42 protein-coding genes and 3 tRNA genes (1 of these 45 running past the window's edge) are annotated in these 57,671 nt (G+C 64.6%); 20 read left to right on the top strand and 25 right to left on the bottom strand.

Features of this window, described 5'->3' with window-relative positions; genetic code table 11:
- The 5 genes from B5F90_RS06815 to hemW all read right to left on the bottom strand — a co-directional run.
- On the bottom strand, window positions 1-889 hold the 5' portion of the coding sequence (locus tag B5F90_RS06815; RefSeq protein ID WP_087362052.1) for a glycoside hydrolase family 57 protein. 329 nt of this gene lie to the left of the window's left edge; the window shows 889 of its 1,218 coding nt (coding positions 1-889); the start codon lies at window positions 887-889; its stop codon lies off the left edge, out of view.
- Between the two features lie 15 nt (window positions 890-904).
- Complete coding sequence (locus B5F90_RS06810) at window positions 905-2,212, bottom strand: glycosyltransferase family 4 protein (protein ID WP_317046029.1); 1,308 nt, start codon at window positions 2,210-2,212, stop codon at window positions 905-907.
- 3 nt (window positions 2,213-2,215) lie between these two features.
- Window positions 2,216-4,357 (bottom strand): amylo-alpha-1,6-glucosidase, encoded by a 2,142-nt coding sequence (locus tag B5F90_RS06805; RefSeq protein WP_087362050.1) that lies wholly within the window; start codon window positions 4,355-4,357, stop codon window positions 2,216-2,218.
- A gap of 106 nt (window positions 4,358-4,463) precedes the next feature.
- A complete protein-coding gene (gene glgP / locus B5F90_RS06800; protein ID WP_087362049.1) occupies window positions 4,464-8,714 on the bottom strand; it encodes an alpha-glucan family phosphorylase in 4,251 nt (1,416 codons plus the stop codon).
- A gap of 162 nt (window positions 8,715-8,876) precedes the next feature.
- Window positions 8,877-9,989 (bottom strand): radical SAM family heme chaperone HemW, encoded by a 1,113-nt coding sequence (hemW, locus tag B5F90_RS06795; protein ID WP_087362048.1) that lies wholly within the window; start codon window positions 9,987-9,989, stop codon window positions 8,877-8,879.
- A gap of 880 nt (window positions 9,990-10,869) precedes the next feature.
- Here hemW and pckA point away from each other — a divergent pair.
- Window positions 10,870-12,477: a phosphoenolpyruvate carboxykinase (ATP) gene (gene pckA, locus B5F90_RS06790; protein WP_087362047.1), complete on the top strand. Its 1,608-nt coding sequence runs from the start codon at window positions 10,870-10,872 to the stop codon at window positions 12,475-12,477.
- Between the two features lie 419 nt (window positions 12,478-12,896).
- On the opposite strand, the gene B5F90_RS06785 is transcribed toward pckA, so the two are convergent.
- The 4 genes from B5F90_RS06785 to nadB form a co-directional block, all read right to left on the bottom strand.
- Entirely contained in the window at window positions 12,897-14,438 is a 1,542-nt protein-coding gene (locus tag B5F90_RS06785) for an LTA synthase family protein (RefSeq protein WP_162607764.1), read from the bottom strand.
- The gene (locus B5F90_RS10985) at window positions 14,417-15,022 is read right to left on the bottom strand and encodes a hypothetical protein (RefSeq protein ID WP_162607763.1); all 606 of its coding nucleotides are present in this window, start codon (window positions 15,020-15,022) and stop codon (window positions 14,417-14,419) included. The genes B5F90_RS06785 and B5F90_RS10985 overlap by 22 nt, the downstream gene beginning before the upstream one ends.
- Before the next feature lie 86 nt (window positions 15,023-15,108).
- Window positions 15,109-16,692: a peptide chain release factor 3 gene (locus tag B5F90_RS06780; RefSeq protein ID WP_087362045.1), complete on the bottom strand. Its 1,584-nt coding sequence runs from the start codon at window positions 16,690-16,692 to the stop codon at window positions 15,109-15,111.
- Window positions 16,693-17,135: 443 nt separating this feature from the next.
- Window positions 17,136-18,692, bottom strand: coding sequence for an L-aspartate oxidase (gene nadB, locus B5F90_RS06775; RefSeq protein WP_087362044.1), 1,557 nt, complete (start codon window positions 18,690-18,692; stop codon window positions 17,136-17,138).
- Window positions 18,693-18,890: 198 nt separating this feature from the next.
- Here nadB and B5F90_RS06770 point away from each other — a divergent pair, with 198 nt between their 5' ends.
- The 3 genes from B5F90_RS06770 to B5F90_RS06760 all read left to right on the top strand — a co-directional run bounded on the left by B5F90_RS06770 (window position 18,891) and on the right by B5F90_RS06760 (window position 23,756).
- Window positions 18,891-20,099, top strand: a complete 1,209-nt coding sequence (locus B5F90_RS06770; RefSeq protein WP_087362043.1) for an S-adenosylmethionine:tRNA ribosyltransferase-isomerase — start codon at window positions 18,891-18,893, stop codon at window positions 20,097-20,099.
- 184 nt (window positions 20,100-20,283) lie between these two features.
- Window positions 20,284-20,859 carry an AraC family transcriptional regulator gene (locus tag B5F90_RS06765; RefSeq protein WP_087362042.1) on the top strand — a complete coding sequence of 192 codons (576 nt, stop codon included), beginning with the start codon at window positions 20,284-20,286 and terminating at the stop codon, window positions 20,857-20,859.
- Window positions 20,860-21,047: 188 nt separating this feature from the next.
- The gene (locus B5F90_RS06760) at window positions 21,048-23,756 is read left to right on the top strand and encodes a heavy metal translocating P-type ATPase (RefSeq protein ID WP_087362041.1); all 2,709 of its coding nucleotides are present in this window, start codon (window positions 21,048-21,050) and stop codon (window positions 23,754-23,756) included.
- A gap of 355 nt (window positions 23,757-24,111) precedes the next feature.
- On the opposite strand, the gene B5F90_RS06755 is transcribed toward B5F90_RS06760, so the two are convergent.
- Window positions 24,112-25,329 (bottom strand): sodium:proton antiporter, encoded by a 1,218-nt coding sequence (locus tag B5F90_RS06755; RefSeq protein WP_087362040.1) that lies wholly within the window; start codon window positions 25,327-25,329, stop codon window positions 24,112-24,114.
- A 217-nt stretch (window positions 25,330-25,546) separates the two neighbouring features.
- On the opposite strand from B5F90_RS06755, the gene eno reads away from it, so the two are divergent.
- Window positions 25,547-26,836 (top strand): phosphopyruvate hydratase, encoded by a 1,290-nt coding sequence (gene eno, locus B5F90_RS06750; RefSeq protein ID WP_087362039.1) that lies wholly within the window; start codon window positions 25,547-25,549, stop codon window positions 26,834-26,836.
- On the opposite strand, the gene B5F90_RS06745 is transcribed toward eno, so the two are convergent.
- The 6 genes from B5F90_RS06745 to B5F90_RS06715 form a co-directional block, all read right to left on the bottom strand.
- Window positions 26,821-27,114: a hypothetical protein gene (locus tag B5F90_RS06745; protein WP_087362038.1), complete on the bottom strand. Its 294-nt coding sequence runs from the start codon at window positions 27,112-27,114 to the stop codon at window positions 26,821-26,823. The genes eno and B5F90_RS06745 overlap by 16 nt on opposite strands.
- Before the next feature lie 418 nt (window positions 27,115-27,532).
- Complete coding sequence (gene frr, locus B5F90_RS06740; RefSeq protein ID WP_087362037.1) at window positions 27,533-28,090, bottom strand: ribosome recycling factor; 558 nt, start codon at window positions 28,088-28,090, stop codon at window positions 27,533-27,535.
- Window positions 28,091-28,135: 45 nt separating this feature from the next.
- The gene (locus tag B5F90_RS06735) at window positions 28,136-28,750 is read right to left on the bottom strand and encodes a TlpA disulfide reductase family protein (protein WP_087362036.1); all 615 of its coding nucleotides are present in this window, start codon (window positions 28,748-28,750) and stop codon (window positions 28,136-28,138) included.
- Between the two features lie 645 nt (window positions 28,751-29,395).
- Entirely contained in the window at window positions 29,396-30,103 is a 708-nt protein-coding gene (pyrH, locus tag B5F90_RS06725) for a UMP kinase (protein WP_087362034.1), read from the bottom strand.
- A 63-nt stretch (window positions 30,104-30,166) separates the two neighbouring features.
- On the bottom strand, window positions 30,167-31,522 hold the full coding sequence (locus B5F90_RS06720) for a hypothetical protein (protein ID WP_143256120.1): 1,356 nt from the start codon (window positions 31,520-31,522) through the stop codon (window positions 30,167-30,169).
- Window positions 31,523-31,528: 6 nt separating this feature from the next.
- Window positions 31,529-32,647, bottom strand: coding sequence for a hypothetical protein (locus B5F90_RS06715; protein ID WP_087362032.1), 1,119 nt, complete (start codon window positions 32,645-32,647; stop codon window positions 31,529-31,531).
- A 257-nt stretch (window positions 32,648-32,904) separates the two neighbouring features.
- Here B5F90_RS06715 and dxs point away from each other — a divergent pair, with 257 nt between their 5' ends.
- Complete coding sequence (gene dxs, locus B5F90_RS06710) at window positions 32,905-34,779, top strand: 1-deoxy-D-xylulose-5-phosphate synthase (RefSeq protein ID WP_087362031.1); 1,875 nt, start codon at window positions 32,905-32,907, stop codon at window positions 34,777-34,779.
- Between the two features lie 308 nt (window positions 34,780-35,087).
- On the opposite strand, the gene B5F90_RS06705 is transcribed toward dxs, so the two are convergent.
- The 4 genes from B5F90_RS06705 to B5F90_RS06685 all read right to left on the bottom strand — a co-directional run bounded on the left by B5F90_RS06705 (window position 35,088) and on the right by B5F90_RS06685 (window position 37,582).
- Window positions 35,088-35,849 carry a YaaA family protein gene (locus tag B5F90_RS06705; protein WP_087362030.1) on the bottom strand — a complete coding sequence of 254 codons (762 nt, stop codon included), beginning with the start codon at window positions 35,847-35,849 and terminating at the stop codon, window positions 35,088-35,090.
- Window positions 35,850-35,873: 24 nt separating this feature from the next.
- Window positions 35,874-36,647: a radical SAM protein gene (locus tag B5F90_RS06700; RefSeq protein WP_087362029.1), complete on the bottom strand. Its 774-nt coding sequence runs from the start codon at window positions 36,645-36,647 to the stop codon at window positions 35,874-35,876.
- Window positions 36,648-36,690: 43 nt separating this feature from the next.
- Window positions 36,691-37,260, bottom strand: a complete 570-nt coding sequence (locus tag B5F90_RS06695; protein ID WP_087362028.1) for a flavin reductase family protein — start codon at window positions 37,258-37,260, stop codon at window positions 36,691-36,693.
- Window positions 37,261-37,500: 240 nt separating this feature from the next.
- Window positions 37,501-37,582: transfer RNA gene (locus B5F90_RS06685), tRNA-Leu, on the bottom strand.
- 99 nt (window positions 37,583-37,681) lie between these two features.
- On the opposite strand from B5F90_RS06685, the gene B5F90_RS06680 reads away from it, so the two are divergent.
- The 4 genes from B5F90_RS06680 to B5F90_RS06665 are packed head-to-tail and all read left to right on the top strand — an operon-like array spanning window position 37,682 to window position 42,576.
- Entirely contained in the window at window positions 37,682-39,235 is a 1,554-nt protein-coding gene (locus B5F90_RS06680; protein WP_087362026.1) for an FAD-dependent oxidoreductase, read from the top strand.
- A gap of 9 nt (window positions 39,236-39,244) precedes the next feature.
- Window positions 39,245-40,276, top strand: coding sequence for a glycosyltransferase family 2 protein (locus B5F90_RS06675; RefSeq protein ID WP_087362025.1), 1,032 nt, complete (start codon window positions 39,245-39,247; stop codon window positions 40,274-40,276).
- Between the two features lie 23 nt (window positions 40,277-40,299).
- Entirely contained in the window at window positions 40,300-41,409 is a 1,110-nt protein-coding gene (locus B5F90_RS06670) for a glycosyltransferase family 4 protein (protein WP_087362024.1), read from the top strand.
- A gap of 15 nt (window positions 41,410-41,424) precedes the next feature.
- Window positions 41,425-42,576: a glycosyltransferase family 1 protein gene (locus B5F90_RS06665; RefSeq protein ID WP_087362023.1), complete on the top strand. Its 1,152-nt coding sequence runs from the start codon at window positions 41,425-41,427 to the stop codon at window positions 42,574-42,576.
- Window positions 42,577-42,728: 152 nt separating this feature from the next.
- Here the strand turns inward: B5F90_RS06665 and B5F90_RS06660 are convergent, their stop codons facing one another.
- Window positions 42,729-43,361: a hypothetical protein gene (locus B5F90_RS06660; RefSeq protein ID WP_087362022.1), complete on the bottom strand. Its 633-nt coding sequence runs from the start codon at window positions 43,359-43,361 to the stop codon at window positions 42,729-42,731.
- A 1,225-nt stretch (window positions 43,362-44,586) separates the two neighbouring features.
- Window positions 44,587-45,312, bottom strand: a complete 726-nt coding sequence (locus B5F90_RS06655; protein ID WP_087362021.1) for an RsiV family protein — start codon at window positions 45,310-45,312, stop codon at window positions 44,587-44,589.
- 314 nt (window positions 45,313-45,626) lie between these two features.
- Between B5F90_RS06655 and B5F90_RS06650 the strand changes: the two genes are divergently transcribed.
- Together B5F90_RS06650 and B5F90_RS06645 are read left to right on the top strand one after the other, a co-directional pair.
- Window positions 45,627-45,701 (top strand) — tRNA-Glu (locus B5F90_RS06650).
- 65 nt (window positions 45,702-45,766) lie between these two features.
- On the top strand, window positions 45,767-47,101 hold the full coding sequence (locus B5F90_RS06645; protein WP_087362020.1) for an MATE family efflux transporter: 1,335 nt from the start codon (window positions 45,767-45,769) through the stop codon (window positions 47,099-47,101).
- A gap of 344 nt (window positions 47,102-47,445) precedes the next feature.
- Here the strand turns inward: B5F90_RS06645 and raiA are convergent, their stop codons facing one another.
- Both raiA and B5F90_RS06635 read right to left on the bottom strand, forming a co-directional pair.
- Window positions 47,446-47,742 (bottom strand): ribosome-associated translation inhibitor RaiA, encoded by a 297-nt coding sequence (raiA, locus tag B5F90_RS06640; RefSeq protein WP_087362019.1) that lies wholly within the window; start codon window positions 47,740-47,742, stop codon window positions 47,446-47,448.
- A 24-nt stretch (window positions 47,743-47,766) separates the two neighbouring features.
- On the bottom strand, window positions 47,767-48,669 hold the full coding sequence (locus tag B5F90_RS06635; RefSeq protein WP_087362018.1) for a tyrosine-type recombinase/integrase: 903 nt from the start codon (window positions 48,667-48,669) through the stop codon (window positions 47,767-47,769).
- A 57-nt stretch (window positions 48,670-48,726) separates the two neighbouring features.
- Here B5F90_RS06635 and B5F90_RS06630 point away from each other — a divergent pair, with 57 nt between their 5' ends.
- Entirely contained in the window at window positions 48,727-49,671 is a 945-nt protein-coding gene (locus tag B5F90_RS06630) for an alpha/beta hydrolase family protein (RefSeq protein WP_087362125.1), read from the top strand.
- A 217-nt stretch (window positions 49,672-49,888) separates the two neighbouring features.
- Window positions 49,889-50,533 carry a flavin reductase family protein gene (locus B5F90_RS06625; RefSeq protein ID WP_234025714.1) on the top strand — a complete coding sequence of 215 codons (645 nt, stop codon included), beginning with the start codon at window positions 49,889-49,891 and terminating at the stop codon, window positions 50,531-50,533.
- 201 nt (window positions 50,534-50,734) lie between these two features.
- On the opposite strand, the gene B5F90_RS06620 is transcribed toward B5F90_RS06625, so the two are convergent.
- On the bottom strand, window positions 50,735-51,649 hold the full coding sequence (locus tag B5F90_RS06620; protein ID WP_087362016.1) for a helix-turn-helix domain-containing protein: 915 nt from the start codon (window positions 51,647-51,649) through the stop codon (window positions 50,735-50,737).
- Between the two features lie 643 nt (window positions 51,650-52,292).
- Between B5F90_RS06620 and B5F90_RS06615 the strand changes: the two genes are divergently transcribed.
- The 6 genes from B5F90_RS06615 to B5F90_RS11150 form a co-directional block, all read left to right on the top strand.
- Window positions 52,293-53,510, top strand: coding sequence for a carboxymuconolactone decarboxylase family protein (locus B5F90_RS06615; RefSeq protein WP_162607762.1), 1,218 nt, complete (start codon window positions 52,293-52,295; stop codon window positions 53,508-53,510).
- A gap of 373 nt (window positions 53,511-53,883) precedes the next feature.
- Entirely contained in the window at window positions 53,884-55,047 is a 1,164-nt protein-coding gene (locus B5F90_RS06610; RefSeq protein ID WP_087362014.1) for a dicarboxylate/amino acid:cation symporter, read from the top strand.
- 161 nt (window positions 55,048-55,208) lie between these two features.
- Window positions 55,209-56,480 (top strand): pyridoxal phosphate-dependent aminotransferase family protein, encoded by a 1,272-nt coding sequence (locus B5F90_RS06605; protein ID WP_087362013.1) that lies wholly within the window; start codon window positions 55,209-55,211, stop codon window positions 56,478-56,480.
- A 204-nt stretch (window positions 56,481-56,684) separates the two neighbouring features.
- Window positions 56,685-56,760, top strand: a tRNA-Gly gene (locus tag B5F90_RS06600).
- Window positions 56,761-56,887: 127 nt separating this feature from the next.
- Window positions 56,888-57,442, top strand: a complete 555-nt coding sequence (locus B5F90_RS11155; RefSeq protein WP_239307759.1) for an Arm DNA-binding domain-containing protein — start codon at window positions 56,888-56,890, stop codon at window positions 57,440-57,442.
- Window positions 57,439-57,671 (top strand): phage integrase SAM-like domain-containing protein (locus B5F90_RS11150; protein ID WP_239307758.1); only part of this gene is annotated, 233 nt, incomplete at its 3' end. The genes B5F90_RS11155 and B5F90_RS11150, both read left to right, overlap by 4 nt.

Below are 57,671 nucleotides of genomic sequence, written 5' to 3'. Positions count from 1 at the left end.
CGTGCGGGCAGTGGAGCACCGAAACGGGCTGGTACTTCTTGGCCGTCTCGCTCACGGTGGCGAACTCCAGCTCGCCCTTCTTCTCGATGATGGCCTTGGGTAGCGCCTTCATGAACTCGAAGATGCCCGTATCGGCGCTCTGGTGCTCGCCGAAGGTCTCGTAGTCCATGAAGAGGTTGATGACCTCGCCCGGCGTATTCTCCGACGTGAGCCAGCCGACATACTTGTCGACCGTCAGCGGGTACTGGTCCCAGTTGCGGTCCGAGAAGCGGAAGGCGATGTCGTCCGAGAGTTTGTAGTTGCGCAGCAGCAGGCGCAGCTTCTGGTCGATGGCGTTGGCATAGACGTAGTTGGGCGACTTCCAGCCCAGCACGTGCTTGGCACCCTCGGCCAGCATCGTCTTGAAGCCCATCTCGGCCACCATCGCGCCGATGTCGTCCGAGTAGATGAGCTCCGTGTTGCGGAAGGCGGTGGGCTTTACGCCGAACTCCTTCTTGAGCATGGCGGTGTGGAGCTTGACCTGCTCGCGGAAGTCCTCCTTCGAGGCCAGCGAGGCGAGCGAGTGCGAATAGGTCTCGGCCAGGAACTCGACGCAGCCCGTCTCGGCCAGCGCCTTGAACGAGTCGAGCACCTCGGGGGCAAAGGCGCGGAACTGCTCGACGGCCGTGCCGGTGATGGAGAACGAGCAGCGGAATTTGCCCTTGTTCTCCTTGATGAGCTTCAGCAGCAGGGCGTTCATCGGCAGGTAGCACTGCCGTGCGACCTTCTGCATGATGGAGCGGTTGAGCAGGTCGTCCAGATAGTTGTGGTCCTTGCCCATGTTGAAGAAGCGGTATTTCTTCAGACGCCACGGCTGGTGCACCTGGAAGTATAAGCAAACGGTTTTCATAGAGGTTGTTTTTGGTTATTTCTTGTCGTTAATCGCGGCCTCGTAGACGGCCTTGATTTTGGCCGCTGCGTCGTTCCACTTGAGGTTGGTGACCTCCTCGAGGCCCTTCGAGGCGAACATGTTCGCCAGTGCCGGGTACTTGATGAGGGCGTAGATGGCGTCGGCCATGGCGTCGACGTCCCAATAGTCCACCTTGATGGCGTAGTCGAGCACCTCGGCCACACCGCTCTGCTTGGAGATGATGACCGGGACGTTCGAGCGCATCGCCTCCAGGGGCGAGATGCCGAAGGGCTCCGAAACCGAAGGCATGATGTAGACGTCCGAGAGCTGGAACATCTTGTGGACATCCTCGCCGCGCAGGAAGCCCGTGAAGTGGAAGCGGTCGGCGATGCCGAGCCGTGCCACGCGGCGGATGACGTGGTTCATCATGTCGCCCGAGCCGGCCATCACGAAGCGCACGTCGGGCACCCGCTTGAGCACCTTGGCCGCAGCCTCGACAAAGTAGTCGGGGCCCTTCTGGTAGGTGATGCGGCCCAGGAAGGTGACAATCTTGTCCTTCACGCCGCGTTCGGGCGCCTCGGTGTTGTTCTCGGCGAAGCGCACGGCGTTGTGCACCGTGACCACCTTGTCGGCCGGGATGCCGTAGCGCGTGATGACGATGTTGCGCGTGAGGTTCGAGACGGCAATCACCCGGTCGGCGGCCATCATGCCGGCGCGCTCGATGGCGTAGACCTGCGTGTTGATGTTCTCGCCGCTGCGGTCGAACTCCGTGGCGTGCATGTGGACCACCAGCGGCTTGCCCGAGACGCGCTTGGCGGCGATGCCGGCGTAGTAGGTCAGCCAGTCGTGGGCGTGGATGACGTCGAACTGACCCTCGAGGTCGCGGGCCACCTGCGCCGCAACCACGGCGTAGCGGGCCACCTCCTCCATGAGGTTGGCGCCGTACTTGCCCGAGAAGGTGTAGCGCTGCTTCCAGGCGTCGGTGCTCTCCCACACCTTCTTGCCGCTCTTGACATACTCCTCGTGGTACTCGTCGTACTCTTCGGGCGAGATGTAGGGGACCATGTTCGAGTCGATGTGGATGAACGACATGCGGCTCAGGATGTCGTCCTCGCCGCTCGCCGTCGAGCCGTAGAGGGCCTCCACGTCGCTTGCGTTGACGATGTGCAGAAAGCGCTGGTCCTCATCACCGTAGGCGTGCGGCACCACGAAGGTGACGTCCACGCCGTTGTGCGCAAGACCGCGTGTCATGCCGTAGCATGCTGTTCCGAGACCTCCGGCGATATGGGGCGGAAACTCCCATCCGAACATTAAAACTCTCATAGCTTATTCTTTTTTTGTTTTCTTCGTAGCTTGGGCCGCGGGTCTCTTCGCAGCGGCTTTCGCCGTTTTCGCCGAGGTCTTGGTGGCCGGTTTCCCGGAGGCCGTCTCCGCGGTTTCGGCCTTGGCTGCCGTTGCAGCCTTGCGGGTTGCGGGGCTCTTCGCCGCCTTGGGTTCGGCGGCCGTCTTGCGGCTCCGCGTCTTGGGTGCGGGCTCCGCGGGGCGGTGCGCTTCAATCATGCGGTAGATGTCCAGCACGGCTGCAACGCTCCATGCCTGCGATACGGCGCCGCGCGGCGTGTAGGGCGGGTCGGCATCGAACATCTCGTTGATGGAGCCGATGCAGTAGCTCTGAATCTCCTCGTTGAACGAGGCGAGCATCTCCTCGGCCTCGTGCAGGAAGCGGCCGCCGTCGATGTCGAAGCAGGCCTTGACGTAGAAGGCCAGAGGCCATACCCACACCGTGCCGTTCATGGCGGCCAGGTTGCGCTCGTCGGGCGTACCCTCGAGCATGCCCTTGTAGAGCGGGTTGCGCGGCGAAAGGGTGCGCAGGCCGCGCGGGGTGAGCAGGTGCTGGCGCACGACGCGCAGCACACTCAGCTGCTGCTCCTCGTCGAGCATCTTGTAGTCCAGACTGCAGGCGATGACCATGTTCGGACGGATGAACTTGTTGCACTCCATCTGGTTGACGTAGTCGGCCAGATAGCCCTCCGGCAGCATGAAGTGCTCGATGAACGAGACCTTCGTGCGGGCGGGAAGCTCCTCCCACTCGCGGACGAAGGGGGTGTCGCCGAAACGGCGGGCCAGCGACAGCGCGTAGCATACGGCATTGTACCACAGTGCGTTGACCTCCACCTGGTAGCCGTTGCGCGGGGTGACGGCGCGGCCGTTGACCATCGCGTCCATCCAGGTGAGGGGCTCCGCGTCGGACCAGGCCCAGATAAGGCCGTTGTCGTGGAGCCGTACGCGGCCGTCGATGCCGCGGCGGTAGGCCTCGAGCAGCTGCTTCATCACCTCGCCGTAGCGCTTCCAGATTTCATCGGCGCCCACCTGCTTCTCGAGCTGCTGCAGCGTCCAGAAGAACCACAGCGGGGCGTCGGCCTCGGCCGCTGCGGAGTAGGAGCCGGTGAACATGCCGTCGCGCATCTCGCGCACGAGCGTGTCGAGCACATCCATGCAGTCCTCCTTGTGGTCCTGCTCGAGCGTGATGCCCGGCAGCGCGATGAAGGTCTCACGGCCGATGACGCCGAGCCACGGATAGCCGGCCAGCACCTCGGTGCGGCCGCCCGGACGGCGGATGACGAACTGGCGCGCCGAGTGGCGCAGGCAGCTGATGAAGTCAATCTTGTGGGTGCGGCGGGCAATCGAGGCTTCGAAGACCTCGCGGATGGTCTTCGTCGAGCCCATCTCGTCGAGCGAAGCCGAGAAGATGACGCTTTCGCCCTTCTTGAGCTCCATCTCGAAGTAGCCCGTGGTGAGCAGGTCCTCGTGGCCCTCGTAGCCGCGGGCCAGCTCCTGCTGGTACTCGAAGTTGTAGTACCAGTCGGGTGCCGGTACGAATTCGGCATCCTCCTTGTCGGTCTGCAGGTAGAGCCAGGGGAAGGAGCCGTAGAGGCGGCACTTCACGCCGTTGACGGCCGGATAGGAGTGGCCGTCGGCCTCCATGTTGGCCTTCGAGAGGGCGTGCTTGTCGCGGAAGGCGAGGAACGGACGCAGCCGCAGCCGGGTCTGGGAGTGCGCGTCGACGAGCGTGTAGCGTATCATGAGCTGCGTGCGCTTGTGAATCCAGAGCATCTCCTTGCGGAGTATGACGCCGCCCACACGGTAGGTAATCGTGGGGGTCGGCGTGTACTCGAAGTCGGTGATGTACTTGTGGCCGCGCGGCTCATAGACGCCGGGGTAGCGGTGCAGGGCCAGGTTGAAGGACTGGTCGTGCTGGATGACTGTCTCGTCGAGCGAGGATAGCAGCACGTAGGTACGGTCGCTGTCGTCGATGGGCGAGACCATCAGACCGTGGTACTTGCGGGTGTTGCAGCAGACTATCGTCGTGCTCATGTAGCCGCCCAACCGGTCTGTCGAAAGCATTTCGCGCTGGAGCGAGTACTCCAGGTTGCCTAATTCGCTTTTGTCGAAGGTTAATGCTGACATATAGTAGTATTAAGTATATTCGGTCTCTAAAATTAATCAAAAAAGCTCAAACGAGCAACGGTTTTGTCGAAAAATTGCTTCGACGCCCGGCCCCTGCTCCGCCGCCTCAGGCCCACTTCACCAGCGCGAAGTCCATGCGGTGGGGCAGGTGCGGATTCTGCGGGAAGACGCGCAGCGCGAAGTCGTACGTACCGGTCTCGCTGGGGGTGTAGTCGAGCGTGTAGGTGACCAGTCCGTTCTCGACGGCCGTCTGCGTGAAGGGAATCGTCCGCAGCACGTTGACGCTCTGTCCGCCGACAATCTGCCGTGCGATGACCAGCTCGGCGCCGATGTCGCCCGGGTTGAGGCCCGCCACGTCGACCTTCAGCTCGAAGTGGTACTTCTCGCCTACAAAGACCGCCTCCTTGTCCATCTTCAGACGCTGCGACTCGACGACGCGCACGCGGTCCCATGCGGCCGAAACCTTGCGCTTCCAGGCGGCGATTTCACGCGCCAGGCGGTAGCCGTCGGCCACAATCTCATGCTTGCGGGCGGCCAGCTTGTTGTAGAAGCGCTCCTCGTAGTCCTTGAGCATGCGGTTGGTGGTGAAGTTCGAGGCGATGTCGGCCACGCACTTCTTGATGGAGGCGACCCACTCGTAGGGGATGCCCTCGCTGTTGCGCTTGTAGTACTTCGGGGCAATCTGCTCCTCGATGGTGTTGTAAATCATCTCGGCGTCGAGCTCGTCCTGATAGTGCTGGTCGGCGAAGGTGCGCTCCATGGGCAGAGCCCATCCGGCATCCTCGCGGTAGCCCTCGACCCACCAGCCGTCGAGCACCGAGAACTGCATCACGCCGTTCATCACGCACTTTTCGCCCGACGTACCCGAGGCCTCGAGCGGACGCGTCGGGGTGTTGAGCCATACGTCGACGCCCTGGACCATGCGGCGGGCGAGCTCCATGTCGTAGTTCTGCAGGAAGATAATCTTGCCCACGAACTGAGGCATGGCAGCCACCTCGACGATGCGCTTGATGAGGTCCTGACCCGGCTTGTCGTTGGGGTGGGCCTTGCCGGCGAAGATGAACTGCACGGGGCGCTCCTTGTTGTTGACGATGGCCGACAGACGGTCGAGGTTCGTGAAGAGCAGGTAGGCGCGCTTGTAGGTGGCGAAGCGGCGTGCGAAGCCGATGGTCAGCACCTCGGGCTTGATGCCCTCGATGACCTGAAGCATCTGGCGCGGCGATTCAAGCCGCACCTGCGAGGGGTCGCTGTAGCGCTTGCGGATGTGGGTGATGAGCTTGTTCTTGAGGAACATGCGCTCCTCCCACAGCTCACGGTCGGGAATCTCGTGGACCTTCTGCCAGGCCGGGATGTCGTAGTCGTGGTTCTCGAAGCCCTCGGGGAAGTAGCGGGCGTAGAGGCGGCGCAGGCTCGAGGCAATCCACGTCGGGAAGTGCACGCCGTTGGTGACGTAGCCGATGTGGAGCTCGTTCTTGAAGTAGCCGGGCCACATGCTGCCCAGAATCTCCTTCGAGACCTCGCCGTGGAGCCACGATACGCCGTTGACCTCCTGCGAGAGGTTGCAGGCCAGCACCGACATCGAGAACTTCTCGTTGGGGTCGTTGGGGTTGGTCTTGCCCAGGTTGATGTACTGCTCCCACGTAATGCCCAGCACGTCGGGGTAGTGGGCCATGTACTGGCGAATCATCGACTCGGGGAAGGCGTCGTGGCCGGCCGGCACGGGGGTGTGGGTGGTGAAGAGCGACGAGGAGCGGATGACCTCGAGGGCCTCCGAGAAGCTGAGCTTCTTGTGGTTCACCAGGTCGCGGATGCGCTCGATGCCGATGAAGGCGGCGTGGCCCTCGTTGCAGTGGTAGACATCGTTCTTGATGCCCAGCTTGCGCAGGGCGCGGATACCGCCGATGCCGAGCAGAATCTCCTGCTTGAGGCGGTTCTCCCAGTCGCCGCCGTAGAGGTAGTAGGTAATCTGACGGTCCTCCTCGAGGTTGGCCTCATAGTCCGTATCGAGCAGGTAGAGGTCCGTGCGGCCCACCTGGCACTTCCAGACGCGGGCCGAGAGCGTACGGCCCGGGAAGGCGATGGTCACCGTGACCCAGCCGCCGCTCTCGTCACGCACGGGCGAGATGGGCAGCTTGTAGAAGTTCTGGGCCTCGTAGGTGGCCTCCTGCGCACCCTGGGCCGAGAGGCGCTGCGTGAAGTATCCGTAGCGGTAGAGCAGGCCCACGGCCGTCATCGGGACATTCTTGTCCGAGGCCTCCTTCAGGTAGTCGCCGGCCAGGATGCCCAGACCGCCCGAGTAGATTTTCAGCGACGAGTGGAGTCCGTACTCCATCGAGAAGTAGGAGATGCTCGTGGCGCCCGGAGCGGGCTTCTCGGCCATGTAGGCCTGGAACTGGGCGTATACCGTATCGAGGTGAGCGAGGAATTCGGGGTCCTTCTCCAGCTTGTTGAGCCGCTCGACGCTCAGCTTGTCGAGGAAGGCGATGGGGTTGCGCTGGCACTCGTTCCAGAGCACGGGGTCAATCTCCTCGAAGAGGTCGCGGGCGCCGGGATTCCAGCACCACCAGAGGTTGCGCGAGAGCTCCTCGAGGGCGCGCAGTCGTTTGGGCAGCGTCTTGTCGACCATCATGCGGTTCCAGTTGGGCTTCTCGACGAAGAGCTGCTGGCGGACGAAGTTGATTTGCTCGGTCTTGCTGCCGCCGTCGGTGGGCACGGTGCGGTTGGTGCGCTCCACGGAGCTCTCCACCGCCTCGGCATAGGCGCGCTCATAGGCTGCGTAGAGGTGCTCCCAGAGCGCCGTCTTGGCCGTTTCGCCGGCCGAGGCGCGCACCTCCCTGACGCGCTCCTCCGGGAGCTCGCTGAAGCGGATGAGGGCGTCGGCGATTTTGCCCTCGACCTCGCGGGCGTTGAAGTCGTCGCGGCGGATAATCTCCACGCCGTCGTGCTCCTTGTGCGAGGCGACCCACAGTCCGAAGCCGGCCAGCGTCGTGGTGATGGTCGGCACGGAGAAGGCCACCGACTCGAGCGGCGTGTAGCCCCACGGCTCGTAGTAGGAGGGGAATACCGTGACATCCATGCCCACGAGCAGCTCGTAGTAGTTCTTGTTGAAGATGCCGTCGTTCTGGTTGAGGTACGTGGGGACGAATATGACCTTGACCTTCGAGCCGGCCGTGGTCAGCACGCTGCCGTTGATGGCGTTGACGATGGGGTCCCACGTCTGGTTCTCGAGGTAGTGGGTCGAGTACTTGTACTGGCTGCCGTCGATGGGTTTCGAGGGGTCGGCCAGATGGGCCTGCAGGTCACGGCGCGGGCCGCGGTTGCCGGCCGGCACGGTGATGTAGGCGAGCACCTCGCGCTGGAGACGGTCCGACGAGGCCAGCTGCTTGAGCGACTCGATGAAGACGTCGAGCCCCTTGTTGCGGAACTCGTAGCGGCCGCTGGTGCCGACGATGAGCGGGTCCGAGGCGAACTTCTCGCCCAGGCAGGCCTCCGCTACCGTAATCATCGCCTTGCGGGCCTCGGCGCGCTTGGTGTCGTACTCGGCGCCGCTCCATACGAAGTCGTTCTCGAAACCGTTGGGCGTCACGCCGTCGACCTCGCGGCCCAGCAGGTACTTGCACTCGTTGGCCGTGATGTCGCTCACGGTCAGGAAGACGTCGTGGTACGTGGCGGCCATCTTCTCAATCGAGTGTTTGGCCACGACGTTGAACTGGCGGGCCAGGCTGTCGGCGTTGAACTTCGTCAGCTCGCTGTAGAGCGAGAGTCCGTTGCCGGCGATGCAGCGGCCGGTGACCGTGGCGTGGGTGGTGAAGACGGTGGCGATGTAGGGGGTGGCCTGGCGCAGGTAGAGGCCGGCGGCGGCGGTCATCCACTCGTGGAAGTGGGCCACGACCTTCTCGGTGGCCGTGCAGAAGTTCTTGGTGTAGGAGGCGATGACGATGCCCGCGGCGTAGCCGAAGAGCACCGGCTCGATGTAGTCCCACTGACCCGAGATGGAGTCGACGTGGTAGGTCTCCCAGAGGTGCTTGAGGATGTCGTCCTTCTTGGGGATGAGCGAGGTGAAGTCGACGAGGATGACCAGCGGGCTGCCCTGGACCTTCCAGCGGCCGACGCGGATGCGCAGTCCCTCGCTGTAGACGCTCTGGCGCCACGACTTCAGCAGCTCGAGGTCCTCCTCGAATTCGGGGTTCGTTCCCTCGTGCTGGAAATCGGGACCGATGAGGATATAGTGGTCACCGAACTTGCGGGTTGCGGTCAAGGCTTTGGTGGAGATGACGGTGTGGATGCCGCCCACCTTGTTGCATACCTCCCAGCTTACCTCGAACAGGTAGTCGGGAGTTGTTTTCGCGTTGCTCATGGTATGATTCGTTAGTCTGAAATTTTGGTTTCAAGCAGGGATGGAAAAATCCCGACCGCAAAGGTAACACTTATATTTATATAAAACAACTAAAAAAATAACTTAAAGTCATGTGCCCTGCGTGGCCTTATGCTTTAAGTTACATTTGGTTGCGTTGCGGAGTTACGTTTCGAAGAAATGCTCGATGACATCGTCCGAGACGAGGAACCGTTCGGGGGGTATTGCGAGCCTTCCCCTCTGCTCGGCGAGCTCTCCGGCGCGGATGAACCGTTCGGCCGTGCGCCGCACGCTTTCGAGGCGGTGCGGACCGAAACGTGCGGCGAGCCGTTCGAGGTCGATGCCCTCGGCCGTGCGCAGCGCCGTCATCACATATTCGTTGTAGCGGTCGCGCTCGGTGAGCCGCTCGCTGCCGCCCTCCTCGCCGGCCAGGTAGCCCTCGACCGAGGATGGGTTCCAGCGGCGCACGGCGCCGTCGTAGGAGTGGGCCGCGGGGCCGATGCCCAGATAGGGGTCGCCGCTCCAGTAGGCGCTGTTGTGGCGGGCGCGGAAGCCGGGGCGGGCGAAGTTCGAGACCTCGTAGTGTTCGAATCCGGCCCGGGTCAGCGTCTCGTGGATGAGCAGGAATTCGGGCACGCTCTGCTCCTCGTCGACGGCGTGCAGCGCGCCGCGCGCCTCGCGGCGGCCGAAGGCCGTGCCGGGCTCGATGGTGAGGTGGTAGGCCGAGACGTGCTCGACGCCCGCCTCGAGCAGCTGCGCGAGGCTGCGGCGGAGCGGCTCCTCGCCGAAGCCCGGGATGCCGAAGATGAGGTCGGCTGTCAGATTGCGGAACCCCGCGCGGCGCGCCTCGTGCAGCGCCTCCAGCGCCTGGCGGGCCGTGTGGCGGCGGTTCATCATCCGCAGGCAGTCGTCGTCGAAGGACTGGATGCCGATGGAGAGGCGGTTGACGCGCGTGCGGCTCAGTCGGGCGAGGTAGTCGGGCGTCAGGTCGTCGGGGTTGGCCTCGACGGTCACCTCCTCGAGAATGGCGTCGGGGCGCCGCTCGAGGATGCGGTCGATGAAGCGCTGCAGCGTCTCTGACGGGCAGAGCGAGGGGGTCCCGCCTCCGAAGTAGAGGGTGCGGAGCGGTTCGCCGTCGAGCTCGCCCAGACGGGCGTCGAGCTCGCGGAGCATCGCCTCGACCACCGGCTGCAGGAGCTCGAGGCGGGCGCTCTTGTAGAAGTCGCAGTAGGCGCAGAAGCGCTTGCAGAAGGGGATGTGAAGGTAGATGCCGGCCATAATGCTCCAAAGATACGAAAAAGGTGGCGAAAAGGGAGCCTCGGTGCGGGCCCTCGCGCCCGATTTTTTCCGGCATTGGTCCCGTTTTTCATCCTTGCCCCGTTTCCCGGCCTTTGCCGGTTTTTCAGTCGCAGCGCTCTTCTCGGACTTTGTCCGTTTCCCGCCACCCGCTCCGCCACCTGCTCCGCCGCCCGTCTTGCCGCTTATCCCGCCGCTCGTTCCGCCGTTCGTTTTGCGCTCGCCTTCGCTTCGGTCAATTCTTCTGCCGCCTGTCCGGCACCGCCTCGCCCGTTGCGTCCGGCCTTGTTGTCCCATCAGCTCTTCCGCGGCCTGCTGCCCCGCACCTTCCGGACCCTTCCTAATCTGCTCTGTCCCCCGCCTGCTCGGTGCCCGTCCTCTCTTCCCTCTTCGCTACGTTCCGTCCCGTTCCCCCTTCCGCCTCCGCTGCGTCCGCCCCCTTCTCTCTGCTTGCCGCCGCCGCCCGTCCGGCCCGCCTCTTTCCCGCGCCCGACGACGTTCCTCCCGTGTTGCTGCGCAAACCTCTGCGCACTCCCCGGTGTCCCCCTTTTACGCGTTCCGGCACCCCTTCCCCGCCCCGTTGTGCGCGCTCCGTTCGGCCGCGGCGCCCCGTAACGTCTTTTCGGCCGAAAAATTGCCCGATAGTCCGGGAAAAAATGCAAAAAATCACACTTCCCGCTTTGTCACGATTTTTGATTGTTATTTTTTTCACATTCCTAAAAGTTTTTATACCTTTGTGCCGTCGAACTCCGTGCTGCGGGCCGCTGCCCGCCGGGGCGCGGGGCGACGACCGGGCCCGGCGCCGCAATGCGCTGACGACCACCGGACAAAGGATTTGAGGTTTTATTAAATAAGTTTAGTTATGGACAAAATGGATTTGAAGAAGTACGGGATTACCGGTGTGACGGAAATCGTGTACAATCCCTCCTACGACGAGCTGTTCCGTGAGGAGACGAAGAAGGGCCTTCGCGGCTACGAGAAGGGTCAGCTGACCGACATGGGCGCCGTGAACGTGATGACGGGTGTCTATACCGGCCGTTCGCCCAAGGACAAGTTCTTCGTAATGGACGAGACCACCAAGGATACCATCTGGTGGACTTCCGACGAGTATAAGAACGACAACAAGCCCGTAACGAAGGCTGCCTGGAAGGAGCTCAAGAAGATTGCCTCGAAGGAGCTCTCGGGCAAGAAGCTCTACGTGGTTGATACCTTCTGCGGTGCCAACGAGAACACGCGCCTGAAGATTCGCTTCATCATGGAGGTTGCCTGGCAGGCACACTTCGTGAAGAACATGTTCATCCGTCCGACGGACGCCGAGCTGGAGAAGTACGGCGAGCCCGACTTCGTGGTACTCAACGCCTCGAAGGCCAAGGTGAAGAACTTCAAGAAGCTGGGTCTGAACTCGGAGACGGCCGTTGTCTTCAACCTCACCGAGAAGATGCAGGTGATTATCAACACCTGGTACGGCGGCGAGATGAAGAAGGGTATGTTCTCCTACATGAACTACCTGCTGCCGCTCAAGGGCATCGCTTCGATGCACTGCTCGGCCAACACCAACGAGAAGGGCGAGACGGCCATCTTCTTCGGTCTGTCGGGTACCGGCAAGACCACGCTTTCGACCGACCCGAAGCGTCAGCTCATCGGTGACGACGAGCACGGATGGGACGACGACGGCGTATTCAACTTCGAGGGCGGCTGCTATGCCAAGGTCATCAACCTCTCGAAGGAGAACGAGCCCGACATCTGGAACGCCATCCGCCGCAACGCCCTGCTGGAGAACGTTACGGTTGACAAGAAGGGCGCCATCGACTTCGCCGACAAGTCGGTAACGGAGAACACCCGCGTATCGTACCCGATTTTCCACATCGAGAACATCGTAAAGCCGGTATCGAAGGCTCCCGCTGCCAAGAAGGTCATCTTCCTCTCGGCCGACGCCTTCGGCGTACTGCCCCCGGTTTCGATTCTGACCCCCGAGCAGACGAAGTACTACTTCTTGTCGGGCTTCACGGCCAAGCTGGCCGGTACGGAGCGCGGCATCACCGAGCCGACGCCGACCTTCTCGGCATGCTTCGGTGCCGCATTCCTCTCGCTGCACCCCACCAAGTACGGTCAGGAGCTGGTAAAGCGCATGCAGCAGTCGGGTGCCACGGCATACCTCGTGAACACGGGCTGGAACGGTACGGGCAAGCGTATCTCGATTAAGGATACGCGTGGCATCATCGACGCCATCCTCGACGGCTCGATTGACAAGGCTCCGACCAAGCAGCTGCCGATTTTCAACTTCACGATTCCGACCGAGCTGCCGGGTGTTGATTCGGCTATTCTCGACCCGCGCGACACCTACAAGGATGCTGCCGAGTGGAATACGAAGGCCGTTGACCTGGCCAACCGCTTCGTGAAGAACTTCACCAAGTTCACCGGCAACGAAGAGGGCAAGTCGCTGGTTGCAGCCGGCCCGAAGGTTGACTAAGCAGAGCGGTTGCATCCCGCAAGGGGTGTGATTCGATAGAGAGATTCCCGGAGCGATAAGCTCCGGGAATTTTTTTGTCCCCGTGTACGGCGGAGAGAGGGGTGAGAGGGGGGGGAGAGGACGGCCGCGGGCTCCGGAGGGGGCGGGGACGAAGGCCTCTGGAAGGGGCAACTGCGGTCCCGGAAGGTGGCGGGACGGAGGCCTCTGGAAGGGGCGGCTGCGGTTCCCGGATGGGGCGGCTGCGGTTCCGGATGGGGCGGGGACGGAGGCCGTGGAAGGAACGGCGGCGTCTCTTGGAGGGTGCGGGGTGAGGCTTACGGATGGAGAGAAACGACGGTGCGTGTCGGAAAGGCCGGGTGTGGCTGCGGAGGCGTCCGGACCCTGGCGGCAGCGAAAACGGGGCGGCCCGCCGCAGGCGGCTACTCTCGCCCCGTGTGGCGGAAGTAGTCGCTGCGGATGATTCGGTCGGAGAGGCTCCAGGCCTGCCTCAGGTGTTGTTCCGTCGTGCTGTCAACGGCCGCCCCCACCCGTTCGAGACGCGGGTCGACGGCCGCCCGCGGCGCATCGGCGCGCAGCAGGCTGCGTCCCAGCCCGTGCCAGTGGTAGTCGTCGAGCCCCAGCAGGTCGAGCAGCGTGGGGTAGATGTCGATTTGCCCCACCGTGTCGGTGCAGCGCATCGCTGCGGGGGCGTTGACCACGATGAGCGGCGTGAAGCGCCCCTCGCTGACCAGTCCCCGTCCCGCCGCACTGGAGGCCAGGGCCGGGCGCTCCGAGGCGAGCCCCTCGTGGTCTCCCGTGATGACAATCATCGCATCGGAGAGACGCGGATTGCGCCGCAGCGCCGCGATGAACTCCCCGAGGGCGTGGTCGACGTAGTTGACCGCCGTGAGGTAGTCGCGCAGCCGCCGGGGCATCTCCTGCCGCAGGCGGATGCGGTGCAGCTCCTCGGGGATGACGAAGGGGTGGTGGCTCGAGTAGGTGACGAACTGCAGGTAGCAGGCCCCCGCCGTGTCGGGCAGCATCTGTGGCTCGGCGAGCTTCTCGAGGCACTGGTCGAAGAAGGCCCCGTCGCAGAGCCTCCGCCGGGAGCCCGTTCCGGTGGTCCGGTCGTTGCGGAAGTGCTTGTGCGAGAGGAGCGAATCGAAGCCGAACTCGCGGGCGACAATCATCTGGTTCCAGACAATCTCCTTGTCGGGGGTGAAGAGCAGGGCGCGGGCGCCGGGGTGGCGCTGCCGGAAGGCCTTGACCAGCGAGGGGTAGGCCGTATGGGGGCACCGGGCGCTCCAGCAGCCGTTCTCGAGGGGGAGCAGGCCGGCCGTGACGAGCAGCTGTGCGTCGATGGAGCGGCCCCCCTTGACCTGCGTCACCACCTGCGGGGCGTAGAGCGTTCGCTCCTCGTGCAGCAGCCGGTTGAGGCAGGGGGTGAGCTCCTGCCCCTCGACGCTCCGCTCGAGCACCCAGCTCTCGAGCGACTCGACAAAGATGACCACCACCCGGCGCCGGTCGCCCGGGAGTGTTTTCGGCCGAGTGGCGGGGTGTGCGCTGGGGCGTGTGGCGAGAGGTGCGGGGGAATGGGCATCGGGGCCTATGCTGGAGTCTGTGCCGGGCTGCGCGGCGGAATGGGGTTTGAGGCCTGTGTCGGGATGCGCGGCGTGCGGTGCGTCAGCGAGCGCACCGGTGCGCAGCGCATCGGCCTCTTCGCCATCGCTGTCGGTCGACAGCGCGTCGGCCGTGCTGTGTCCTCTGCCGGTCGCCTCTTCGCCTGCCGCGCTGCCTCCGCCTGCCGACAGTTCCTCTGCGGCCTCTTCAGCATCGGCCGCCGGGCGCCCGGCGGCGAGCCAGCGTTCGACCTCCCCGGCCAGCTCGGGGGTGAACTCCACCCGCTCGCGCAGCGCCTCGTAGAGCAGCGTGCCGAAGAGCGAGTAGGTGGTCGTCGCGCTCAGCTGCCTGTGGACGAGCATCGCCTCGTAGCTGCGGCGGAAGCCCCCTTGCCGACCAGGAGCGCCGCCGTGAGCAGCGAGCTCAGCAGCAGGGCGTTGGCGTAGCGCACAAGCCCCCGCCGCGGGAGCCGCGGCTGCGGCATCCGGCGCGCGGCGAGGAGCGCCGCGGCGGTCGAGAGCGGGAAGAGCAGGTCGGGCCACCGCAGCGACTCGGTGACGCTTGCGGTGAAGTCCCTGAGGTTGCCCGCCAGTGCGTAGGATTCGAGCGGAATGGCGGTGTAGTAGGTGCGGAAATAGAGCAGATTGGCCACCAGAAAGAGGTCCGTGGCCAGCGCGACGACCGCCTCGACCCAGCGGGGCGCCCGCAGCACGAGCGGCAGGGTGAGCAGCAGCGCAAGGATGCTCTTGCTCAGGTAGGCAATCGGATAGGAGAACGACGAGAAGGTGGTGTCGAGACACCACAGCAGGTCGAACAGAAGGAACTTGAGGAAGAAGAGCAGGCAGAAGAGCTGGATGAGCCGGTTGCGGCTCATCTCCTGCGCGGTCTTCTCTTCGGCCCTTTTGCGGCGGGCGGTTTCCTGCGGAGAGAATCGGTTGTTCTTCATGGGGACAACGATGCTTTCCGGGCAGGGGGTGGTACTCCGGAGTTTTGTTAGGTGCGGTTAAGGGTGAATCGGGGTTCCGGGGACGGTCAGAACTCCGACGTAAAGTGGAAACGGATATCCTTGAAGTTCTCCTGGGCGAGCGCCAGCGCATAGCTCGTGTCGGCCAGGAAGACGTCGCGGCCGTGCTTGTCGACAGCCATGTTGGTATGCTTGCGGCGCTTGAAGTCGGCCAGCTGCTCGGCGTTGTCGCTCTCAATCCAGCACGCCTTGTAGATGGAAATCGGCTCCCAGCGGCACGAGGCGTTGTATTCGTGCTCGAGGCGGTACTGAATCACCTCGAACTGCAGGGCGCCCACCGTGCCGATGATTTTGCGGCCGTTGAGCGACGAGGTGAAGAGCTGCGCCACGCCCTCGTCCATCAGCTGGTCGATGCCCTTGGCCAGCTGCTTGAACTTCATCGGGTCGGCATTCTCGATGTAGCGGAACTGCTCGGGAGCGAAGGAGGGGATGCCCGTGAACTTGAGCTTCTCGCCCTCGGTGAAGGTGTCGCCGATTTTGAAGTTGCCCGTATCGTGCAGACCCACGATGTCGCCCGGGTAGGCGACGTCGATGACCGACTTCTTCTCGGCCATGAAGGCCGTCGGCGACGAGAACTTGAGCTGCTTGCCGCTGCGCACGTGGAGGTAGTTCTTGTTGCGCTCGAAGATGCCCGAACAGATTTTCAGGAAGGCGATTCGGTCGCGGTGGTTGGGGTCCATGTTGGCGTGAATCTTGAAGACGAAGCCCGTCATCCGCGGCTCCGAGGGCTCGACCATGCGCGTCTGGGTCGGGGCCGGACGGGGCGAGGGGGCGATGCGGATGAAGCACTCGAGCAGCTCGCGCACGCCGAAGTTGTTGACCGCCGAGCCGAAGAAGACGGGCGCCAGCTCGCCGCGCAGGTAGGCCTCGCGGTCGAACGGGTCGTAGACCCCCTCGACGAGCTCGACATCCGAGCGCAGCTGGTCGGCATACTGCTTCCCCACGCGGGCGTCGAGCTCCGCGGAGTTCAGGTCCGAGATTTCGACCGTCGAGGCGTCGGCCGTCAGCTTCTCGTCGGAGGTGAAGAGCGAGAGGTGCTTCTCGTAGAGGTTGTAGACCCCCTTGAAGGTGGGGCCGTTGGAGATGGGGAAGGCCAGCGGCCGGACGCGGATGTGGAGCTCCTTCTCCACCTCGTCGAGCAGGTCGAAGGGCTCCTTCGAGGGGCGGTCGAGCTTGTTGACGAAGACGATGACCGGCGTCGAGCGCATGCGGCAGACCTCCATCAGCTTGCGCGTCTGGGCCTCGACGCCCTTGGCGCCGTCGATGACGATGATGACCGAGTCGACGGCCGTCAGCGTGCGGTAGGTATCCTCGGCGAAGTCCTCGTGGCCCGGCGTGTCGAGGATGTTGATTTTGCACCCCTCGTACTCGAAGCCCATCACCGAGGTGGCCACCGAGATGCCGCGCTGGCGCTCGATTTCCATGAAGTCCGAGGTGGCTCCCTTCTTGATTTTGTTGCTCTTGACGGCTCCCGCCACATGGATGGCGCCGCCGAAGAGGAGCAGTTTCTCCGTAAGGGTCGTTTTACCCGCGTCGGGGTGTGCGATGACGGCGAAGGTGCGCCGGCGTGTAATCTCTTCCTGTAAGGTCATGCGTTCGTTGTCGTGTCGTTGTTGTGGCGGCGCTGTCGTCTCTCGCCGCACCGTTGTTGCCGCTTTCCGGGTCTCCCGGTTCTCTCCCGGTCGTCTTCCGGTCCGGTTTTCCGGCTCTCTTTCCGGCCATTTCCCGGCCGTCTTGGGGGCAAACCTCCCGGCCGTCTCCGGCTATCTTTTCCGGTTCCTCCGGTTTCTCTGGTCCTTCTCAGTCCTTCCCGGTCCTTCCCGGTCTTCCCGGTTCTCCTTCCTCCGGTCCGATTTCCCGGCCGGATGCTCGCCCCTCCCTCTCCTCACGGATGGTCCGGCGGGAAGGCTCCGGACCCGCAACGTATTGCCCGGGAAGCGGCTCCCGGGCAATGCGCTCACCGCCCCCGAGGGGCGGTGAGAAGGGCTCTTCATACCGCCGCTGCCGCGCCTGCGGAGCGTACAGCCCCCGGGCCTCAGGCCTTCGGGTAGTCCATGTTGTAGTGGCAGCCCACCGACTCCTTGATCTCGCGGCCCTGCTTGATGACCAGGTAGGCCACGGCAATCATGTTGCGCAGCTCGCACAGCTCGCGGTTGGGCTTCGTCTTGTTGTAGAGCTCCTCGGTCTCCTCGTAGAGAATCTCGAGCCGGCGCATGGCGCGCTTGAGCGAGAGGTTCGAGCGTACGATGCCCACGTAGTTGGACATAATCTGCTGCACCTCGCGCTTCGACTGGATGAGCATGAGCATCTCCTCGGTGTGCTGCGTCCCCTCGAAGTCCCAGTCGGGAATTCCCTCCTGAAAGTCGGTGTGCTCGAGCTGCTCCGAGGCGTGGCGGGCGGCCTGGTCGGCGTAGACCAGCGCCTCGATGAGCGAGTTGGAGGCCAGACGGTTCGCACCGTGCAGCCCCGTGCATGAGGTCTCGCCCAGCGCGTAGAGCCGCTTGATGGAGGTCTCGCCGTTGGTGTCGACCTTCACGCCGCCGCAGCAGTAGTGCGCCGCCGGGGTGACGGGAATCCACTGGCGCGTGATATCGATGCCAATCGAAAGGCACTTCTCGTAGATGTTGGGGAAGTGGCTCTTGACCGATTCGGGGTCTTTGTGCGTCACGTCGAGGTAGACGAAGTCCTCGCCCCGCTTGGTCATCTCGCGGTAGATGGCGCGGGCCGTCACGTCACGCGGCGCGAGCGACTTCATGGGGTGGTACTTGTCCATGAACTCCTCGCCGTTCTGCAGCCGCAGGATGGCGCCGAAGCCGCGCATGGCCTCCGTGATGAGGAAGTTGGGCTTCTCGCCGGGGTGGTAGAGCGTCGTGGGGTGGAACTGGATGAACTCCATGTTCTCGGTGATGGCCTTGGCGCGGTGGCACATGGCGATGCCGTCGCCCGTCGCCACGACGGGGTTCGAGGTCGAGGAGTAGATGTTGCCGCAGCCGCCCGTCGCCACGACGGTCACCTTGGCAAGCATGGTTTCGATTTCGTTCGTGTCGAGGTTGAGCACGTAGGCGCCGAAGCAGGCCAGGCCGCGCGTGTGGCGGGTGACGAACTCGCCCAGATGGTGCTGCGTCAGCAGGTCGATGGCGAAGTGGTGCTCCAGTACGGTGATGTTGGGGTGGCGGCGCACCTCCTCGATGAGGGCGCGCTCGATTTCGGCACCCGTGAGGTCCTCGTGGTGGAGGATGCGGTGCTCGGAGTGTCCGCCCTCGCGGTTGAGTTCAAAGCGGCCGTCGGGGGTCTTGTCGAAGCGCGTGCCCCAGGCGATGAGGTCGGCGATGAGCTCGGGGGCGCGGCGAACGACCAGCTCGACCGCTTTCCGGTCGCATTTGCCGGCGCCGCAGACGAGCGTGTCCTCGATGTGCTTCTCGAAGGTGTCGGGAGCGTAGGTCACCGAGCAGATACCGCCCTGTGCGTAGTTGGTGTTGCATTCGTTCATTTCGCCTTTGGTCACGAGGGTGACGTGCCCGTGGGAGGCGGCCTTCAGCGCGAAGCAGAGACCTGCCGCGCCGGAACCGATAACCAGAAAGTCGGTTTTCATAAGTTTTCAGAGCATTAAAGCGCTGCAAAGTTACAAAAAATATCGGGAATGCCCTCCATCCGGTCGTCGAATCGTGTGCGGCGGGGCGCTTTGTCCCCCTTTTGCGGGGCCGGAGCACCCTCCGATGTCCCTCTTTTGTATCTCTTTCACCATCTTTTGTGTATCTTTGCCCCCGAATCCGAGAGAAACACGACCGCCATGGAACGACATATCGACATCAACCGCTACGACTACGACCTGCCCGAGGAGCGCATCGCCAAGTTCCCGCTTGCCGAGCGCAGCGCCTCGAAGCTGCTGGTCTACCGTCACGGCGAGATTTCGGAGCGCCGCTTCGCCGATATCGGCGAGGTGCTCCCCGCCGGGCAGCTGCTGGTCTTCAACAATACGAAGGTCATCCGCGCCCGCATCATCATGCACAAGCCCTCGGGGGCCCGCATTGAGGTCTTCTGCCTCGAGCCCTGCGAGCCGGCCGACTACGAGCGCGCCTTCGCCGTGAAGGGGAGCTGCGAGTGGTCGTGCATCGTGGGCAACCTCAAGAAGTGGAAGGAGGGGTACGTCGAAATCAACTTCGACCACGAGGGCCGCGCCGAGTACCTGCGCGCCTGGCGCGTGGGAGAGGGGGGCCGCGAGCAGCGGGTGCGCTTCGAGTGGTCGGCCGACATGACCTTCGGACAGCTGCTCGAGACGCTGGGCCGCATCCCCATACCGCCCTACCTGAACCGCGAGAGCGAGGAGATTGACAACACGCGCTACCAGACCGTCTACTCGAAGTTCGAGGGGTCGGTGGCCGCCCCCACCGCCGGGCTGCACTTTACGGAGGAGCTCATCGGGCGGATGAAGGCCCGGGGCTTCGAGTTCGAGGAGGTGACGCTCCACGTCGGGGCGGGGACCTTCCTGCCGGTCAAGGACGACGATGCGGCGCGTCACCCGATGCATACCGAGCACTTCGAGGTGCGGCGGACGACCGTCGTCCGGCTGCTCGACCGCTGGGGCGACATCACCGCCGTGGGGACCACCTCGGTGCGGACGCTCGAGTCGCTGCCGGCCCTGGCGTGGCGCATCCGCTGCGGAGGGGAGCCCGATGCCGACCGGGTCATCGGGCAGTGGGAGCTCTACGACATCCCCGCCTCCTTCACGGGGCGCGAGGCGCTCGAGACGCTGCTCGGGTGGATGGATGCCCGGGGCGTCGACCGCATCAAGGCGGCCACCCGGATTATGATTACGCCGCTCGACTACCACTTCCGGATTGTGAGCCGCATGGTCACCAACTTCCACCAGCCCAAGTCGACGCTGCTGCTGCTCGTCTCGGCCTTCGTGGGCGACGACTGGCGGCGGATTTACGACTACGCCCTGAAGCACGACTTCCGCTTCCTGAGCTACGGCGACTCGTCGCTGCTCATGCCGTAGGGCGAGGCGGCCTCATCCCGGGTAGGCGCAGCTGGCAGCCCCTTCCGGAGCCGGCAGTCCCGGTGCGGTGAGACGGCTCCGGTGTGGTGCGGCCCCATTCCGGCGGGTACAGCCGGTGCGGTGTGGCGAAAAAACGTATCTTTGCACGGAGGGCCGCCTCTCTGGCAGGCGGCGCCACGAAACGATGGACGAAACGCATATCCTTTCTATCAAGAACATGGTCTGCGACCGCTGCGTGATGGTGGTCACCCGGCTGCTCGAGCGGCTGGGGCTGCACCCCGTGCGCGTGGAGCTGGGCGAGGCCGAGCTGGCCGAACCGCTGCCAGCCGCCCGGCGCGACGAGGTGCGCAGGGCGCTGGAAGAGTGCGGCTTCGAGCTTCTCGACGACCCGCGCGAGCGGCTGGTCGAGCAAATCCGCACGGCCGTCATCGAACTGGTCCACTACGACGCCTCGGCCGCCCGCGTCAACCTCTCGGACTACCTCGCCCGCCGCTGCCATGCCGACTACAGCCTGCTGAGCAAGCACTTCACCGAGGCGTGCGGCACCACCATCGAGCGTTACTGCATTGCCCAGAAAATCGAACGGGTCAAGGAGCTGCTCTCCGAGGGGGAGCTCACCGTGGGTGAAATCGCCGACCTGCTCCACTACTCGAGCGTAGCCCATCTGAGCGCGCAGTTCCGCCGCGAAACGGGCCTCACGCCAAGCGCCTTCCGCCGCCTCGGCACCCACCCCCGCCTGCCGCTCGACAAGGTGAAGTGACGCCTGTCCGCCCCTCCGATTTTCCCCGGCCTTTCCGCCCCTCTTCCCCTCTTCCACTCTTTCCCTCTCTTTTCGCCCTTCCACTTCGGCGCCCTTTTCCGGCCGGATATAAATCTTATCCATGATTCTGTAACGAGTCAACGCCGCCAGTTACCTATCTTTGCCGGCGTATGAAACAACGTGCATCCATGAATTCGTCAAAAAACCGCACCGTCGATGCGGTCTTCCCCGTTTCGGGCATGAGCTGTGCGGCCTGCGCCGCACGGGTGGGGCAGGTGCTCCGCCGTCAGGAGGGGGTCGCCGAGGCCTCGGTCAACTATGCCGCCTCAACGGCCGGCGTCCGCTACGACCCGGCGCTCTGCACCCCCGAGACCTTGCGCCGCGTGGTGCAGGAGGCGGGCTACGACCTGCTTCTCTCCAGCGAGGGCGAGGCGTTCGACGCCGCCGAGCGCGAACGCGAAGCCGAATACCGTGCGCTGCGCCGCCGTGCCGTGTGGGCCCTCTCTCTGGCGGTGCCCGTGGCGGTCGTCGGAATGGTCTGGGGAGGACAGCCGTGGGCCGGTTACCTGCTGTGGCTGCTCTCGACACCGGTGGTCTTCGTGCTGGGCGGCGGCTTCTTCCGCCGCGCCTGGCGCCAGCTCCGCCACGGCGCCGCCAACATGGACACGCTCGTGGCGGCCAGCACCGGAGTGGCCTACCTCTTCAGCATCTTCAACCTTCTCTTCCCCCGCTTCTGGCTCGAACGGGGGGTCCAGCCGCACCTCTATTTCGAGTCCGCTAGCGTCGTGGTGGCCTTCATCCTGTTGGGGCGGATGCTCGAGATGAGGGCCCGCCGGAGCGCCTCGGATGCCGTGCGCAAGCTGAGCGGACTGCAGCCCGCAACGGTGCGCGTCGAGCGGCCGGACGGGGTGGAGCTCATCCCCCTGGCGGCGCTGCAGCCGGGCGACGTGGTCGAGGTGCGTGCGGGCGAGCGGCTGGCGGCCGACGGCCGGGTCATCTCCGGCGGGTCGCACGTCGACGAGAGCCTGCTCACGGGCGAACCGCTTCCCAGTGCCAAACATCCGGGCGACCGCGTCTTTGCCGGCACGGTCAACGGCAGCGGCAGCTTCCGCTTCGAGGTGACGCGGCGCGGCGATGCGACGCTGCTGGCCCACATCGTCCGTGCGGTGCGCGAGGCGCAGGGGAGCCGCTCGCCGGTCGAGCAACTGGTCGACCGCGTCGCCCGCGTCTTCGTGCCGGTCATCTTCGCCGTGGCGCTCCTCTCCTTTGCCGCATGGTGGCTCCTGGCCCCCGAGGAGGGCTTCTCGCACGGGGTGCTGGCGGCGGTGACGGTGCTGGTGATTGCCTGCCCCTGCGCCCTGGGGCTGGCCACGCCGACGGCCGTGATGGTGGGTGTCGGCAAGGGGGCCGAGGCGGGCATTCTGGTGCGCGACGCCGAGAGCCTCGAGACGGCCGGACGCATTGACACGGTGGTGCTCGACAAGACGGGAACCCTCACCGAGGGGCATCCCGAGGTGAGCGACGCCCTTTGGGCCGAACTGCCGGCCGATGAGGAGGAGCGCCTGCGCGACGTGCTCAGCGCCCTCACGCTCCGCTCGGAGCATCCGCTCTCGGAGGCGGTGGCCCGTTCGCTGGGCGAGCGGCAGCGCCTCGAGGTGGAGCACTTCGAGACGCAGGCCGGCCGCGGCGTTGCGGGAAGCGTTGCGGGGAGCCGCTATCGGGTCGGCAGCGAGGCGATGCTGCGCGAGGCGGGCATCGAGCCCGACGAGGCGATGCTCCGCCGGGCCGGGTCGTGGAGCCGCGAGGCGAAGAGTCTGGTGTGGTTCGCCGACGAGCGGCGTGCGCTGGCGCTGCTGGCCGTCACCGACCGCGTGCGGCCCGGTTCGCGCCGGGCGGTGGAGCGGCTGCGGCGGCGGGGCGTCGAGGTGTGGATGCTCACGGGCGACCGTTCGGATGCCGCCCGTGCCGTGGCCCGCGCCGTCGGCATCGAGCGGGTCGAGGCGGGGGTGCTGCCCGACCGTAAGTGCGACTTCGTGCGGCAGCTGCAGGCCGCCGGGCACCGCGTGGCGATGGTCGGCGACGGCATCAACGACAGCGCCGCACTGGCGGCCGCCGACCTCAGCGTGGCGATGGGCAGCGGCAGCGACATTGCGATGGATGCGGCGATGGTGACCGTGCTGACCCCCGACCTGGGCAAGGTCGACGAGCTGATGACCCTCTCGCAGCGGACGCGGCGCACCATCCGCGAGAACCTCTTCTGGGCCTTCATCTACAACCTGACGGCGGTCCCCATTGCGGCCGGCGTGCTCTACCCCTGCTGCGGATTCCTGCTCGACCCGATGATTGGCGGCGCGGCGATGGCGCTGAGCAGCGTCAGCGTGGTGACCAACAGCCTCCGGCTGCGCCGCGGCTCGCTCTCCCCGGCGGATGAGCCGGCCGAAGAGCCTGTCGAAGAGGAGCGCCCGACTGCGGAGATGTCTGCGGAGAGGGAATGTCCGGTTCAGGCCGGGAAGGAGCGTCCGGCGGAGCCTGCTGCGGCAGTCTGCCCGGTGGAGCCCTCTACGGCCCGGGCGCAGGAGTGCACGGCGCGTAAAGAGCCCTCCGGGCAGGCCCCGGCCGAGGGTGCCTCTTCGGAGCGGACGATTGACACGGAGTCAACAAACAATCAAAACAGGAATATTATGGAAAAAGAGATGAAATTCAAGGTCGAAGGGATGATGTGCAACCACTGCCGGACGCATGTCGAGCAGGCGCTCAACTCCATCGAGGGCGTTCAGGCCAGCGTGACGCTGGAGCCGCCCGTGGCGACGGTGCGCTGCGCCGAGGTCATCACGGCTGAGCAGCTGCAGCGTGTGGTTGCGGAGCGTGCCGGCGACTACCGCCTTACGGCGCTCTGAGAACGGCGCCCCGGCCCCGGCGCGTCGCTCCGAGCAGGTTGCGCCGGGGCGGTGCTCTGAACAGGTCGCGCCGGCTGCGGCATCCCGAAGAAGAACCCCCGGGCGTGCCGCATGCCGCATCTTGGCGGCCGTGCGTATCCCGCACTCCGAGGGAAAAGCCCCGGACTTCGAGGAAAAAGCCCCGGACCCGCAGCAGGGTCCGGGGCTTTTTATGCCTATGTTGGAGGAAGCCGGTCGGTCGGGAACGTTGCCCTGCCCGAGGCGGGGGCGGCGAGGCCGCATCGATGAAGGTCGGTTGTACCGGTCGGCAAGTCCGTACCGGCAGGTCGGTCGGGCGCGGGCGGTAGAGCTGGGCTCAGGCGGCCGTTTCGGAGCCCGCTGCGGGGCCTTCCTCGGGTGCGGCCGAGCGCAGCGCCAGCCGCTTGACCCAGACGACGAATCCGCCCGTGAGGATGAGGTTCAGCACGAGCGTCAGCGCCGAGATAATCAGCGCCGGGCCGCCCAGATTGTAGCCCAGGGCGATGAAGATGACGCCGGCTCCCACCTCGCCGCGGGTGAACATGCCAATCGAGAGGGCCAGACGCTCGCTCTTGCGTCGGTCGCGGTAGAAGAACATCGGCACGAGCTTGCCCAGGTTCGAGAGCGCCGAGACGGCCACCACGTGGAGCAGCATGATGCCCCACGGCATGACGGGCTGCGAACCGGTGACCGAGTGGCCTCCGGCGAGGCTCTCGACCGGATGGGGCGCCCCGGTGACCAGCGGCATGCTCAGCCCGACGAGGAACATGAAGAGGAACGAGACGCCGGTCGAGGCGCGCTGCTCGGCGGGGGTGTCGATGTGGCGGTGGCGCATGACCATGCCCGTCACGAAGGCCGGCAGCAGCACCTCGATGTGGATGCTGTGCTCGGGGCCGTAGAGGTGCTTGGTCACCAGATAGACCATCTGCGTGGCGGCGAAGACCACCACGGCGTAACCCAGCACGGCCTTCCAGTCCTGCCGCACGTCGTAGTGCCCGAGCCGCCGCCAGCCGAAGGTGAGCAGCACGATGACCACCAGCAGCACGGCGAAGAGCTGCCAGCGCATCCCTATCATCATAATCTGCAGCGGTATCATCAGCAGGATGGTGTCCAGGTCGTCGAAGATGGCCAGCACCTGAATCTTGCGGTAAATCCAGCTCGACTTGAGGCTCAGCGCCGCCAGCATCGTGAAGAGGATGCCGGCCGAGGTGGGGGCCGCAAAGCGGCTCAGCAGCAGGTTCTCCTTCCACGCCTCGGGCGAGCTCCAGAGGTCGGAGGGGAGCAGCACGAAGACGTAGTAGAGGGCGATGAGCAGCCACGGCAGCGCGGCGGTGGCCATGGCGATGAAGTAGTCGGCCGTATAGCTCTTCCAGCGCGACTTGTCGATTTCGAACTCACGTCCGACGTTTATCATGATGAAGGCCAGACAGATGTAGAGCAGCGTGTCGGAGCCGGTCTTGAAGGCGGCGTAGCCCTCGCCGAGCACTCCGGGGAGCAGCTGCGAGGCGACGAGTCCCAGCATCAGAAGCAGGGAAAAGGAGAGAACTTTGCGCATGGGCGGGATGCCTGAGGCGTTTTTTTAAGGGTTTGCGGGTTGATGTTGGGGAACAAAGATAGAAATTTGCGGCGAATTGCCAAATTTGCGGCCCGCTTTGTGTGAAAAAATAACGGAGAGGAAATACTCTTTTCCCGATAATTTTGTACCTTTGCGGTGCAAATCGCACGAAACCGATTGGAAATTAAGTTATTCAAACCATAAAATTATTACGACTATGCAGATTGTAGAGATTCACGCAAGGGAAATCCTCGACTCGCGAGGCAATCCGACCGTTGAGGTCGAAGTTCGTACCGTATCCGGCGCCTTCGGTCGCGCAGCTGTTCCGAGCGGCGCATCGACGGGTGAGAACGAGGCCCTCGAGCTCCGTGACGGCGACAAGAGCCGCTATCTGGGCAAGGGCGTACAGAAGGCCGTGCAGAATGTCAACGACGTAATCGCCCCCGCCATCATCGGCATGAACGTTTCCGACCAGGTCGGCATCGACAAGGCGATGATTGCCCTCGACGGCACGAAGACCAAGTCGAACCTCGGCGCCAACGCCATCCTGGGCGTTTCGCTGGCCGTGGCCCGCGCTGCTGCCGACTACTTCGGCATGCCCCTCTACCGCTATATCGGTGGTGCCAACGCCAAGACGCTGCCCGTTCCGATGATGAACATCATCAACGGCGGTTCGCACTCGGATGCCCCCATCGCATTCCAGGAGTTCATGATTCGCCCCGTGGGCGCTCCCTCGCTCAAGGAGGGTCTGCGCATGGGCGCCGAGGTCTTCCACAACCTCAAGAAGGTGCTCCACGAGCGCGGTCTTTCGACGGCCGTAGGTGACGAGGGCGGCTTCGCTCCCGCACTGAACGGTACGGAGGATGCTCTGGATTCGATTATCAAGGCCATCGAGAAGGCCGGCTATGTTCCGGGCAAGGATGTCATGATTGGCATGGACTGCGCTTCGTCGGAGTTCTACAAGGACGGCATCTACGACTACACGGTATTCGAGGGCGAGAAGGGTGCAAAGCGCACTTCGAAGGAGCAGGTAGAGTACCTCAAGGGCCTGATTGCCAAGTACCCCATCGACTCGATTGAGGACGGTATGTCGGAGAACGACTGGGAAGGCTGGCAGATGCTGACGGCCGAAATCGGCGACAAGTGCCAGCTGGTGGGCGACGACCTCTTCGTAACGAACGTCGACTTCCTGAAGAAGGGTATCGAGATGGGCTGCGCCAACTCGATTCTCATCAAGGTAAACCAGATTGGTACGCTGACCGAGACGCTCGACGCCATCGAGATGGCACACCGCGCCGGCTACACGTCGGTAACCTCGCACCGTTCGGGTGAGACCGAGGACTCGACGATTGCCGACATCGCCGTGGCTACCAACTCGGGCCAGATTAAGACCGGCTCGATGTCGCGTTCGGACCGTATGGCCAAGTACAACCAGCTGCTCCGTATCGAGGAGGAGCTCGGCGACGAGGCTATCTACGGCTACAAGAAGATTTACCGCAACAAGTAATTCCGATACGCAAGGCTCTGCTGAGAGCCGCAGGCGGAGGTGCACCCGACGGTGCGCCTCCGTTTTTTTATGCCTCCGCCCGCTTCCCGGCTTCCCCGCTTTCCGGCTTCCTGCTTCTCAGCTTTTCTGCTTTCCTGCTTTCTGGCTTCCTTCCCCCTTTTCTCCTTCCCCTCCTTCCCCTCCGTCCCCTCCGTCCCTCCTTCTCCTCTGTTTGCGGCCTTTGCCGGAGCCTCCGGTTTTCTGTCCGCTTTGGATGGAATGGCGTGGGAGAGGTCCATGCCCGGATGCCGTTTGGCCTCTGCCTGCCGTTTTTTGGGGGGGTGGCTTCGCGGATACCCCGGGTTCCGCCCGCTTTCGGATGGAGGGTGCGGGAAGGGAAGCTCCGCCGGGCCCTTGATGTGGGCTGCGGCGCGGGTCCGCTTGTCGGCCGGTCCGGGCCTTTGGTGCGAGCCGCGGCGTGGTGCCTATTGGCGGGTGGGGCCCAGACACGGAGACGGGACCGCTGGACATGAAAAAAGCACCGTCCCCATTGTGAGGGGCGGTGCTTTCATTTTGCGTTTTGTTGGCTGGGACGGGCGGTCTTTCGACAACGAGTCGAAGCCTTTCCGGCAGCAGTCGGCTGCCACAGGCTCTCTTCGGCTGCGGCGACCTTATGCCCGATACCCCGTCGGGAGCTTGCCTCGGGAAGGGCCTGACTCAGACGGTCATAATTTCCTTCTCCTTGCGCTCCAGAACGCCGTCGAGCTGCTTGGTGAACTTCTCGAGCAGCTTCTGCGTCTGCGTCTCGCCATCCTTCGACTCATCCTCGGGCATGCCCTCCTTCTGAGCCTTCTTGAAGGCCTCCACCGCGTCGCGGCGGGCGTTGCGCAGGCTGATGCGGGCCGTCTCGGCCTCACCGCGCACCTGCTTGACCAGCTCCTTGCGCCGGTCCTCGGTCAGCGGCGGAATCGTCAGGCGAATCTGCTCGCCGTTGTTCGAGGGGGTGAGTCCGATGTTCGAGTCGAGAATCGCCTTCTCAATCACGCGCAGCATCTTCTTGTCCCACGGCTGGATGAGAATCGTCTTCGCGTCGGGAACCGTGACGCTCGCGGCGCCCGATACGGGTACCTGCGAACCGAAGTAGTCCACCATCACTCCGTTGAGCACCGTGGGCGACGCCTTGCCGGCGCGTACGTTGATGAGCTCCTCCTCCAGATGGTCGATGGCCTTCTGCATGCGTGCGGAGGCTTCGTTGAGAATCGTTTTGGTATCCATGTTTTTATGCGTTTGTTGTATTGTTGTTCGTAGTGTGTTGCGCCGTCAGTTGCCGAGCGTCTGTTCAATCTTGGCCAGCAGGGCATCGAACTCCTGCTCCTCGTAGCCCACGCTCAGGGCGACAATCCGGCCGTCGCGGTCGATGAGGAAGTTGCGCGGGATGTAGTTCTCGGCGTAGAGGTCGTAGACCTGCTGGTCGGGGTCGAGTCCCATGGCGAAGGTGTAGCCCGTCTTGCGGCGGAAGGTCTCGACGGCCGAGCGCTCCTCGCCCCGCGATACAGGCAGGAAGACGAAGTCGCGGCCGGCAAAGCGGTCGATGACGTCGTGCTGTACCCGCTTCAGCTCCTTGCGGCAGGGCGGGCACCACGTGGCCCAGAAGTTGAGCAGCACGACCTTGCCGCGCAGCGACGAGAGGGTGGTGCGGCTGCCGTCGAACATCTCGACGGTGAAGTCGGGAGCCATGTCGCCCACCTGGACGCGCGTCGCCTCGACGGGCATCTCCTCCTCCGTCGCGGCGGCCGTTTCGGTGGTCACCCCCTCGGCGGCCGTACTCTTTTCGCCGCCATCGGGCAGCAGATAGACCAGGGCGCCCACGACGACGAGCAGTACGAGCAGGAGCCACAGCGTGTTGTTGCTTCTCTTTTTGGTTCTTGTTGCCATATTCGTTTCTTGTCTGGTTGTCTGGTTCATTTTGGGCTCGGTTTCCGGCGGGTCGAGTGCCTTCCCTGCGGTTGGTCCATCCTCCGCTCCCTTCCGGCGGGTCGGCTGTTCCTTCCCTCCCCGGTGTCACGTGCCGGTTTCGGCATCCCTTATCCCCGGCGCCCCTTATTATTTCCTGCACCTCTTTATTCGCCGCCCTTATTCCCGGCGGCGGAGTGCTCCGTAGAGGAGCTCGCCAGCGCCCCAAAGGGCCAGCAGCGCAAAGAGCAGCGGCACCTCGCCGCGCAGCGTTCCGAGTACCGCCAGCGCCCCCGCGCCGCACAGCAGCCGGCCGACGGCCCATGCGTGGCGGCGCAGATAGCATACCTCCCGGCGGCCTCTGCCTCCTCTGCCCTCTTCGGCCTGCTCCCGGATGGCCCCGGGTTGCGCCTCCGCGTACCTTGCCCCGGGTTGCGCCTCCGCGTACCTTGCCCCGGGTTGTGCCTCCGCGTCCCTTGCAGCTGGTTCCGGCGTCATCGCATCGGGTCGTACCTCCGGCTCCCTTGCCCCGGGTTGCGTCTTCGCGTCCCTTACCTCGGGTTTCGACTCCGGGCCCCTGGGGGCGGGGTCGGTATCGCTCCGCTTCCGCATGGCGGCAGCGCGGCGTTATCGTCCGACGACGGTGCCGATGGGCTCTCCGGCAAGCACCTTGCCCAGATTGCCCGGCGTGTCCATGTCGAAGACGACGATGCCCAGCCCGTTCTCGCGGCAGAGCGTGAAGGCCGTCAGGTCCATCACCTTCAGCCGGCGGTCGAGCACCTCCTCGAACGAGATGCGGTCGAACTTCGTGGCCGTGGGGTCCTTCTCGGGGTCGGCCGTGTAGATGCCGTCCACGCGCGTCCCCTTGAGCAGCACGTCGGCCTCGATTTCGATGCCGCGCAGCGCCGCCGCCGAGTCGGTCGTAAAGTAGGGGTTCGACGTGCCGCCGCCGATGATGACCACCTCGCCCGCCTCGAGATACTCGATGGCCTTCGCCTTGGAGTAGTATTCGCCGATGGGCTCCATGCGAATCGAGGTGAGCACGCGCGCCTTGACGCCGTTGTCCTCGAGCGCCGACTGGAGTGCCAGCGAGTTGATGATGGTGGCCAGCATCCCCATCTGGTCGCCCTTGACGCGGTCGAAGCCGCGCTTGGCGCCGCTCAGCCCGCGGAAGATGTTGCCGCCGCCGATGACGATGCCGATTTGGAAGCCTTCGGCCGCAGCCGCCTTGATTTGCTCGGCGTAGGACTGGAGCTGTGCCGGGTCGAGCCCGTATTTCTGGGAACCCTGGAGCGATTCACCGCTCAGTTTCAGAAGAATTCGTCTGTATTTCATGCAAGATGACAGTTATCGTTTTGCGAAGATAGGAAATTTTTTCGGAAAAAATCGAGCGCCATTTCATTCATTTGAGGGGCCCGGACGGCTCCTGCGGCGGAGCCTGCGCCGCTCGACCCGGTGCAAGATGCTGAGCGGCAGAGCCATGAAGCCTCTGATGAGCCACAGCAGCAGAGCCGATATGGCGTAGATGAGCATTGCGGCGAGGGCCGAGAGTGCGAAGAAGAGCAGCGGAATGGCGATGAAGAATTCGGTCATGAGCAGCAGCCATCGTCCGAGGGTCCGTATGACGGGGACGTCGTGCCGTTCGTCGATGGCGGCCGCCAGCTGCGTCTCGAGGCTGCGGTACCAGAGCGCGTGGCTGTAGAAGCGGATGCGGCGGCGGATGTCGACCGAGAGGGCGACCTGTCCGAGGTTGTCGCTGAACCAGACCTCGCGGTTGTGGCGGAAGTAGTCGCGGAAGCGCCACCCTGCGAAGAGGAGCGTGTCCCGATGGGGGCGGTGGTAGAGCTCGATTCCGCTCTCGGCGAGGAAGGCGTCGATGAGCTTCGGGTCGCCGGCCAGGGGCTTTTCGAGGAGGGTCGTGTCGCCGTCGTGCGCCATTGCGTGCCGCTCGAAGAAGCGCTGTGCGGCCAGGCGGTTGGCCCGTTCGTGCCGTTCGATGATTGAGTCGTTGAGGTAGATGTCGTTGACGGCCAGATAGAGGGTCCCGCTTCGGGTCACGGGGCGGAATTCGCGTCCCTGGTCGGGGCTCAGCACCTGGACGCGCTCCGCAAAACCGGCGGCGGTGTGGTCCGAGCTGCAGGGCTCCGCGTCGGGGACAATCTGGTAGAGAATTGCGCCGAAGCAGGCTTCGGGGACGATGCACTCCTCGCTTCCGGCCACGACGGAGGGCTGCCGGCCCGTTCCGGCGCCTCCGCCCGGCTCCTCCCGCAGCGAGTCGGTGTCGACGAAGCGCTGCTCGTCCGCGGCGGAGGCGTCCAGCCAGGCGTAGGGCGGGCGTCGGTTTTCGCGTGCGGCCCGCACGAGCTGGGGCAGCGAGCTGTGGAAGGCGCCCGAGACCGAAATCTTGACGCGGTCGCCCTCGTTGAGGGTGATGCCGGTGTCGGCCCAGAGCTGCGAGGTGTTGAACAGATAGAGCGCCTGTTCGCACTGGCAGGCCTTGCGGGGCATGAGGGCCCCCGTGCGGCTCACCGCGATGTCGTTGCGGTAGAGCACCACGTCGTGGATGAGGAAGATGGCCAGCGAGACGAGGAAGATGAGGCAGCCGACGGCCAGTGCCAGCAGCGTGCAGAGACGGAGCTGCTCCCGGCGGCTCCGCTCGATGACGGCGTTGAGCAGGTCTTCCTCCTCGATGGAGAGGTCGCGCAGCCGTTTCCGCGGGGAAACCGCCTGCAATACTTCGCGCAGATGTTTCATGGCCCGCTATTTTTTGCGTTCGACGACGATGAGGAACGACCCCACGTTGTCGTCGTACCACGCGTTGTAGTACCGTTGTTCGTTGTAGTAGCTCATCTCGTTGCGCGAAAGCGTGTTGCAGGGCTCCTGCCCGTCGAGGGCGGGATAGGGGCCGAAGTTGTAGCACGCGCCGTTGCGCGCCCGGTAGAGCGCACAGAGAGCAGGCTCCTTGCCGAGCGCCTCGAAGAGGCGGAAGTTCCGCTCGCGCGACTTGTCGAAGTTCCACCCCTGCCCGGCGGGATGCTGCGCGCGGAACTCCCGGATGAAGCGGTCGACGGCCGGCTCGGCGCCTCCGATGCAGTGGAGGTTGTCGAGCACCATCTCGTAGATGATGTCGGGGGTCAGCACGATGTCGTTGACGGCGAAATGGAGGATGCCGTCCTGGTTGATGTGGAGCTCCGTACGCTCCTTGCCAATCAGGTAGAGGTCGTTGGTCTCGTGCGCACCGTCCTCCGTGAGCGAGAAGGCGGTCAGATGGCGCACGTCGACCGTGCCGCTGTTGGCGATGCCGCCCGGGATGACCTGCATGAGCAGCGCATCCTGCTTCTGCTGGGGAATGATGCGCCACCTGGCCCGCAGCGGGTCGCGCTGCGCCGAGGCGTGGAACCCTTCGGTGTCGCTCCACGGGTCGCGCAGACGGCTGTTGTTCTCGGTGTCCTCCTGCAGGTGGTGGATGGCCGAGTGCGAGAGGCCCGAGGCGCGGATGGTCAGCACGTCGCCCCGCTTGACGGCGATGCCCGAGTTGGCCCAGAGCTCGGCGGTGTTGAAGAGCCAGTAGGTCACCTCCTTGTCCTCATCCTTGATGGTCATGGCTCCCAGTGCGTTGGTCTGGATGTCGTTGTAGGGGTAGATGCGCTTGACGGTGAGGACGATGGCCAGCAGTGCCATGAAAATCAGGCAGGTGACGAGCGTGATGAGCAGCGCTGCGTTGACAATCTTGCGGCGGTCGGAGACGATGTCGATGAAGGGCTGGTAGCGGGTGATGCGGACGATGAGCCGTTCGGGCTGCTCCGCGTCCCTGCGCGGGGGCTGTTTGTCGGCGGAAGCGGGATGCTCGGTTCCGCTGCCGGAGGCGTTTCGGGTCATGGGCGGATGGTTTGGGGTTCTGTTCTGAAGCGGCTGCTGTTGCAGACGTGCGGCGTGTTGCGCCACACCGTCGGAGGCTGCTGCGGCACACCGCATGCGCTCTTTTCCAAAGATACGAAAAAATCCGCTTCCCGCGACAAAAACGTCCACGAAAAGGGAGGAATGAAATTCGGCGGTGCGCCTCCGCCGGGCGAAAATGGGGCCGGCATGCACGCGTTTCGCAAAAATCACTATCTTTGTACAGCTTTTGTACAGACATGCCTTCCGATTACTACAAACTGCTTGACAAAGTCGACTCGCCGCGCGACCTGAAGCGCCTCTCCGAAGAGGAGCTGCGCCGCTATTGCGACGAGCTGCGCCACTATATCATCGAACAGTGCTCGGTCAACCCCGGCCACCTGGCCTCGAGCCTCGGTGCCGTGGAGCTTGCCGCGGCGCTCCACTACGTCTACGACACGCCCGACGACAAGATTGTCTGGGACGTGGGACACCAGACCTATCCCCACAAAATCATCACCGGCCGCCGCGAGGCCTTCCGCCACAAGCGGCAGCTGGGGGGCATCAGCGGCTTCCCGCGCATGGCCGAGAGCGAGTACGACGCCTTCGGCGGGGGCCACGCCTCGGTCTCGATTTCGGCCGCCTTCGGCATGGCCAAGGCCGCCGAGCTGCGGGGCGAGCGGCGCAAGGTGGTGGCCGTCATCGGCGACGGCGCCATGACGGGCGGTCTGGCCTTCGAGGGGCTCAACAACGCCGGGGCGAGCAAGGGCACCGACCTGCTGGTGATTCTCAACGACAACAACATGGCCATCGACCAGGCCACCGGCGCGCTGAAGAACTACCTGCTCAAGATTTCGACCTCGGTCCACTACAACCGCCTCAAGCAGCGGCTCTGGGGCGTGCTGTCGCATACGCCGCGGCTGCTGCGCCTCTGCCAGAAGACGGGCAACGCCATCAAGCAGGGGCTGCTCAACAAGAGCAACCTCTTCGAGAGCCTCAACTTCCGCTACTTCGGCCCGGTCGACGGCCACAACCTCAAGGAGCTGGTGCGCACGCTGCGCGGCCTGCACGACATCGGCGGCCCGAAGCTGCTCCACGTCATGACGGTCAAGGGCAAGGGCTACCTGCCGGCCGAGCACGACCAGCCCGTATGGCACGCCCCGGGGCGCTTCAACCTCGATACGGGCGAGCGCATCGTCTCACCGTCGGGCACGGCGCGCTACCAGGATGTCTTCGGCGAGACGCTCCTCGACCTGGCGCGGCTCGACCGGCGCGTGGTGGGCATCACGCCGGCCATGCCCTCGGGCTGCTCGATGAACATCCTCATGCGCGAGATGCCCGAGCGCTGCTTCGACGTGGGCATCGCCGAGGGCCACGCCGTCACCTTCTCGGCCGGTCTGGCCGCCGCGGGGATGGTCCCCTTCTGCAACATCTACTCGACCTTCATGCAGCGCGCCTACGACAATGTGATTCACGACGTGGCCATACAGCATCTGCCCGTGGTGCTGTGCCTCGACCGGGGCGGCATCGTGGGCGAGGACGGCGTGACGCACCACGGTCTGTTCGACATGGTCGCCTTCGCCACCGTTCCCGGGCTGGTCATCGCCGCGCCGATGAACGAGACGGAGCTGCGCAACATGATGTACACGGCGCTGCAGTGGGGCGGACCCTTCATGCTCCGCTATCCGCGCGGCAACGGAGTCGGCGCCCCGTGGCGTGGCTGCCCCTTCGAGACGCTTCCCGTGGGGCGCGGCCGGCGGCTGCGCGAGGGGCGCGACGTGGCGCTGCTCACGGTCGGTCCGGTGGGCAACTTTGCGGCCCGCGCCGCCGAACGGGCCGCCCGCGAGGGGGTCGAGGCGGCACACTACGACCTGCGCTTCGTCAAGCCGCTCGACGAGGAGCTGCTCGACGAGGTGGGACGCACCTTCAAGCGGGTGGTGACCGTCGAGGACGGCTCGCTGCGCGGCGGTGTGGGCGAGGCCGTTGCGGCCTTCTTCAACCGGCGCGGCTACCAGGTCGAGGTGCATGCGCTCGGCGTGGGCGACGCATGGGTCGAGCACGGCACGCCGGCCCAACTCTACGCCCTCTGCGGCTACGACGAGGAGGCGATTCTGCGCGCGCTGCTCGGACGGTAGCGGCGGCGCGGACCATACGACAAAACAGGGCGGCATCGCTCCTTCCCATCGGGGAAGAGTCGATGCCGCCCTTGTTCGTATCTGCGGCTGAGGGAGGTGTGCGTGCGCCGGGTTGCTGCCGCGCTATTCCCGGACTGTTTTCGCGCCGCCGGGATGCTGTCCGGGCGGGAGGCGCCGCCGTGCTGCCAGGTTGCTGCCGCGTTGTTTCCGGACTGTTTTCGCGCCGCCGGGATGCTGCGGGACCTTTGTTTGCTTGCCGCCGGGTTGCCGCGAAATCTTTGTTTGCTCGCCGCCGCGCCGCCGGGTTGCTATCCGAGCGTGAAGCACCAGCTGTCGCCGCGGCTTGCCGCCGGGTCGAAGCGGAACCCCTCCCAGTCGAAGTCCTTCAGCTCGTCGGGCTCGCGCAGCCGGCCGCAGAGCAGCCGACGGGTCATCTCGCCGCGGCACATCTTCGTATAGACGACCACGGTGCGCAGCCGCTCCCCTTCGCGGATGCGGAATTCGGGGGTCACCACCCGCACCTCGCGGCTGAGGCGCTTCCAGTCGAAGAGACGCTTCATCTCGGCGCTGGCCAGATTGACCAGCACGCCGTCGTCGGCCCACACCTGCTCGATGAGGGGGTCGGTCAGCCGCGTGCGCCAGAAGTCGAAGAGCGGCTCGTCGAGCCCCGGCAGCCGCACGTCGCCCTCGAGCCGGTAGGGGCGGATGGCGTCGAGCGGCCGCAGCAGTCCGTAGAGGAACGAGGTGATGTGGAGGTGCTGCTGGGCATAGTGCAGGTCGTCGGCCGTGAAGCGCTCGGGGGCGATGTGGCGGAAGACAATGCCCGTGTAGGCGGCCAGCGCGGCTACGGCCTCGCCGTCGGGGTCGTGGAAGCGGAGGTAGCGCTGCCGGTTCTCGGCCGCCAGGGTGCCGTTCACGCGCAGCAGGCGGGCCAGCTCGTCGGTCGTCAGGGCGGCCATGCGGGCAGCCAGCTCTTCGGCCTCGCGGAGAAAGCGCGGGGCGGTTGTGCGGGGCGCCGCAAAGGAGCCCTCGGAGGACATCGTCTTGGCGCAGGAGAGGAGTATCTGCATGGTGTGTCGTCTTTTTCGGGTGCGTCAGGCTACCGAGCAGGCGATGCCGAGCGCCTCGACCCGTGCGGCAATGGCACGGAGCTCCTCGCGCGGAACCTTTTCGAGCGTCGGGCAGGGGGTGTCGCGGTCGAGCGAGTAGACCATCACCTGCCGCGGCCGAATCTCGCCGATGAGGCGCAGCCAGGCCGAGACCTCCTCCTCGGTGGTGTTGTCGACCCGCCGTCCGTTGCACTCGCCGCGCAGGAACATCGTCTGGACGATGAGCTGCCCCTCGAAGAGCTTCATCTGCTCCACGATGCGTGCCACACGGTAGTCGGGGCTCTGCGGGTTGTTGATTAACCGTACGGTGGCGTCGAAGGCCGAGTCGAGCTTCAGAATGTTGTTGTCCACGCGGCGCAGGGCGCGGCGCACCTCCTCACGGTGGAGCTGCGTGGCGTTCGAGAGGACCGAGACCCGTGCCGTGGGGCACAGCTCGTCGCGCAGACGGAGCGTATCGTCGATAATCTGCTCGAAGTGGGGGTGGAGCGTCGGCTCGCCGTTTCCGGCGAAGGTGATGACGTCGGGCGGCGTGCCGTCGGCCACCATGCGGCGGAGCGTCGCTGCGAGGTGCTCATGCACCGCCTCCCGGGGGTTGAAGCGCCGGGCTCCGGGGTGCTCGGCATTCCAGCCGCATTCGCAGTAGATGCAGTCGAAGCTGCAGAGTTTCGATTCGACGGGGAGCAGGTTGACTCCCAGCGAGAGGCCGAGCCGCCGCGAGTGGACGGGGCCGAAGATGATGTCGTGATAGAGTGCAGTCATACGGCAAATTTATCGAATTTTCGGGGAATCGTACCCCGCCGGGTCACTTTTTCGCCGCGTCGAGCCGTTTGCCGCAGGCGAAGGCTTTGGCCAGCGGGGCGCCCAGCGCGCGGTATTCGAGGCGGACGGGGTCGTAGGTGACGGGGTGCAGCAGCGCCGGGTCAATCTGCCCGTCGGTGAGGATGCGCTCGTCGGCCGATATGTTGACGATGCGCCCCGTCAGGTGGCAGCTCTCGGGGTCGAACGCGAGCAGCTCGCACTCGAGCGTCATCGGCAGCTCGTCGATGAGCGGGGCGTTGACGTGCGGCGACCGGGTGGCGTGGAACCCCGCCCGGGTGAACTTGTCGGCCACGCGGTTGCCCGAGACGATGCCCACATAGTCGCACGCCTCGATGGTCTCGACGGTGGCCATGCTGACGGTGAAGGCGCGCGTGGCAAGGATGTTTTTCGTGGTCTTGTGCCCGGCCGAGAGGCAGAGGCCGACGGTCTCGTCGGTGAACATCCCGCCCCAGGCGGCATTCATGGCGTTGGGCACACCATGCTCGTCGTAGGCCGCCACAATCAGTACCGGCATGGGATAGAGCCAGCTCTTAGCTCCGAAATCCTTTCTCATAATGCAGTGTCGTTTGAAAAAAAATGAATCGCATTCGAAAATTACGGCAAATCGGCGACACATCAAAGCCGCCGCCCCGTTTTTTCTCCGTCAGCCGTCAGCCGTCTGTCGCCCGTTGCCCGTCTGCCGTCCGTCCGCATGCTGTCCGCAGTCCGCCGTTTGTATGCCGGCCCGGCCCTCGGCCTCTTCCTCCGACCGCACACACCACAAAAAAGGAGCCTCGACGAAGGCTCCCCGGAGTGCGGATAAAGGGACTCGAACCCCCACGCCGTAAGGCATCAGATCCTAAGTCTGACGTGGCTACCAATTACACCATATCCGCGTTCGAAAGACAAAGGTAGCGAAAAATTCACAAATCCCAATCCGGGGCGGCCGTTTCTGCTTTTTTTTCGCTATTTTTGTGACCCCCAACCGAGTCATTATGCCTCAGATTGTTACCCTTGTCCTTTCGCCCAAACAGGCGGCGGATACCCGCTTGTGCGATACGCTCGCCGCGCGTCGTCTCGGCCTTGCCGCCGACGAGGTGGCCCTCGTGCGTGTCGTCAAGCGTTCGATTGACGCCCGCCAGCGGCAGCCCAAAGTCAACCTGACGCTCGAGGTCTACGTCGACCGCGAGCCGCTGCCCGCACCCGTACACTTCGACTACCCCTCGGTGGCCGGCCGTACGGAGGTGCTTGTCATAGGCTCGGGCCCGGCCGGCCTCTTCGCCGCGCTGCGCCTCATCGAGCTGGGGCTGCGGCCGGTGATTCTCGAACGCGGGCGCGACGTCTCGGCCCGCAAGCGCGACATCGCACAGATTAACCGCAACGGAGCGGTCGACCCCGATTCGAACTACGCCTTCGGCGAGGGCGGCGCGGGAACCTTCTCCGACGGCAAGCTCTTCACGCGCAGCAAGAAGCGCGGCGACTACCACAAGGCGCTCGAGACGCTGGTCTTCCACGGCGCCGACCCCTCGATACTCTACGAGGCGCATCCCCACATCGGCACCGACCGCCTGCCCTACATCATGCGGGCCATCCGCCGGACGATTCTCGATGCCGGGGGAGAGTTCCTCTTCGAGCGGCGGGTGACCGACCTCGAGCTGCGCGACGGCCGCGTGACGGGCGTGCGCTGCGGCGACGAACGCATCGATGCGGCGGCCGTCATCCTCGCCACGGGCCACTCGGCGCGCGACATCTACGAGCTGCTGGCGCGCCGCGGTGTGCGGCTCGAGGCGAAGCCCTTCGCCATGGGGGTACGCATCGAGCATCCCCAGGCGCTCATCGATTCGATTCAGTACCACTGCGAGCGGCGCGGCGAGTACCTCCCGGCGGCAGCCTACTCGCTTGTCAGCCAGGAGGGCGGACGCGGCGTCTACTCCTTCTGCATGTGTCCCGGCGGATTCATCGTCCCGGCGATGACCGATGCGGCGCAGTCGGTGGTCAACGGCATGTCACCCAGCGGCCGCACGTCGCCCTTCGCCAACTCGGGACTGGTGACCGAAATCCGCCTCGAGGACTTCGCCCACCTGCGCGACGAGTGGGGCGAGCTGGCCGGTCTGAAGTTCCAGCAGCAGTTCGAGGAGCTGGCCCGCGAGCGGGGCGGCGACCACCAGGTGGCCCCCGCACAGCGTGTGGCCGACTTCGTGGCGGGACGCCCCAGCACGACGCTGCCGGCGACCTCCTACCTGCCGGGCATCACCCCCTCGCGTCTCGACGAGTGGATGCCCCGCTTCATCGCCGAGCGGCTGCGGGCGGGCATCGCCACCTTCGGGCGGCGCATGCGCGGCTTCTTGACCAACGAGGCGGTGGTCGTCGGCGTCGAGTCGCGCACCTCGTCGCCCGTGCGCATCCCGCGCGACGAGGCGATGCTCATGCACCCCGAAGCTGCCGGGCTCTTCCCGGCGGGCGAGGGTGCCGGCTATGCCGGAGGCATCATCTCGGCGGCCATGGACGGCGAACGAATTGCCGAGGCCGTCCGCAACTACGTCAAATAACTCGATTCAATGGATACCCCCTCCCTTTCAAACGACCGACTTGCCGCCCCCGCGGTGTCGGTCGTCATCCCGGTTTACAACCTTGAGGGCTACCTTGCCCCCTGCATCGAATCGGTCCGGCGCCAGAGCTACCCCGATTTCGAGGCCATCGTCGTCGACGACGGCTCGAAGGACGGCTCGCTGGCCGAAATCCGGCGCCTGACCGCCGGCGACGACCGCTTCGTGGTGCTCTCGACCGAGAACCGCGGCGTGGCCCGCGCCCGTGAGACGGCGCTGTCGCGCTCCCGTGGACGGTATGTCTGCTTTCTCGACGGCGACGACTGGTGGGAGCCCGACATGCTCGAGCGGATGGTTGCGGCCATCGAGGAGCGTGCGGACTGCGACATCGTCTGCGGCAACTACACGCGCGTCTGCGCCTCCTACCGGACGGTCGTCCGCGAGGGACGCACGGCCGACCTCGAGGGGCTGGGCTACCTGCGCGAGGTGATGACCTTCGGCGTCGCCCCCTCGCTGTGGGGCAAGCTCTTCAGACGCTCGCTCTTCGACGGCACGTTGCTCCACTATCCCATGCGCCGGGGGCAGGATACGCTGGTCAACATCCAGATTGCCTGCCGCGCGCCGCACGTGCGCTTCATCGACTACGCCGGGTACAACTACCTGCAGCGCCCCGGTTCGGAGATTCACCGCCGCATCAGCTTCGACTACTGCCGCAGCTACGCCGAGGTGGTTGACGACATCTTCCGCCGCAACGCCGTGCGGCTTGCCGACAGCGGCGCCGACCTCTACCGGCTGGTCAACGAGCTCTGGTGGTACATCCGCTACATCGACCGCAGCAGCAGCCCCTGGCGGGGCGGCGACCCCTACGTATGCCGGCTGCGCGACCAGACGCGGGGGCTGCACCGCATTCTGAGCGGCTTCTTCTCGCGGAGCGAGCTGCTGATGTTCGCCCTCGACCGCTGGCATGCGCTGCGGCCGGCAGTCGTGCTCCTGCTCACGGCGCGCCGCTGGGGCACGAGTCTCCGCCGCCGTATGGCGCATTGAAAATTTTCACTATATTTGTCCTTATGGAGCACTCCGGAACCATCATCCAGATATTCGCGACCCCCGCGTGGGGCGGTGGCGAGCAGTTCGTCTACGACCTCACGCGCCGCCTGCTGGCCGACGGCCGGCGCGTGGAGCTGGTTTCGCGCCGGAGCCGCATCATCGGCGAGCGCACGGCGGGCCTCGGGACCGGGTGCCGCACGATGCCCCTGAAGGGGGCCGTCGACCTCTGGTCGGCGCTGCTGCTGGCGCTGCTGATTCTGCGGACGCGGGCCTCGGTGGTCCATGTCCACCACTTCAAGGATGCCTTCACGGCGGCCTATGCCTGCCTGCTGAGCCGCCTCTTCGGCGTGCGGCCCCGCATCGTTCTGACGCGCCATCTGGTGCGGCGCGGCAAGCGGGGATGGCTCTACGGCTGGTTCTACGGCCGCATCGACCGCATCGCCTTCGTCTCGGAGCTGGCCCGACGCGAGTTCCTCGCGGGCGAGCCGCCGGTCGACCCGGCCAGGCTCTGCGTCATCCACAACAGCGTTCCGGAGCCCGTTGCGGCGTCGGACGGGGAGCCTGCCGCCGACCTGCGCCGTCGTTTCGGCATTGCGCCCGCTACGCCGCTGTTGCTCTTCTGCGGCCGCCTGGTCCCCGAAAAGGGGTGCGACGTGCTGCTGCGCGCCTGCGCGCGGCTGGCCGAGCACGACTTCGCGCTGGTGCTGGTCGGCACGGGCGAGGAGCGCTTCGTCGCCGCACTCCGTGAAACGGCCTCCGAAGAGGCGCTGCGCGGCAAGGTCTTCTTTGCGGGCTTCGTCCGCGGGGCCGACCGGCTGCTGCCGCAGGCCGACCTCTGCGTCTCGCCCTCGGTGGTCAGCGAGGCGGGCAGTCTGACGGTGCTCGAGGCGATGCAGGCGGGGCGCGCCCAGGTCTGCTCCGACAACGGCTCGCAGCCCGAATTCATCGACGACGGGCGTACGGGGTTGCTTGTGCACCCGGGCGACGAAGAGGCGTTGGCGCAGGCGCTGCGGCGGCTGCTCGACGATGCCCCTCTGCGTGAACGCATGGGGCGCGAGGCCCGCGCCGATTTCGAGCGCAGCTTCTCCTACGACCACCTCTACGCACGATACCTCAATCTTTACGCATAAGATGCTTATTCCGTCATGAATCTGGATTTCCGAAGCCTCCGCATCGCATTCGACGCCAAGCGCATCACCCACAACGCTACGGGTCTGGGTAACTACGGCCGGACGATGGTCGCCATGCTGGCCCGCTTTGCGCCGCAGAACCGCTACGACCTCTATACGCCCGACCCGGGACGCGATGAGCTGCGCCGGCGGCTCGACGGTATCCCGCAGCTCACCTTCCGCTATCCGCGCAAGCCGCTGCACGGCCCCTTCAAGGCGTTGTGGCGCTCGTTCGGCCTGAGCCGCGAACTGGCGCCCGACACGGCGCTCTTCCACGGCCTGAGCGGCGAACTGCCCTCGGGCCTCCGCAAGCGGGGCGTTCGGTCGGTGGTGACGATTCACGACCTGATATTCCTGCGCTTCCCGGCCTATTACAAGCCCGTCGACCGCTGGATTTATACGCTCAAGTTCCGCAGCGCCTGCCGCCGTGCCGACCGCATCATCGCCATCAGCGAAGCGACCAAGCGCGACGTGATGCACTTCTTCGGTATTCCGGAGCAGAAAATCGACGTGATTTACCAGGGGTGTGACGAGCGTTTCAAACATCCGGTCGATGCGGCGCTGCTCGACGACGTGCGCCGGCGCCATGCGCTGCCCGACCATTACATCCTCTCGGTGGGGAGCATCGAGGAGCGCAAGAATCTGCTGTTGCTGCTGCAGGCCGTCGCCCAGCTTCCCGCACCGCGCCACGTCGTGGCCGTCGGCAAACGCACGCCCTATACGCAGCAGGTCGAGGAGTTCGCCGCGGCGCATGGACTGACACCCTATCTGCATGTGCTCGAGGGCGTTTCGTTTGACGACCTGCCGGCGCTCTACCAGGGCGCCGACCTCTTCGTCTATCCGTCGCGCTACGAGGGGTTCGGCATCCCGATGATTGAAGCGGCCAACTGCGGCGTCCCCTCCATCGGCGCTACGGGTTCGTGCCTCGAGGAGGCCGGAGGCCCCGGCGCCCTCTACGTCGACCCCGACGACCCGCAGGAACTGGCCCGGCGGATTGAGGAGGTGCTCGGCGACGAGGCGCTGCGCCGGCGGATGGTTGCCGATGGACGCGCCTGGGTCGCCCGCTTCGAGCCCGAGGTCATCGCCTCGGAGCTGCTCTCGACCTACCGCAAGGTACTTGCCCTGTAGAACCGTTCGGGAAGGCATTTCCCCGTGTCGCGGTGGGAACAATGTTACGGGATTGTTAAATTTATTTAGAATATTCCTAAAATATTTGCATAATTCACCGAACAGCCTTATCTTTGCAACGAAGTTTTAAGGTTCATTTTAGGTTAGTAGTTTTAGGTTGGTGAGGAAACTGTGGAGTTCGGGCTCAGCCCGATTCCGGGTTTCCTTTTTTTGTGCCCCTTTTTGCGCTTCGGTTCTGCCCGGACCCAGTTTCCGGCGGCTCCGACTTTTTTTATTTTCAGCCCCTCCTCTTCCGGGGTGTCTGCTGCCCTGCTTTTTCTTCCGAGCTGCTCTTTCTCCTTTCCGAGCTGTTCTTTTTCCTTTTGGGCTGCTGTCTTCCTTCTGAGGTGTCCGGTGCCCTGCTGCCTTTTTCCTTTGCCTTCTTTCCTCGCCTTCTTTTTTTCGCGCCCTTTTCCCGCGCGCTTTTTTTTTTCGCGCCCTTTTCCCGCGCGCTTTTTTTTTTCGCGCCTCCTTTCCCGCACGCCTTTTTTCCGCGCCTCCTTTCCCGCACGCCTTTTTTTCGCGCCTCCTTTCCCGTGCGCTCTCTTTCCCGTGCGCTCTCTTTCCCGTGCGCTCTCTTTCCCGTGCGCTCTCTTTCCCGTGCGCTCTCTTTCCCGTGCGCTCTCTTCCCCGTGCGCGCTCTTTCCGCGCTCTCTTTCCCGCGCGCCCTCTTCCCCGCGCGCCCTCTTCCCCGCGTGCCCTCTTTCCCGCACGCCTTTTTTTCGCGCCTCCTTTCCCGTACGCATCTTCCCGTACGCATCTTCCCGTACGCATCTTCCCGTGCGCTCTCTTTCCCGCACGCCTTTTTCCGCCCGCCCTCTTTCCGCGCGCCTTTTTCCTGCTCGCACCTCCCTTCCCCGCCTACACTCTTCCCCGCTTGAACCCTCTCCAATCGGCACCTCGGCTGAACGGAACGGCAACGGATGGAGCGGTCCGGAATGGGAACTTTGTCGACTGCGCAATCGTTTTCGGTGCCTCTACAAGCCCATTCAGGGCGGTTTATGTTACCAAATTGTTAAATATATTTAGAATATTACTAAAATATTTGCATAATTCAAAACAGCCCCGTATCTTTGCAGTGAAGTTTTAAGGTTCATTTAGGTTAGTAGTTTTAGGTTGGTGAGGAAACTGTGGAGTTCGGGCTCAGCCCGATTCCGGGTTTCCTTTTTTTGTGCCTTGTTTTGCGCTTCGGTTCTGTCGGGACCCTCTTCCCGGTGGCTCCGATTTTTTTTGCCCGCAGGCGTAGGTTTTGCCGCCGCTTCACTCGGTCGGACCGAATGGCCTTTGCCTCGGACGGAACCGTTTGTCGGAGACGCATCATCCTGCTTTCCAACGGTTTCAAGCGGCCGTGGAAATCACTAGAAGGCTGTTTATGTTATCAAATTGTTAAATATATTTAAGATATTACTAAAATATTTGCATAATTCAAAACAGCCCCTTACCTTTGCAGTGAAGTTTTAAGGTTCATTTAGGTTAGTAGTTTTAGGTTGGTTGAGGAAATCGGCAGGTTGCAGCGGTCCGACTGCTGCTAAGACCGACGGGGCGGTGCTCGTTCCGGGGTCGAATACCTCCGATTGAACCTCGTTTTCGATGGGGGTGGTGCCCTGTCGAAAAAAACGGTTCGAGCTCTCTTCGTGAGAGTCCGGACCGTTTTTTTGTTGTCTGGAGTTGTGCGGCGGGGATGCCGCGGCGGGCTGCGAAGTGTGCGTATAGTTTTGGTTTGCAGCGGATTGCCGCCGAAGGAGGCGGGCGGCGGGGATTTTGCGACGGGCGGCTGGTGCCGTCTGCCGGTCACAAGACTTTGGGGGCCGGCGGCTGGTGGGGGCTGTCGGTCACAGGGCGTCGGGCTTTGGGAACCGGCGGCTGGTGGGGGCTGTCGGTTGCCTATGGCCGGGTGCCGGGTGCCGGACTTCAGCAGACGCCGGAGTTCGGGCGCTGGGCCTCGGCGGCTGCTTGTCGGAGCCCGTCGGGTCAGAGCTGTTCGAGCTCGGCGCGGCTGACCAGCACCTCGATGTCGCCCAGCGCATTGTCGCCGATTTCGTAGGGGGCGTAGCGGAAGAGGATGCCCTCGTCGGTGGGCTGGAAGTTCTCGCACGGGAGGATGTAGTCGGGGAAAAAGCCCAGCGCGGCGAGCCCCTCGTCGTCGGAGACGTGGTACTGCGCCCGCAGCCGGGAGCGGATGAGGCCGGCGAGGCGCTCCTGCTGCTGCGGGGTGAAGAGGTCGCCCAGCGTCAGTTCGTAGCCCCCCTCGAGCGAATAGGTGTGCGTCGTGGTGTCGTAGAGGTCGTGGGGACCGCCCAGATAGCCCGAGCGGGTGATGGTGTAGACGAGCAGCGTGTCGACCCGTGCGGCGGTCGCCTCGACCGAATAGCTGTAGCGGGCCGCCTCGTCGCCCGGAAGCATCGAGCCGTCGGCGAGCTGCTCAACGGCCGTGCGCATCGCCTCGCGGGCCGTGCCGGTGAAGCCCTCCAGCTCGAAGAAGTAGGCGATGTCGGCCTCCTCGATGGCCTGCAGCGCCGGCGAGCGGTCGGCCTCCTCCAGCGAGAGGAAGCGGTACTGGATGTCGTATTGCGCGGCGCCCGCGTGCACGAGCGTGTCGAGCGCCAGCGTCTCGAAGCGGGGTTCGCTCTTCTTCGGGGTGCAGGCTCCCAGCATGAGCGCCAGGAGCAGCAGGGGGAGGATGCCGGTTCGTTTCATCGTGAAAAGGTGTTTTCTCGGGAAGCGCCGTTTTGCAGCTTCCTGAAATCAAAGATAAGACAACTCGGTCGATAATGCAAGCGCCGGCCGCGGAATCGCCGCCCCGGCGGGAGGGTGACGGGGGCCGTCACAGGGGCGATGGAGCAGTGGAAGGAGGCGTGTCCCGGCGCCCGGTGGAGGCAGCGGGGGAGTCTGTGGCGTGCTTCGGCACCCCGAAAGCCCCCTGGCGGGCGGTTTTTGCAGAAAAATGCACTTTTTTTACCGAAAAATTTGCAGATTCGATTTTAGTCGCTATCTTTGCACCACAATTCAACGGTGGATTCATCTAAGGGTTAGGATACATGCCTCTCACGCATGACATAGGGGTTCGAATCCCCTATCCACTACCAATAAGGCGACCGAACTTCCGGTCGCTTTTTTTGTCTCCGCACCCCACCCCGAAACCCCTGTACCCATGCAGCGCTACACGAACCGCAACATACTGAAAATCACCATTCCGGTGCTGGTAAGCCTCCTCATGGAGCAGCTCGTGGGGCTGACCGACACCATCTACCTGGGCCACTACGGCGACGGGCGCACCGAGCTGGCCGCCTCGGCGCTGGCCGGTGTCTTCTATCTGGTGGTCTTCATGCTGGGCTTCGGCTTCAGCGTCGGGGCGCAGGTGCTCATCGCCCGCCGCAACGGCGAGGGGCGGCTGCACGAAATCGGCCCCGTCTTCATGCAGGGGTCGCTCTTCCTGCTGCTGCTTGCCGCCCTGCTCTTCGCCCTCTCGCGCCTCTGCGCCGAGGGGCTCTTCTCGCTGCTCGTCGAGCAGCAGGCGGTACGCCGCGCCGCCGTCGACTACCTCGACTGGCGCGTCTGGGGCTTCTTCTTCTCCTTCGCCGCGGCGATGTTCCGCGCCCTCTACGTGGGGACGACCCGCACGCGGATTCTTACGGCCAACTCGGTGGTGATGGTGCTGACGAACGTCGTGCTCAACTACCTGCTGATTTTCGGCCGCTGCGGCCTCCCCGAGCTGGGCATCGCCGGTGCCGCCATCGCTTCGGTGGCCGCCGAGGCGGTCTCGGTCCTCTTCTTCCTCCTCTACACGCGGCTGCGCTTCGACTGGCGCCGCTACCGCCTCTTCCGCTTCGGCGGTGTGGACCTCCGCCTGCTGGGCCACATCCTGAGCATCTCGGTCTGGGTGATGCTCCAGGAGGGGATGGCCTTCCTCAGCTGGTTCCTCTTCTTCGTCTGCATCGAGCGGCTGGGGACCGACCAGCTGGCCGTGACGAACATGGTCCGCAGCATCGGCTCGGTGGTCTTCCTCTTCGTCAACGCCTTCGCCTCGACGGCCAGCTCGCTGGTGAGCAACCTCATCGGCGCGGGTCATGCGGAGGAGGTGCGCCCGCTCTGCCGCCGCATGACGCGCCTCTGCTTCTCGTTCGTCGTGCCGCTGGCGCTCCTCATCGCCCTCTTCCCCGAACGGGTGCTGGGCTTCTATTCGGACGATGCGCGGCTGGTCGCCTACGGCGTCCCCTCGCTCTGGGTGATGCTCTCGACCTACGTGCTCTGCGTGCCGGCCTTCATCGGGCAGTTCGCCGTCTCGGGAACGGGCCACACGCGCGTGACGCTGGGCATCGTCCTGGCGGCCATCCTCTTCTATATGGCCTATACGCTCTGGCTCACGCTCGTGCTGCGCGCCGACGTGGCGCTCTGCTGGACCACCGACCACCTCTACTATCTGGTCACGCTACTGCTCTCGGTGCTCTACCTGCGCAGCGGCCGTTGGCAGCGGGGGACCGTGTAGCGCTCCGTGCTGCGGCAAAAGTGGGGCGGGCGGCGGAGCGAAGCTGCGGCCCGAAGGAGGCGGGTGGACGGTCGGGTGAGCGACAAGGGGTCGGATAGAAGAGAGCCGGCCGGGCCGAAGCGGGTGAAACGCGCCGCCGGAAAGGATATAAAAAAGGGTGTCGGTCGGGAAGGAGGGTGCCGGAAAGGCCAACGTGTCGCTCTCCGCACCGCACGCCGCCCATTGCGGGTTGCGCGGTGCATTCCGTCCGGCTGCGGGTTGCGCGGTGCGCCCCTTCCGGCGGGCACAAAAAAACGGCGGTCCGAAGGCCGCCGTTGCTGCATGGGGGTATGTCGTGCGCCGTTCTATTTGTCGAACTTGCCCTTGAACTTCTCCAGCTGGCGCTTCAGCGCGTCGATGGCTTCGTCGACCGACTCTTCGAAGCTCTTCGAGCGGTGGTCGGCCACCAGGTCCTCGCCCGGCATGTGGAGCGTGATGGTGGCTACCTTGTTACCCCTGTCGTGGTCCTTATCGAGTTTCATGACTACTTCTGCGCCTGTCGAGCGGTCGGCAAAACGGTCGAGCTTGGCCATTTTGTTCTCAACGAATTCGAGCAGCTTCTTGTCTGCGTCGAACTTCACGGATTGAATCTGTACGTTCATAGCACAAAGATTTAAGAGGTGTTATCACTTCCCACCCTTTTCGCGGGGATGGGCCTTGTTGTAGACCTCCCGCAGCCGTGCGATGCTGTTGTGGGTGTAGACCTGAGTGGCCTGCAGCGAGGCGTGGCCGAGGAGCTCCTGGATTTCACGCATGTCCGCTCCGCCGTTGAGCAGATGGGTGGCGAAGGTGTGCCGCAGCACGTGGGGGCTTCGCTTGCCCTGAACCCCGCCCCGTGCCAGCTCTTCGCGGACCACCCGGTAGACGACGCTGCGCGAGATGCGTTTTCCTTTCTGAGTTAAAATTAACGCTTTTTCCGAAGAATTGCAAATATTTTGCCGCTCGATTAGCTCCAGGTAGTGCAAAATCTTCTCGCGGAGGAACTCCATGACCGGAACGATGCGCTCCTTGTCCCCCTTGCCGCGCACGCGCAGCGAGGTGTAGTCCTCCGAGAAGTCCGTGCGGTCGATGCCCACCAGCTCGGCCAGCCGCAGCCCGCAGGCGTAGAGCAGCAGCACGATGAGCGAGTTGCGCTCGGTGGTGAACCGCTCGCTGTCGAACTCGCACTCGCCGACGATGCCCGTCATGCGGCTCTCGGGGACGAAGGCCGGCAGCCGCCGCGAGGTCTTGAGCGCGTGGATGCGCTGGAAGACATTCTGCTCGACGATGCCGCGGCGCAGCATCCACTTGAAGTAGGAGCGCAGCGACGAGACCTCGCGGTTGATGGAGGCCGCCCCGAGCCGCCCCTGCTCCGAGAGGTGGAGAATCCACTCGCGGGCCCGTTCGGCGGTCACCCCGCGGGGGTCGAAGTGCTCGTCGTCGGTGCCGAGCCAGGCGTAGAACTGCTCGATGTCGTGGCTGTAGTTGCGCACGGTGAGCGGCGAGTAGCGCCGTTCGGCGGCCAGATATTGAATGAAATCGGGGAGCATGAAGCAAAGATAGCGTTTTTTCCTATTTTTGCGTATCGAAAAAAACAGCTTGACATGATGAAACGAAGAGTTCTGTTTGCCCTTTTGCTCGCCCTGCTCTGCGGCTCCCGCGCCGCGGCGGCCCGCATCGATACCCTTTCGCTCGACAGCCGGGTGCTGAACCGCCCGGTGACGGTGGTGGCCGTGCTGCCCGACGGTGCTTCGGAGCACCACCCCGCGCCGCTGCTTCTGCTGCTGCACGGCTACGGCGGTGACGCCTTCTCGTGGCTGAAAATCAAAACCGGGCTCCCCGCGCTGGTCGACCGCACGGGAATCGCCCTGCTCTGCCCCGACGGTGGGCAGAGCTGGTACATGGACAGCCCCGTCGATACGACCAGCCGCTACGAGAGCTTTCTGGTCGGGGAGCTGATACCCTATGCCGACGCCCACCTTCCCGTGGCGCGCGACGCCCGCCACCGGGCCGTAGCCGGACTGAGCATGGGGGGCTTCGGCGCCATGCGGCTGGGGCTGCTCCACCCCGACCTCTTCGGTGCGGCGGGGAGCATGAGCGGCGGGCTCGACATCCGCCCCTTCCCCGGACGGTGGGAGCTCGACCGGCTGCTGGGACGGCAGTCCGAGTCGCCCGAAAACTGGGAGCGGATGACCCCCATCAACCTCATCCCGCAGCTTGACCCGGCCCGCACGCCGGCGCTCATCATCGACTGCGGCTACGACGACTTCATCTTCGAGGTCAACCGCGCCTTCCACCGCGAGCTGCGCCGGCGGGGCATCCCCCACGACTTCTGCGTCCGCCCGGGGGGGCACGAGCTCTCCTACTGGGCCAACGCCATCGACTACCAGATGCTCTTCTTCAGCAAGTTCTTCGCCGCTGCCGACGCCGAGGAAGAGAGGGCCTTCGACGGCGGCTCCTCTGCGGCTGCCTCCTCCTCCTCCGACGACGACGGCGCCGCGGCTCCGGCTGCCGCATCCGACGCCCGACCGGAGGCACAGACCGGCCGTTGACCAACCTCTGAAATCTCCGCCTCTGATGGAAAAACGCAAAACCTCCGCCCGCCGGAATGCAACCCCGGCCCGTCCCGCACGCCGGCCCTCCTCTGCCGGACGCCCTTCGACCGCCTCCGCCCGCCGCTCCTCCGACGGTGAGGACCGCTCCGCTGCTCCGTCACCCTCTGAGCCTTCGACCGCTCCGGTTCCGGCTTTGACCGCCCCGGCTCCGGCTTTGACCGCTCCGGCAGCGGCGGCCCGTGAGCGCTGGAAGCCCGGCACGCTGATTTACCCGCTGCCGGCCGTGCTGGTGAGCTGCGGCGCCACCCCCGAGGAGTACAACCTGCTGACCGTCGCCTGGACGGGCACCGTCTGCACCAATCCGCCGATGTGCTCCATCTCGCTCCGCCCCGAGCGCCACTCCTACGAGATTATCCGCCGCACGGGGGCCTTCGTCATCAACCTCACCACGCAGGCGCTGGCCCGCGCCACCGACTGGTGCGGCGTCCGCTCGGGTCGTGACTGCGACAAGTTCCGCGAGGCGGGGCTCACGCCGCTCCCCTCCGACCGGGTCGAGGCGCCCCTGGTGGCCGAGTCGCCCGTCAACATCGAGTGCCGCGTGCGTCAGCGGCTGCCGCTCGGTTCGCACGACCTCTTTCTGGCCGAGGTGGTCGGCGTGCAGGTCGACCCCGCCTACATCGACCCCGCAACGGGGCGCTTCGACCTGGAGCGGGCCGGGCTGATTGCCTACTCGCACGGCGAATACTTCGCCCTGGGGCGCAGCCTGGGCCGTTTCGGATGGTCGGTGCGTAAAAAATCCCGCCCGGCGGCCGAAAGCCGTCCGGCGGGAAAGCCGAAGTCGAAATCGAAGAGCCGGTAGCGCGTCGTCCGGCCGTAGGAGGCGGCACGAGCTGTACGGAGCAGGCGCTGCCGGAGCCCGGACGTTGCGCCGTGGGGCGGTAGGCAGATGTTTGCGCCGCGGTGCTGTGCCTCGGATGCGGTGCAGCGTCGCGTGGAACGCGTTGCGTTGCGGTGAAGCGACGTGGGGGTGCTGCGGTGCACGCCCGTTGCGCCGCGCCTCTCAGCTCTGCTGCGAGCGGTACTCGTTGGGGGTCTGGCCGGTAACCTTCTTGAAGAGGCGCGTGAAGTGCTGCGGATATTGGAATCCCAGCGCATAGGCCACCTCGCCGATGCTGCGCCCCGGGGCGAGCATCAGCTCCTTGGCCGCCTCGACCAGCTTGAGCTGGATGTACTCCTGGGCCGTCTTGCCCGTCTCGCGCTTGACCAGGTCGCCGAAGTAGTTGGGCGAGAGGCAGAGCTCTCCGGCGAAGTACTTCACCGTGGGGAGCCCCTCGCGGCGGGCGCGGTCGCCGGTGAAGTAGTCGTCGAGCAGCCGCTCGAAGCGGCTCAGCACGTCGTGATTCACATGCTGGCGCGTGATGAACTGCCGCTCGTAGAAGCGCAGGCAGTAGTCCAGCAGCATCTCGATGTTGATGGCTATCAGCCGCCGGCTGTGGCGGTCGATGGCGTGCTCGAGCTCGTTGCGGATTTTCCGCAGCGAGTCGATGACCAGCTCGCGTTCGCGTTCCGAAAGGTGCAGCGCCTCGTTCACCTCGTACGAGAAGAAGGAGTACTCCTTCATGTTGCGGGCCAGCGACGTGCCGCGGATGAGGTCGGGGTGGAAGACCAGCGCCCACCCCTTGGGCTGGAACTTTTCGCCGTTGTCCTCCACGCCGATGACCTGTCCCGGTGCCAGACAGACGAGCGTCCCCTCCTGATAGTCGTAGTGGTGGCGGCCGTAGAGCAGGTCGCCGCACTTCACCTCCTTGAGAAAGATGGCGTAGAAGCCGAAGGTCTGCCGCTGGTGGCGGATGGGTGAGACCTCCGACATGTCAATGACGCTCACCAGCGGGTGGAGTGTCTCGATGCCGAGCTGGGCGTTGTACTCGCCGACCGATTCGATGTGGAGGATTTGCTCCCTTTCTCTCTCTGCCATGGATGCCGTGGAATTGGTTTCAGGACAAAGATAGCTCTTTTTTGCGGGAACGGAGCGCCGGCGGCCGCAAAACCGGAATCGGGGTAGCGCAATCCGGAATCGGGATAGATGCCCGCGCCGTCGGTGCGGATTCCATGCCCCGGTACGGGCCGGATGCTGTCCCGGCCGGACAAAGCGCCGGGCGGAAGAGCCCCCGACCGGACGCGCCCGGGCGGATGAAGCTGCGGGCGGAAGAGCCCCCCCGACCGGGCGGAAGGCCCCCGCTGCCCCGCGCGGAGCGGGCGGCGCAGGCAGAAACCGGAATCGGGGTAGGTTTTCCCGGAATAGGGTTGGGCGGAGCTGCGGCGCGATGCGCTACCTTTGCATCGGACGGAAAGGAGCACCGCCGGTGCGGGAGGCCGACGCGCAACTTCTGCACACATCACACACCGCATCGCCCGACCGGTATTCGCTGCCGGTCCGCTGCCGGCCTCCTCACGGCGGGGCTTTCCTCCACCGTCCGACCAACGCACGAAAAAAACGAACAGCCATGAATGCAAGACTCCGTATGCGAACCGCCCTGCTGGCGGCTGCGGCGACGCTTCTGCTCGCGCCCGCACTCCATGCCCAGCAAAATGCCCGGCAAAACACAACACCGACAACCATGGATAAACAGACCTCTTTCCGGCAGATTTTCCCGCAGGGTGCGGAGAATCCGCCCGTCAATGCACAGTATTTCACCGGGCGCTCCTACCTGGCGCCCCTGACCGCCAACAAGGCGCTCAACGTCCCGCTCTACAACGTCACCTTCGAGCCCGGCTGCCGCAATAACTGGCACAGCCATACCGGAGGCCAGATTCTGATTGTGACCGCCGGCCGCGGCTACTACCAGGAGCGCGGCAGCGCGGCCCGCGAGCTGCAGCCGGGCGACGTGGTGGAGATTGCCCCCGACGTCGAGCACTGGCACGGCGCCGCCCCCGACAGCTGGTTCTCGCACCTGGCCGTCGAGTGCAACCCCGCCACCAACCGCAACACGTGGCTCGAGCCGGTCGACGACGAGTCCTATGCCGCCGCCGTGGCCGGTGCGCAGCCTTCACCCGTGCGGCAGTCGCAGGAGAGGCTGCCGCTGACCGACGAGGCGGCCCGCAACCTGGCCGCCTGGCAGTCGGACGAGACGGCACAGCTCGCCCTCACGGACCCCGAGCTGGCCGCCGCGGTCGGCAACTTCGCCTTCGACGAGGTGTGGCGCGTCGGCGGGCTGAGCCCCGAGGAGCGTATCCTCGTGACGATGGCGTCGGCCATTGCGCTGGGGAGTGAACCCCTCTACCGGCAGACGGTCGGGGCGGCGCTCGATGCGGGTCTTTCACCCGAGATGGTCGAGGAGGTGCTCTACCACGCCACCCCCTACGTCGGCTTCGCACGGGTCGAGGGGCTGCTCGGCCTCAAGAACCGGCTGCTGGTCCGACGGGGCGTCGCGCTCCCGCTCAAGGGCCGTGCGACCGTCACCCGTGACGAGCGGCTCGAAAAGGGGCTCGCCCTCCAGAAGTCGCTCTTCGGCGAGGCCATCGACCGCATGTATGAAACCTCGCCCGCCGACCTGCTCCCCCTGCAGCGCGCCCTCTCGGCCAACTGCTTCGGCGACTACCAGACCCGCAGGGGGCTCGATGCGCGGCAGCGCGAGCTGCTGACCTTCGCGATGCTCGTCTCGCTGGGCGGCTGCGAGTCGCAGGTCAAGGGCCACATCCGGGGCAATGTCGCGGCGGGCAACGACCGCAGGGTGCTGCTGGGCGCCGTCATGCAGTTGCTGCCCTACATCGGCTATCCGCGGACGCTCAACGCCGTGGCCTGCCTCGAGGAGGTGCTCCCCGCCGACGCGCGGTAGCCCCCCCCGATGCAGCCGCCCTCCGCAACGGGCCGGAAGTGCATGTGCGCCTCCGGCCCGCTCTCTTTTCCGGCGGTGCGTTCCGCGCAGCCTTTTCCGGCAGGCCCTTTCCAGTACGGTCTTCCCGTCCGGCCCTTTCTGGTGCGGTCTTTTCCGGCGGCCCTTTCCAGCTCCGGTCTTTTTCATCGATGCGTCCTTGCTCGGTCTTTCCCGGCGACTCGTTTTTGCGCAGCCTTTCCCGGCGGTTTTTCCATCGGGGCGCCCCGCCCGACGGACAAAAAAGGTGAAAACGGCGCCGAAACGGGCGGAAAAGGCGCCTGACGGAGGGTCGAGCGGATTTATTTCCTATCTTTACGAAAAGTTCCCCTCCGACATGAAGTTCAAATTCGGTCTTCTGCCGCGCGTACTGGCGGCCATCGCCGCGGGCATCCTCTGCGGCCTCTTCTTCCCCGAGTGGCTGACGCGCGTTGCGGCCACCTTCAACGCCCTCTTCGGGCAGTTCCTCGAATTCATCATCCCGCTGCTCATTCTGGGGCTCGTCGCCCCCGGCATCGCCGACCTGGGACGCAACGCCGGGCGGCTGCTGCTCCTCACGGCGGCACTGGCCTACGGCTTCACGCTCATCTCGGGATTCGGCACCTACGCCGCCGGGCGGCTGCTCTTCCCCCTGATGCTGCGCGGCGCTGCGGCCGGCACGGCGGCCGAGGCGGTCAGCTTCGCCCCCTACTTCACCGTCCCCATGCCGCCGGTCATGGGGGTGATGTCGGCGCTGCTGCTCGCCTTCGTCCTCGGACTGGGGATGGCCTATGCGCAGAGCGTGCGGCTGAAGGAGGTGATGGGCGAGTTCCGGAGCATCATCGAGCGGACCATCTCCGGGGTGCTCATCCCGCTGCTGCCCCTCTATATTTTCGGCATCTTCCTCATGATGACGCAGTCGGGACAGGTGGCCTCCGTGCTGGAGGTCTTCGTCAAGCTCATCGTCGTGATTTTCGTGCTGACGCTCCTGCTGCTCGCCTTCCAGTTCCTCACGGCGGGGGCCGTTGCCCGGCGCAACCCCTTCGTGATGCTCCGCACGATGCTGCCGGCCTATGTCACGGCCCTCGGCACGCAGTCCTCGGCGGCAACCATTCCCGTGACGCTCGAGCGGACGCTCCGCCTCGGCGTGCGCCCCGAGCTGGCCTCGTTCGTCATCCCCCTCTGCGCAACCATCCACCTCTCGGGGTCGATGATGAAGATTGTCGCCTGTGCGCTGGCCGTCTCGATGCTCGCCGGGCTGCAGCTCCCCACGGCGACCTTCGTCGGCTTCATCCTGCTGCTGGCGGTGACGATGGTGGCGGCCCCGGGCGTTCCGGGCGGCGCCATCATGGCGGCCGTCGGCCTGCTGGAGTCGATGCTGGGCTTCGACGAGACGCTCGTCGGGCTGATGATTGCCACCTACATCGCCATGGACAGCTTCGGTACGGCGACCAACGTCACGGGCGACGGCGCCGTGGCGGTCATCGTCGACAGCATCGACCGTCGGAGCAGACGGTCATAGCAGACGGTCGTAAGCGGACGCGGGGCGCCCCTTTTCCCGAAAAATAAGTATTTAAGCGTACGCGCAAGGGTCGAAAAATGGCTAACTTTGGCCGTCAAATGCGATTTTGCGTACTCAGGTACGCCCCCCGAACCGAACTGAACATCAAAATTAGGATAGAAATGGTTGATATTTTTTCCCGTCTTGAGAAGAATGCCGGCGGCCCGATTGGCCAGTACATGGCCTATGCCCACGGTTATTTCGCATTCCCCAAACTCGAGGGCGAAATCGGTCCTCACATGCGTTTCCGCGGCAAGGAGATGCTCAACTGGAGCCTGAACAACTACCTCGGTCTGGCCAACCACCCCGAGGTGCGCAAGGCCGATGCCGAGGGCGCTGCCCAGTTCGGCATGGCGGCTCCGATGGGCGCCCGCATGATGAGCGGCCAGACGAAGTACCACGAGCAGCTCGAGCGCGAGCTGGCCGAGTTCGTCGGCAAGGAGGATGCCTTTCTGCTCAACTTCGGCTACCAGGGCATGCTCTCGATTATCGACTGCCTGCTCACGCCGCGTGACGTGGTGGTCTACGATGCCGAGGCCCACGCCTGCATCATCGACGGCCTGCGCCTGCACAAGGGCAAGCGCTTCGTCTACGGCCACAACGACATGGAGTCGCTCCGCCTGCAGCTCAAGCATGCCACCGAGCTGGCCGAGGAGCAGAACGGCGGCGTGCTGGTCATCACCGAGGGCGTCTTCGGCATGAAGGGCGATCTGGGCAAGCTCGACGAGATTGTCGCCATGAAGAAGGACTTCCAGTTCCGTCTGCTGGTCGACGACGCCCACGGCTTCGGTACGATGGGCAAGGGCGGCCGCGGTACGGCTTCGCACTTCGGTGTGGTCGACGGCGTCGACGTGCTCTTCAACACCTTCGCCAAGTCGATGGCCGGCATCGGCGCCTTCGTGAGCGGTCCCCGCTGGCTCATCAACCTGCTGCGCTACAACATGCGTTCGCAGCTCTACGCCAAGTCGCTCCCCATGCCGATGGTCATCGGCGCGCTGAAGCGTCTGGAGCTGATTCGCAACCACCCCGAGTATCAGGAGAAGCTGTGGGTGATTGTCCGCGCGCTGCAGAACGGTCTGCGCGAGAACGGGTTCAACATCGGCGTTACGAACTCGCCCGTGACCCCCGTCTTCATGAAGGGTGGTATTCCCGAGGCGACGAACCTGATTGTCGACCTGCGCGAGAACCACGGCGTCTTCTGCTCGATTGTCGTCTACCCGGTCATCCCGAAGGGCGAAATCATCCTGCGCGTGATTCCCACGGCAGCCCATACGCTCGACGACGTGAACTTCACGCTCGAGGCCTTCAAGTCGGTGCGCGACAAGCTCGAAAGCGGCTACTACGCTTCGCTGCCGATTCCGATGCGTGCGGACGAGGGCTTCAAGGTCCGTTAATTCGACCAATCGAAATGGTCAACCCCGCAAAGGTCCGGAACGGTTCGGTTCCGGACCTTTTTTTATGGGGAGGTACGGCTGTTGGGATGAAAAAAACGTGCTTTTTTGCGGGAAAATTTTGCGGAATCGAAAAAAGCGCTTATATTTGCAATCCCAAAACACGGGTAACAGGCCTCTCGGGAGGCGCCCGGCGGCGGGAACCATGCGGAAATAGCTCAGTTGGTAGAGCGCAACCTTGCCAAGGTTGAGGTCGCGGGTCCGAGTCCCGTTTTCCGCTCCAGAGGGGGCCAGAAAGAAACCCCGAAAGAAAGCAAAAAGCCTTGTATATCAGCGATATGCAAGGTTTTTTCTTGTGTTCCCCCCACTCCTGTTGAAGCAAAAGGCAGCAAGTATTTCACGCCTTAATCGTGACCTATTTTGCCCGGACCGAAAACAGGTCACGATTTGGCCATATTTTACTGATTTGCATCATTTTCCTCTGCAACATTCCGGTGCTGAAGACGTTTAATTTATCCAAAAACCAAGCCGTCCTATTGCCACGAACCACCTTCAGCGTCGTCTTCTTCTGCAAGAAGACCAAAGTCACGAAAAAGGGCAAGGCCCCGATCTATGCCCGCATCACCACGACCGGCCAGTCGACCGAAGTCTATACACAATGCCAGATTGAGCCCGAACGCTGGAACCAGCGCCTCGAACGCTCACTCTACAAGGACGAGGTCAATCAGCAGATCAACCGTATCATCGCCAGCTACCGGGCCTCCATCCTTGCTGCCTACGACCGCCTGATCCATGAGAACAGGACGCCGACCTGCTTTGCTGTCAAACAGCTGCTGGGCTCCGCCTCTTCGAGCCGGATGTTGCTGGCGGAGTTCGGCAAATACTGCGAGAAACGGCAGCAGGAGGTCGGCACCCGCATCACGCAGCTCTCGGCAACAAGTACCACCGCCTGCTGCGCTACATGACCGAATATATCCGGGATACCTACCACAAAGAGAATCTTCCGCTGGAGACGGTCGACTATGCCTACGTCGATGGATTGAACACCTACATGCAGACGGCTTACAACTGCCACAACAACGGAGCAGTCAATCTGCTCTGCTGTTTGAAGAATTTCCTGCTCTATGCCGTCCGCAACGAATGGATCGAGAAGAATCCCTTCCGCTACTACAAGATGAAGATTGACAAGACGAA

Source organism: Alistipes sp. An31A (genome assembly GCF_002159425.1).
Classification (GTDB): Bacteria; Bacteroidota; Bacteroidia; order Bacteroidales; family Rikenellaceae; genus Alistipes; species Alistipes excrementigallinarum.
Note: the sequence above shows the minus strand (reverse complement) of the source record. Positions and strands in the feature narration are given on the sequence as shown.

Excerpts from the sequence above, each read along its gene's own strand:
- B5F90_RS06810 (WP_317046029.1), bottom strand. The coding sequence starts at position 2,212 with ATGAGAGTTTTAATGTTCGGATGGGAGTTTCCGCCCCATATCGCCGGA.
- B5F90_RS06805 (WP_087362050.1), bottom strand. The coding sequence starts at position 4,357 with ATGTCAGCATTAACCTTCGACAAAAGCGAATTAGGCAACCTGGAGTAC.
- glgP (WP_087362049.1), bottom strand. The coding sequence starts at position 8,714 with ATGAGCAACGCGAAAACAACTCCCGACTACCTGTTCGAGGTAAGCTGG.
- hemW (WP_087362048.1), bottom strand. The coding sequence starts at position 9,989 with ATGGCCGGCATCTACCTTCACATCCCCTTCTGCAAGCGCTTCTGCGCC.
- pckA (WP_087362047.1), top strand. The coding sequence starts at position 10,870 with ATGGACAAAATGGATTTGAAGAAGTACGGGATTACCGGTGTGACGGAA.
- B5F90_RS06785 (WP_162607764.1), bottom strand. The coding sequence starts at position 14,438 with ATGCTCGTCCACAGGCAGCTGAGCGCGACGACCACCTACTCGCTCTTC.
- B5F90_RS10985 (WP_162607763.1), bottom strand. The coding sequence starts at position 15,022 with ATGAAGAACAACCGATTCTCTCCGCAGGAAACCGCCCGCCGCAAAAGG.
- B5F90_RS06780 (WP_087362045.1), bottom strand. The coding sequence starts at position 16,692 with ATGACCTTACAGGAAGAGATTACACGCCGGCGCACCTTCGCCGTCATC.
- nadB (WP_087362044.1), bottom strand. The coding sequence starts at position 18,692 with ATGAAAACCGACTTTCTGGTTATCGGTTCCGGCGCGGCAGGTCTCTGC.
- B5F90_RS06770 (WP_087362043.1), top strand. The coding sequence starts at position 18,891 with ATGGAACGACATATCGACATCAACCGCTACGACTACGACCTGCCCGAG.
- B5F90_RS06765 (WP_087362042.1), top strand. The coding sequence starts at position 20,284 with ATGGACGAAACGCATATCCTTTCTATCAAGAACATGGTCTGCGACCGC.
- B5F90_RS06760 (WP_087362041.1), top strand. The coding sequence starts at position 21,048 with ATGAATTCGTCAAAAAACCGCACCGTCGATGCGGTCTTCCCCGTTTCG.
- B5F90_RS06755 (WP_087362040.1), bottom strand. The coding sequence starts at position 25,329 with ATGCGCAAAGTTCTCTCCTTTTCCCTGCTTCTGATGCTGGGACTCGTC.
- eno (WP_087362039.1), top strand. The coding sequence starts at position 25,547 with ATGCAGATTGTAGAGATTCACGCAAGGGAAATCCTCGACTCGCGAGGC.
- B5F90_RS06745 (WP_087362038.1), bottom strand. The coding sequence starts at position 27,114 with ATGGACCTCTCCCACGCCATTCCATCCAAAGCGGACAGAAAACCGGAG.
- frr (WP_087362037.1), bottom strand. The coding sequence starts at position 28,090 with ATGGATACCAAAACGATTCTCAACGAAGCCTCCGCACGCATGCAGAAG.
- B5F90_RS06735 (WP_087362036.1), bottom strand. The coding sequence starts at position 28,750 with ATGGCAACAAGAACCAAAAAGAGAAGCAACAACACGCTGTGGCTCCTG.
- pyrH (WP_087362034.1), bottom strand. The coding sequence starts at position 30,103 with ATGAAATACAGACGAATTCTTCTGAAACTGAGCGGTGAATCGCTCCAG.
- B5F90_RS06720 (WP_143256120.1), bottom strand. The coding sequence starts at position 31,522 with ATGAAACATCTGCGCGAAGTATTGCAGGCGGTTTCCCCGCGGAAACGG.
- B5F90_RS06715 (WP_087362032.1), bottom strand. The coding sequence starts at position 32,647 with ATGACCCGAAACGCCTCCGGCAGCGGAACCGAGCATCCCGCTTCCGCC.
- dxs (WP_087362031.1), top strand. The coding sequence starts at position 32,905 with ATGCCTTCCGATTACTACAAACTGCTTGACAAAGTCGACTCGCCGCGC.
- B5F90_RS06705 (WP_087362030.1), bottom strand. The coding sequence starts at position 35,849 with ATGCAGATACTCCTCTCCTGCGCCAAGACGATGTCCTCCGAGGGCTCC.
- B5F90_RS06700 (WP_087362029.1), bottom strand. The coding sequence starts at position 36,647 with ATGACTGCACTCTATCACGACATCATCTTCGGCCCCGTCCACTCGCGG.
- B5F90_RS06695 (WP_087362028.1), bottom strand. The coding sequence starts at position 37,260 with ATGAGAAAGGATTTCGGAGCTAAGAGCTGGCTCTATCCCATGCCGGTA.
- B5F90_RS06680 (WP_087362026.1), top strand. The coding sequence starts at position 37,682 with ATGCCTCAGATTGTTACCCTTGTCCTTTCGCCCAAACAGGCGGCGGAT.
- B5F90_RS06675 (WP_087362025.1), top strand. The coding sequence starts at position 39,245 with ATGGATACCCCCTCCCTTTCAAACGACCGACTTGCCGCCCCCGCGGTG.
- B5F90_RS06670 (WP_087362024.1), top strand. The coding sequence starts at position 40,300 with ATGGAGCACTCCGGAACCATCATCCAGATATTCGCGACCCCCGCGTGG.
- B5F90_RS06665 (WP_087362023.1), top strand. The coding sequence starts at position 41,425 with ATGAATCTGGATTTCCGAAGCCTCCGCATCGCATTCGACGCCAAGCGC.
- B5F90_RS06660 (WP_087362022.1), bottom strand. The coding sequence starts at position 43,361 with ATGCGTACGGGAAAGGAGGCGCGAAAAAAAGGCGTGCGGGAAAGAGGG.
- B5F90_RS06655 (WP_087362021.1), bottom strand. The coding sequence starts at position 45,312 with ATGAAACGAACCGGCATCCTCCCCCTGCTGCTCCTGGCGCTCATGCTG.
- B5F90_RS06645 (WP_087362020.1), top strand. The coding sequence starts at position 45,767 with ATGCAGCGCTACACGAACCGCAACATACTGAAAATCACCATTCCGGTG.
- raiA (WP_087362019.1), bottom strand. The coding sequence starts at position 47,742 with ATGAACGTACAGATTCAATCCGTGAAGTTCGACGCAGACAAGAAGCTG.
- B5F90_RS06635 (WP_087362018.1), bottom strand. The coding sequence starts at position 48,669 with ATGCTCCCCGATTTCATTCAATATCTGGCCGCCGAACGGCGCTACTCG.
- B5F90_RS06630 (WP_087362125.1), top strand. The coding sequence starts at position 48,727 with ATGAAACGAAGAGTTCTGTTTGCCCTTTTGCTCGCCCTGCTCTGCGGC.
- B5F90_RS06620 (WP_087362016.1), bottom strand. The coding sequence starts at position 51,649 with ATGGCAGAGAGAGAAAGGGAGCAAATCCTCCACATCGAATCGGTCGGC.
- B5F90_RS06615 (WP_162607762.1), top strand. The coding sequence starts at position 52,293 with ATGGATAAACAGACCTCTTTCCGGCAGATTTTCCCGCAGGGTGCGGAG.
- B5F90_RS06610 (WP_087362014.1), top strand. The coding sequence starts at position 53,884 with ATGAAGTTCAAATTCGGTCTTCTGCCGCGCGTACTGGCGGCCATCGCC.
- B5F90_RS06605 (WP_087362013.1), top strand. The coding sequence starts at position 55,209 with ATGGTTGATATTTTTTCCCGTCTTGAGAAGAATGCCGGCGGCCCGATT.